This window comes from Streptomonospora arabica (genome assembly GCF_039531585.1).
GTDB classification, from domain to species: Bacteria; Actinomycetota; Actinomycetes; order Streptosporangiales; family Streptosporangiaceae; genus Streptomonospora; species Streptomonospora halophila.
Map to the genome: position 1 here is coordinate 400,174 of NZ_BAAAQI010000001.1, position 57,223 is coordinate 457,396.

General features: G+C 73.6%; 49 protein-coding genes (2 of these 49 running past the window's edge). 23 read left to right on the forward strand and 26 right to left on the reverse strand.

The features are described 5' to 3' along the window. Window positions 1-121 carry the final stretch of a DUF4383 domain-containing protein gene (locus tag ABD284_RS01740; protein WP_344140220.1) on the forward strand. It extends 335 nt beyond the left edge of the window, so 121 of the gene's 456 nt are visible here — the last part of the coding sequence; its start codon lies off the left edge, out of view; it ends in the stop codon at window positions 119-121. Between the two features lie 55 nt (window positions 122-176). On the opposite strand, the gene ABD284_RS01745 is transcribed toward ABD284_RS01740, so the two are convergent. Beyond that, window positions 177-764, reverse strand: a complete 588-nt coding sequence (locus ABD284_RS01745; RefSeq protein WP_344140222.1) for a DUF2752 domain-containing protein — start codon at window positions 762-764, stop codon at window positions 177-179. Between the two features lie 241 nt (window positions 765-1,005). On the opposite strand from ABD284_RS01745, the gene ABD284_RS01750 reads away from it, so the two are divergent. Together ABD284_RS01750 and ABD284_RS01755 are read left to right on the forward strand one after the other, a co-directional pair. Beyond that, window positions 1,006-1,170, forward strand: coding sequence for a hypothetical protein (locus ABD284_RS01750; RefSeq protein ID WP_344140224.1), 165 nt, complete (start codon window positions 1,006-1,008; stop codon window positions 1,168-1,170). A gap of 77 nt (window positions 1,171-1,247) precedes the next feature. Then, on the forward strand, window positions 1,248-1,736 hold the full coding sequence (locus ABD284_RS01755; RefSeq protein WP_344140226.1) for a MaoC family dehydratase: 489 nt from the start codon (window positions 1,248-1,250) through the stop codon (window positions 1,734-1,736). A 47-nt stretch (window positions 1,737-1,783) separates the two neighbouring features. Here the strand turns inward: ABD284_RS01755 and ABD284_RS01760 are convergent, their stop codons facing one another. Beyond that, window positions 1,784-2,248, reverse strand: coding sequence for a pyridoxamine 5'-phosphate oxidase family protein (locus tag ABD284_RS01760; protein WP_344140228.1), 465 nt, complete (start codon window positions 2,246-2,248; stop codon window positions 1,784-1,786). Between the two features lie 278 nt (window positions 2,249-2,526). After that, window positions 2,527-3,747 carry a formaldehyde dehydrogenase, glutathione-independent gene (fdhA, locus tag ABD284_RS01765; RefSeq protein ID WP_344140230.1) on the reverse strand — a complete coding sequence of 407 codons (1,221 nt, stop codon included), beginning with the start codon at window positions 3,745-3,747 and terminating at the stop codon, window positions 2,527-2,529. A gap of 574 nt (window positions 3,748-4,321) precedes the next feature. Here fdhA and ABD284_RS01770 point away from each other — a divergent pair. From ABD284_RS01770 to ABD284_RS01780, 3 genes are all read left to right on the forward strand, one after another. Next, window positions 4,322-5,200, forward strand: coding sequence for an NPP1 family protein (locus ABD284_RS01770; RefSeq protein WP_344140232.1), 879 nt, complete (start codon window positions 4,322-4,324; stop codon window positions 5,198-5,200). Between the two features lie 497 nt (window positions 5,201-5,697). Further along, window positions 5,698-6,447 carry a YqjF family protein gene (locus ABD284_RS01775; RefSeq protein ID WP_344140234.1) on the forward strand — a complete coding sequence of 250 codons (750 nt, stop codon included), beginning with the start codon at window positions 5,698-5,700 and terminating at the stop codon, window positions 6,445-6,447. A 74-nt stretch (window positions 6,448-6,521) separates the two neighbouring features. Beyond that, on the forward strand, window positions 6,522-7,250 hold the full coding sequence (locus tag ABD284_RS01780) for a maleylpyruvate isomerase family mycothiol-dependent enzyme (RefSeq protein ID WP_344140236.1): 729 nt from the start codon (window positions 6,522-6,524) through the stop codon (window positions 7,248-7,250). 21 nt (window positions 7,251-7,271) lie between these two features. Here the strand turns inward: ABD284_RS01780 and ABD284_RS01785 are convergent, their stop codons facing one another. Further along, window positions 7,272-7,427: a class F sortase gene (locus tag ABD284_RS01785; protein ID WP_344140238.1), complete on the reverse strand. Its 156-nt coding sequence runs from the start codon at window positions 7,425-7,427 to the stop codon at window positions 7,272-7,274. A 1,575-nt stretch (window positions 7,428-9,002) separates the two neighbouring features. Here ABD284_RS01785 and ABD284_RS01790 point away from each other — a divergent pair. The 9 genes from ABD284_RS01790 (at window position 9,003) to ABD284_RS01830 (ending at window position 20,267) form a co-directional block, all read left to right on the forward strand. After that, window positions 9,003-10,190, forward strand: a complete 1,188-nt coding sequence (locus ABD284_RS01790) for an ROK family transcriptional regulator (protein ID WP_344140240.1) — start codon at window positions 9,003-9,005, stop codon at window positions 10,188-10,190. A gap of 230 nt (window positions 10,191-10,420) precedes the next feature. After that, window positions 10,421-11,512, forward strand: a complete 1,092-nt coding sequence (locus ABD284_RS01795; protein ID WP_344140242.1) for an ABC transporter substrate-binding protein — start codon at window positions 10,421-10,423, stop codon at window positions 11,510-11,512. 64 nt (window positions 11,513-11,576) lie between these two features. After that, window positions 11,577-13,544 carry a sugar ABC transporter ATP-binding protein gene (locus ABD284_RS01800; RefSeq protein ID WP_344140244.1) on the forward strand — a complete coding sequence of 656 codons (1,968 nt, stop codon included), beginning with the start codon at window positions 11,577-11,579 and terminating at the stop codon, window positions 13,542-13,544. Between the two features lie 172 nt (window positions 13,545-13,716). Then, window positions 13,717-14,772 carry an ABC transporter permease gene (locus ABD284_RS01805; protein WP_344140246.1) on the forward strand — a complete coding sequence of 352 codons (1,056 nt, stop codon included), beginning with the start codon at window positions 13,717-13,719 and terminating at the stop codon, window positions 14,770-14,772. Next, entirely contained in the window at window positions 14,772-15,815 is a 1,044-nt protein-coding gene (locus ABD284_RS01810) for an ABC transporter permease (protein WP_344140248.1), read from the forward strand. Before ABD284_RS01805 ends, ABD284_RS01810 begins: the two co-directional genes overlap by 1 nt. 47 nt (window positions 15,816-15,862) lie before the next feature. Beyond that, on the forward strand, window positions 15,863-17,134 hold the full coding sequence (locus ABD284_RS01815) for a Gfo/Idh/MocA family protein (protein ID WP_344140250.1): 1,272 nt from the start codon (window positions 15,863-15,865) through the stop codon (window positions 17,132-17,134). Window positions 17,135-17,768: 634 nt separating this feature from the next. Beyond that, window positions 17,769-18,371 carry a TetR/AcrR family transcriptional regulator gene (locus tag ABD284_RS01820; protein WP_344140252.1) on the forward strand — a complete coding sequence of 201 codons (603 nt, stop codon included), beginning with the start codon at window positions 17,769-17,771 and terminating at the stop codon, window positions 18,369-18,371. Window positions 18,372-18,617: 246 nt separating this feature from the next. Continuing rightward, window positions 18,618-18,968 carry an NUDIX hydrolase gene (locus ABD284_RS01825; RefSeq protein WP_386699173.1) on the forward strand — a complete coding sequence of 117 codons (351 nt, stop codon included), beginning with the start codon at window positions 18,618-18,620 and terminating at the stop codon, window positions 18,966-18,968. 369 nt (window positions 18,969-19,337) lie between these two features. After that, window positions 19,338-20,267, forward strand: coding sequence for a glycoside hydrolase family 16 protein (locus ABD284_RS01830; protein WP_344140254.1), 930 nt, complete (start codon window positions 19,338-19,340; stop codon window positions 20,265-20,267). 112 nt (window positions 20,268-20,379) lie between these two features. Here the strand turns inward: ABD284_RS01830 and fahA are convergent, their stop codons facing one another. The 6 genes from fahA to ABD284_RS01860 form a co-directional block, all read right to left on the reverse strand. Beyond that, entirely contained in the window at window positions 20,380-21,609 is a 1,230-nt protein-coding gene (gene fahA, locus ABD284_RS01835; protein ID WP_344140256.1) for a fumarylacetoacetase, read from the reverse strand. A 91-nt stretch (window positions 21,610-21,700) separates the two neighbouring features. Next, window positions 21,701-22,657: a hypothetical protein gene (locus tag ABD284_RS01840; protein WP_417788250.1), complete on the reverse strand. Its 957-nt coding sequence runs from the start codon at window positions 22,655-22,657 to the stop codon at window positions 21,701-21,703. Further along, window positions 22,654-23,856 carry a homogentisate 1,2-dioxygenase gene (locus ABD284_RS01845; RefSeq protein WP_344140258.1) on the reverse strand — a complete coding sequence of 401 codons (1,203 nt, stop codon included), beginning with the start codon at window positions 23,854-23,856 and terminating at the stop codon, window positions 22,654-22,656. Before ABD284_RS01845 ends, ABD284_RS01840 begins: the two co-directional genes overlap by 4 nt. Further along, window positions 23,831-25,534: an FAD-dependent monooxygenase gene (locus ABD284_RS01850; protein ID WP_344140261.1), complete on the reverse strand. Its 1,704-nt coding sequence runs from the start codon at window positions 25,532-25,534 to the stop codon at window positions 23,831-23,833. The genes ABD284_RS01845 and ABD284_RS01850 overlap by 26 nt, the downstream gene beginning before the upstream one ends. 35 nt (window positions 25,535-25,569) lie before the next feature. After that, on the reverse strand, window positions 25,570-26,532 hold the full coding sequence (locus tag ABD284_RS01855; protein WP_344140263.1) for an MBL fold metallo-hydrolase: 963 nt from the start codon (window positions 26,530-26,532) through the stop codon (window positions 25,570-25,572). A gap of 172 nt (window positions 26,533-26,704) precedes the next feature. Then, window positions 26,705-28,003 (reverse strand): MFS transporter, encoded by a 1,299-nt coding sequence (locus ABD284_RS01860; RefSeq protein ID WP_344140265.1) that lies wholly within the window; start codon window positions 28,001-28,003, stop codon window positions 26,705-26,707. Window positions 28,004-28,220: 217 nt separating this feature from the next. Between ABD284_RS01860 and ABD284_RS01865 the strand changes: the two genes are divergently transcribed. Both ABD284_RS01865 and ABD284_RS01870 read left to right on the forward strand, forming a co-directional pair. Continuing rightward, a complete protein-coding gene (locus ABD284_RS01865; protein ID WP_344140267.1) occupies window positions 28,221-29,174 on the forward strand; it encodes a LysR family transcriptional regulator in 954 nt (317 codons plus the stop codon). 160 nt (window positions 29,175-29,334) lie between these two features. Then, window positions 29,335-31,065, forward strand: a complete 1,731-nt coding sequence (locus ABD284_RS01870) for a DEAD/DEAH box helicase (RefSeq protein WP_344140269.1) — start codon at window positions 29,335-29,337, stop codon at window positions 31,063-31,065. Between the two features lie 337 nt (window positions 31,066-31,402). On the opposite strand, the gene ABD284_RS01875 is transcribed toward ABD284_RS01870, so the two are convergent. The 3 genes from ABD284_RS01875 to ABD284_RS01885 form a co-directional block, all read right to left on the reverse strand. Then, entirely contained in the window at window positions 31,403-32,683 is a 1,281-nt protein-coding gene (locus tag ABD284_RS01875) for a PP2C family protein-serine/threonine phosphatase (protein ID WP_344140271.1), read from the reverse strand. A 667-nt stretch (window positions 32,684-33,350) separates the two neighbouring features. Next, window positions 33,351-33,818 carry a nuclear transport factor 2 family protein gene (locus tag ABD284_RS01880; protein ID WP_344140273.1) on the reverse strand — a complete coding sequence of 156 codons (468 nt, stop codon included), beginning with the start codon at window positions 33,816-33,818 and terminating at the stop codon, window positions 33,351-33,353. An 829-nt stretch (window positions 33,819-34,647) separates the two neighbouring features. Further along, window positions 34,648-35,868 carry an MFS transporter gene (locus tag ABD284_RS01885; RefSeq protein ID WP_344140275.1) on the reverse strand — a complete coding sequence of 407 codons (1,221 nt, stop codon included), beginning with the start codon at window positions 35,866-35,868 and terminating at the stop codon, window positions 34,648-34,650. 366 nt (window positions 35,869-36,234) lie between these two features. On the opposite strand from ABD284_RS01885, the gene ABD284_RS01890 reads away from it, so the two are divergent. Further along, window positions 36,235-36,666 carry a PPOX class F420-dependent oxidoreductase gene (locus ABD284_RS01890; RefSeq protein WP_344140277.1) on the forward strand — a complete coding sequence of 144 codons (432 nt, stop codon included), beginning with the start codon at window positions 36,235-36,237 and terminating at the stop codon, window positions 36,664-36,666. Window positions 36,667-36,910: 244 nt separating this feature from the next. Here ABD284_RS01890 and ABD284_RS01895 read toward each other — a convergent pair whose 3' ends face one another. From ABD284_RS01895 to ABD284_RS01905, 3 genes are all read right to left on the reverse strand, one after another. Further along, window positions 36,911-37,900 carry a LacI family DNA-binding transcriptional regulator gene (locus ABD284_RS01895; protein ID WP_344140760.1) on the reverse strand — a complete coding sequence of 330 codons (990 nt, stop codon included), beginning with the start codon at window positions 37,898-37,900 and terminating at the stop codon, window positions 36,911-36,913. Window positions 37,901-38,128: 228 nt separating this feature from the next. Further along, on the reverse strand, window positions 38,129-38,437 hold the full coding sequence (locus tag ABD284_RS01900) for a DUF397 domain-containing protein (protein ID WP_344140279.1): 309 nt from the start codon (window positions 38,435-38,437) through the stop codon (window positions 38,129-38,131). Further along, window positions 38,434-39,246: a helix-turn-helix domain-containing protein gene (locus ABD284_RS01905; protein ID WP_344140281.1), complete on the reverse strand. Its 813-nt coding sequence runs from the start codon at window positions 39,244-39,246 to the stop codon at window positions 38,434-38,436. The genes ABD284_RS01900 and ABD284_RS01905 overlap by 4 nt, the downstream gene beginning before the upstream one ends. 310 nt (window positions 39,247-39,556) lie before the next feature. On the opposite strand from ABD284_RS01905, the gene ABD284_RS01910 reads away from it, so the two are divergent. Next, window positions 39,557-40,072, forward strand: coding sequence for an ATP-binding protein (locus tag ABD284_RS01910; RefSeq protein WP_344140283.1), 516 nt, complete (start codon window positions 39,557-39,559; stop codon window positions 40,070-40,072). Window positions 40,073-40,116: 44 nt separating this feature from the next. Here ABD284_RS01910 and ABD284_RS01915 read toward each other — a convergent pair whose 3' ends face one another. From ABD284_RS01915 to ABD284_RS01940, 6 genes are all read right to left on the reverse strand, one after another. Next, a complete protein-coding gene (locus tag ABD284_RS01915; protein WP_344140285.1) occupies window positions 40,117-41,676 on the reverse strand; it encodes an extracellular solute-binding protein in 1,560 nt (519 codons plus the stop codon). Further along, window positions 41,676-44,012: a hypothetical protein gene (locus tag ABD284_RS01920; RefSeq protein WP_344140287.1), complete on the reverse strand. Its 2,337-nt coding sequence runs from the start codon at window positions 44,010-44,012 to the stop codon at window positions 41,676-41,678. Before ABD284_RS01920 ends, ABD284_RS01915 begins: the two co-directional genes overlap by 1 nt. Window positions 44,013-44,502: 490 nt before the next feature. After that, window positions 44,503-44,688, reverse strand: a complete 186-nt coding sequence (locus ABD284_RS01925; RefSeq protein WP_344140289.1) for a hypothetical protein — start codon at window positions 44,686-44,688, stop codon at window positions 44,503-44,505. Window positions 44,689-44,876: 188 nt separating this feature from the next. Beyond that, window positions 44,877-45,506, reverse strand: coding sequence for a TetR/AcrR family transcriptional regulator (locus ABD284_RS01930; RefSeq protein ID WP_344140291.1), 630 nt, complete (start codon window positions 45,504-45,506; stop codon window positions 44,877-44,879). 151 nt (window positions 45,507-45,657) lie between these two features. Next, on the reverse strand, window positions 45,658-46,566 hold the full coding sequence (locus ABD284_RS01935; RefSeq protein WP_344140762.1) for an ABC transporter ATP-binding protein: 909 nt from the start codon (window positions 46,564-46,566) through the stop codon (window positions 45,658-45,660). 1 nt (window position 46,567) lies between these two features. Beyond that, window positions 46,568-47,470 carry an ABC transporter permease gene (locus tag ABD284_RS01940; RefSeq protein ID WP_344140293.1) on the reverse strand — a complete coding sequence of 301 codons (903 nt, stop codon included), beginning with the start codon at window positions 47,468-47,470 and terminating at the stop codon, window positions 46,568-46,570. Between the two features lie 252 nt (window positions 47,471-47,722). On the opposite strand from ABD284_RS01940, the gene ABD284_RS01945 reads away from it, so the two are divergent. The 3 genes from ABD284_RS01945 (at window position 47,723) to ABD284_RS01955 (ending at window position 52,867) form a co-directional block, all read left to right on the forward strand. Further along, window positions 47,723-48,304, forward strand: a complete 582-nt coding sequence (locus ABD284_RS01945; protein WP_344140295.1) for a TetR/AcrR family transcriptional regulator — start codon at window positions 47,723-47,725, stop codon at window positions 48,302-48,304. Window positions 48,305-48,508: 204 nt separating this feature from the next. Further along, complete coding sequence (locus ABD284_RS01950) at window positions 48,509-49,576, forward strand: hypothetical protein (RefSeq protein ID WP_344140297.1); 1,068 nt, start codon at window positions 48,509-48,511, stop codon at window positions 49,574-49,576. 393 nt (window positions 49,577-49,969) lie between these two features. Then, entirely contained in the window at window positions 49,970-52,867 is a 2,898-nt protein-coding gene (locus ABD284_RS01955; RefSeq protein WP_344140299.1) for a glycoside hydrolase family 9 protein, read from the forward strand. 120 nt (window positions 52,868-52,987) lie between these two features. Here ABD284_RS01955 and ABD284_RS01960 read toward each other — a convergent pair whose 3' ends face one another. After that, window positions 52,988-54,013 carry a DUF2207 domain-containing protein gene (locus tag ABD284_RS01960; RefSeq protein ID WP_344140301.1) on the reverse strand — a complete coding sequence of 342 codons (1,026 nt, stop codon included), beginning with the start codon at window positions 54,011-54,013 and terminating at the stop codon, window positions 52,988-52,990. Window positions 54,014-54,210: 197 nt separating this feature from the next. On the opposite strand from ABD284_RS01960, the gene ABD284_RS01965 reads away from it, so the two are divergent. Next, a complete protein-coding gene (locus ABD284_RS01965) occupies window positions 54,211-55,233 on the forward strand; it encodes a sodium:calcium antiporter (RefSeq protein ID WP_344140303.1) in 1,023 nt (340 codons plus the stop codon). Here the strand turns inward: ABD284_RS01965 and ABD284_RS01970 are convergent. From ABD284_RS01970 to ABD284_RS01980, 3 genes are all read right to left on the reverse strand, one after another. Further along, window positions 55,230-56,225: a cation diffusion facilitator family transporter gene (locus tag ABD284_RS01970; RefSeq protein WP_344140305.1), complete on the reverse strand. Its 996-nt coding sequence runs from the start codon at window positions 56,223-56,225 to the stop codon at window positions 55,230-55,232. The genes ABD284_RS01965 and ABD284_RS01970 overlap by 4 nt on opposite strands. 141 nt (window positions 56,226-56,366) lie before the next feature. Then, window positions 56,367-56,828, reverse strand: coding sequence for a winged helix-turn-helix domain-containing protein (locus ABD284_RS01975; RefSeq protein ID WP_344140307.1), 462 nt, complete (start codon window positions 56,826-56,828; stop codon window positions 56,367-56,369). Next, window positions 56,828-57,223, reverse strand: the 3' portion of a protein-coding gene (locus tag ABD284_RS01980; RefSeq protein ID WP_344140309.1) for a hypothetical protein. 87 nt of this gene lie beyond the right edge of the window; only the last 396 of its 483 coding nucleotides appear in the window; the start codon falls outside the window, past its right edge — the gene reads right to left on this strand; it ends in the stop codon at window positions 56,828-56,830. Before ABD284_RS01980 ends, ABD284_RS01975 begins: the two co-directional genes overlap by 1 nt.

The window sequence follows — 57,223 nt, forward strand, 5'->3', positions numbered from 1 at the left end:
CGAGTCCGCGGCCAACTTCGTGCCCGTCAACGCGCCCGACAACTGGCTGCACCTGCTCCTGGGGACCGGAATGGTCGCGCTCGGGCTCGTCGTCAAGCGCGGGCGCGGGCAGGTCCCGTGAAGGGCGCGCGGGCGCTCTCGGGCGCCCGCCGTCGCCGCCCGATCCGGGAGCCGGCTCAGCGCGCGGACACCCGCCCGGCGCGGCGGGCGGCGCGGCCGGAGCGCGTGCTCACCACCGCGACAACCGCCGCCAGCACCGCGCCGGCGGCGTAGACCGCCATCGTGGCCAGCGGCGTGGCGTTCTCGGCGGAGGTCTGCAGCAGGTCCCGGTTGAGCTGCTGGTTCACCTCCAGGGCGATCACCAGCACGGTCGCGACGACGGCGGCGGAGGGCCAGGAGACGACGCGCACGTTGACCCAGCGCCCGGTCACCAGCCCGGCGGCCAGGCGCAGCAGGGTGGCGAAGGCACCGGCCACCAGCACGATCCCCAGCGGGTTGTAGCGCAGGGACATCGCCAGATCGCCGCTCATGGCGGCCCACACCGCGCGGGTGGCGCCGCAGGTGGGCATCATGACGCCCATGTAGTGCAGCGGGCTGTGCAGGTCGACCGGGGGCAGACCGAAGACCGCCATGGCCGCGCCCGCGAGGAGCCCGCCCAACGCCACGTACAGGACCCAGCGGTGGCCGTCGTGCGCCTCGACCCGCATCCGGACGGGCAGCGCCCAGGCGGGCACGCCGCCGTTGCCGCGTTCGCTGTCGCTCATGGCCCTATTGTCCCCCGCTTCCGGCACCGGCGCGCCACCTCGGCCCCCGGTTCCGACGCCTCCTCCGCGCGCACGGTTTTGACCGCGGCCCGGCTAGGGGCCTTCGGCCGCGCCGCGGCGCGCGGCGGCAGCGGGTCAGGGTGGGCAGCACGTCCGACCAGCGCGAGCACCGGTCGCGGTCGCTGCCGGGCACGCCGAGCAGGTCGCGGATCACCCGGACCGGCAGCCGCTCGGGGGAACCATGGTGCCCACCCAGGACGGGTTCCGCACCGTGATGGCGATCGGCGCCGCCGCGGCGCTCGCGGCCCTGGCGATCGCGGCCTGCCTGCCCCGCCGGCCGCGGACCGAGGACGAGGGCGCGGGGCGCCCTCCCTCCGCCGCATTCAAGGAGCCCGCGGCCCGCTGAGGACGCCGGCCTGCGCGGGAGCCGCCGGGCGCTAGAGTTGCGCACGTTCCTGCCGAAGAGGATGCGGAGACCCGGCTGTGAGTACGCGAACCGACGGCCAGGCGCCCGGCGTACCGTTCCGTGAGCGCTACCTGGAGGACTACGCGGTCGGCGAGGTCGTCGACTGCGGCCGGACCGCGGTGGCCCAGGACGAGGTCGTGGAGTTCGCGAGCCGCTACGACCCGCAGCCCTTCCACGTCGACCCGGCCGCCGCCGAGGACGGCCCCTTCGGCGGCCTGATCGCCAGCGGATGGCACACCGCGGCGCTGATGATGCGCCTGTACGTCGACGCCTACCTCTCGCCGCTGGCGAGCCTGGGCGGCCCGGGCGTGGACGAGCTGCGCTGGACCGCGCCGGTGCGGCCGGGCGACACGCTGAGCATGCGCGCCGAGGTGCTGGAGAGCCGCCCGTCCTCGTCCAAGCCCGACCGCGGCCTGCTGCGCACCCGCGTCGAGCTGTTCAACCAGCACGGCAGCAAGGTCTTCGCGGCCGTCGTCCTGAACATGCTGCGCACGCGGCCGCGCTAGCTAGCGGGCGCGGCGGGGTGCCGCCGCGGAGCCCGCGCGATGCGCCGTCACACCAGCCAGCGGCCGCCCAGCATCAGGTCGCGCTCGGGCAGCTCGTCGACCTCGCGCCAGGCCTGGACGAGCTGCGGCCGGACGCGGAAGTAGAGGTTTCCCTCCGAATCCCGCGGGTCGAACCCGGTCTTGGCGGCGAACGCGTCGAGGGTCTGCGGCGTCAGTTCCGCCGCCGCCAGGGCCTCGGCCTCGCCCTCGACGAGCACAACGTCGCGGGTCGGGCCGACGCCGATCCGGACCCGCCCGGAACGGCGCAGGTTGCGCCCGGTCGGGCTCGCCGCGGCGGTGGCCAGCAGCAGCGCCGAGCCGTCCCACAGGAAGGAGAGCGGCACCATGTAGGGCGTGCCGCCGGGGCCGCCGGCCGTGGCCACCCAGGCGTCGACGTCGGACTCCAGCCGGGCGAGCGTGTCGAGCTTGCGCTGGGAGCGCGGGCGCGGCGGTGCCGCGGGGGGCGTCGTCATGGCGAACGGTCTCCTTGCCGGGATCGGGATGCGGTCGGGGCGAACGGGGCCGCCGCAGAAGTAAACACCGCGGGGCGGCGGGTTCTCCACCTCCGATGAGGCTTGCCGCCCTGCGGGCCGCCCGCGGGCGCGCGCCGCCGCCGGTGGTCGGCGCATCATCGGCGGACCCGCGTCCGGAACACGCGTCAGGGCCGCGGCGGGGCCTGCGCCGCCGCCGCGGCGCGGGTCTCCCGTCGCCCGCCGTCGGCGCGCGGCGGGAGACAGCCGCCGGATCAGGCTCAGCCGGTGCCGAGCAGCCCGTGCGGGTCGAGGACGTACTTGCGGGCGGCGCCCTTGTCGAACTCCTGATAGCCGCGGTCGGCCTGCTCCAGCGGGATGGGCGTGGCGTTGACCGCCCGGGCGATCTGCACCCGGTCGTGCAGGATCGCCTGCATCAGCTGGCGGTTGTACTTCATCACCGGGCACTGGCCGGTGAAGAACGCGTGCGACTTCGCCCAGCCCAGGCCGATGCGGATGGACAGCGAGCCCTCCCGGGCGGCCTCGTCCGCGGCACCGGGGTCGCCGGTGACGTACAGGCCGGGGATGCCGAGCGCCCCGCCGGCGGCGGTGACCTCCATCATCGTGTTGAGCACCGTCGCCGGCGCCTCGCGTGCGGCGTCCGCGCCGTGGCCGCGAGCCTCGAAGCCCACCGCGTCGACGCCGGCGTCCACCTCGGGAACGCCCAGCAGCTGCTCGATCCGGTCGCGCGGGTCCTGCTCGGAGACGTCGACGGTCTCGCACCCGATGGCGCGCGCCTGCTCCAGGCGCTCCTTGTTCAGGTCGCCGACGATCACGACGGCGGCGCCGAGCAGCAGCGCCGAGGCCGCCGCAGCGAGCCCGACCGGGCCGGCGCCGGCGATGTAGACCGTGGAGCCCACCCCCACCCCCGCGGTGACGCAGCCGTGGTAGCCGGTGGGGAAGATGTCGCTGAGCATGGTCAGGTCGAGGATCTTGTCCATGGCCTGCTGCTTGTCCGGGAAGCGCAGCGCGTTCCAGTCGGCGTAGGGCACCAGGACGTAGCGGGCCTGGCCGCCGACCCAGCCGCCCATGTCGACGTAGCCGTAGGCCGAGCCCGGCCGGTCCGGGTTGACGTTGAGGCAGATGCCGGTGCGGCGCGCCTTGCAGTTGGCGCAGCGGCCGCAGGCGATGTTGAAGGGCACCGAGACGAGGTCGCCGACATCGAGGAACTCGACGTCGGGCCCCTTCTCGACGATCTCTCCGGTGATCTCGTGGCCCAGCACCAGCCCTTCCGGTGCGGTCGTGCGGCCGCGGACCATGTGCTGGTCGCTGCCGCAGATGTTGGTGGCGACGACCTTGAGAATGGCGCCGTGGGGCACGGGCCGCCCCACGTTCGCCGGGTTCACGCCGGGGCCGTCCTTGAGGACGAACTCGGGGTAGTCCATGTCGACGAGCTGTACGCGGCCGGGGCCCGCGTAGGCGACGCCCCTGTTCTCAGCCATAGCTCCCCCAAGAGCATGATGTGGATCACGTTTTCGGTCGTGAACTGTGCTACCCGGGTGGAGCTGTGCCGATGTACGCGGAGCGCACCGACTCCGCTCGGCGACCGAACGAGCGCCGAGAGTGCCCGAAACGCCGGTCGGCCGGAGCCGACGCGCCGGCTCCGGCGGAGCGGACACGGCCTGAGCTGAGCGGACGCCGCACGCGGCGGCACGGCTGTTCCCCACCGCTTCGGCGAACAGAACGGCACGCCGGCGAATTCGCGCCGACACTTCGGAGAATGCCACGCAGAGCACCCGCGCGACCCCTTGCAGTAGCCGTCGGGGCTCCGCTACGTTTGCCGCGCCATTGCGAACCGGATTCCGCACGGGCGCCGTTTCCCTACGCGCGGCGCCGTTCGCCCGCGCGACGCGCAGCCGGGCGGACGTAGCGCGGCCGAACAGCAATCCGGGGCCGCCCCCGACGACGTCCCTCGATACTCCGGTCGACGATTCCCGATTCGACGATTCCCGACTACCGCCCCTGCCCCGACGAAATGCGACGGAACCCGTCAGCGCAGATCGGATACCCCGCTCAATGAACATCCTCGCCATGGGCGGAGGACGCGTGTCCTCCGCCTTTTCTTCGGCTGTCCGAAAAACCCGCCGCCCCGCGCCGCCGCAGGAGGCCGGCGCGCACGCCACCTCGCCCGGCCGCGCCCGCGCGGGGCGGCGGCTCGCCGGGCTCGCCCTCGCCGGCGCGGCGACGCTGGCCGTGCTGCCCGCCTCCCCCGCCTTCGCCGACCCGCCGGAAGCCCTCCCCGCCGACGCGACCGCGCCCGACCGCACGTGGCAGCCCGCCTTCGACTACGACACCGACGGCTGCTACCCCACCCCGGCCATCGGCGCCGACGGCACCGTCGCCACCGGACTGAAGACCTCCGGCGCGCTCAACGGCAGCTGCCGCGACGGCTGGGACCTGGACAACACCAACTCCTACGCGCGCGCCAAGTGCGACCCCAGCGGCTGGTGCGCCCACATGTACGCGCTCTACTTCGAGAAGGACCAGACCGTGCACGGCTGCTGCGGGCACCGCCACGACCTGGAGCACGTGATCGTCTGGGTGAAGGACGACCAGGCCCGCTACGTCTCGGCCTCGGCCCACGGCGACTACGACACCCGCGCCGCCTCCGACATCCGCTGGGAGGGCACCCACGCCAAGATCGTCTACCACAAGGACGGCGCGAGCACCCACGCCTTCCGCTTCGCCGCCGACCACGACGACCCGCCGGAGAACCACGACGGGACCTGGCAGTACCCCGACCTGGTGAGCTGGAACAACTTCCCGTCCGGCATCCGGGAGAAGCTCGTGGCCGCCGACTTCGGCAGCGCCCGGCTGGCACTCAAGGACGGCAACTTCGAGGCCGACCTGGAGAAGGCCGAGCCCTCCGGCATCGAATTCGACCCCCACGCCTGATCCGCCCGCCCTCGTCTGCGGCCTCCCAAGGGTCCCGCCCGGCCCGTTCCGGGCGGGACCCGCCGCTTTCTCGGGGGTGCGAGCGGCGCGGGCGGTACACCGAGGCTAGCTTGGGCTCCTCGTCCCCCCGGCATCCCCGGCGCTCGCGCGTCATGGCCTCGGTCACCGGCGTCGTGGGCGCCCACTCGCGCGGACCCTGCTTCACGGCGCCGGGCTTCCTACTCACCCCGGACCCCGCGACGGGTTCGCTCGCGGTGGGCGCCGCCTCCGGCGTTCCGGGGTCGCTGCGCACCGCCTTCCGCATCCGCACCGCGCCCGACTCGCCGGTCGGTGTGGGTATGCTGCAGGCCGCCGGACCTTCGACCGCCACTCCCGGAAGGTCCCGGCGGAGGCGCGGCGGTGACGGAGGGGGGCCGCGCCGCGCCGCTTCGGAGGCGGCCGGCGCAGGCGGCCGGCCGACGGGCGCCGCACGCGCCCCAGTCCGCTGGAGGGTGGACGTGCAGCAGTGGCCGCGAGAACATCCCGACGACGCGCCGCCTCCGGCCCGCGCGTCGGCCCGGCCCGTGCCCGTATTGCTGACCCAGCACTGGCGCGACGTGGTGTTCGTCCACTGGGAGGCCGATCCCGGCGCCGTACGCCACCTCCTGCCGCTCGGCACGCGCCCCGACACGCTGGCGGGGCGGACCTACGCCGGTCTGGTGGCGTTCCGCGTCGCCGCGCCGCGTGCCCTGGGCACCGTGCCGACCGGAGGGTTCGACGAGGTCAACGTGCGGCTGTACTCCGTCGACCGGCAGGGGCGCCGCGGCGTCGTGTTCGCGACCATGGACGCCGACGCGCTGTCGAGCGTCCTCGCCGCCCGCGCCCTGGCGGGGGTTCCCTACATCTGGTCCGACGTGTCGCTGCGCTCCGGCCCCGAAGGCGCGGCCGGCGCCGTCCGCCGCCGCCTGCCAGGACCGCCAGCGACCGCCCGCTGGCACGTCGCCGTCGGCGACCGGATCCCCGAGCCCGCCGACCTGGAGGTCTTCCTCACCGCCCGCTGGGGCCTGCACACCGCCCACCTGGGAAGAACCGTCTGGCTCCCCGTCTCCCACCCGCCCTGGCCGCTCCACCGCGCCGAGCTCCGCTCCTACCGCGGCGACCTCCTCCCCGCCGCCGGGATTCCCCACCCGCCGGGGCCGCCGGCCTCGGTCCTGTGGTCCCCCGGTACCACCGCGGCCTTCCACCCGCCCCAGCGCGTCCGCGCGTAGGCGCCGCATCCTCCCCCGCCTGCGGCCGCGCGGGCGGAGTGCCGCGCGAACCGCCCGGGACGTAGGCTGCCCCCGTGTCCGAATCACCGACGACTCCCCCGGAGCTGACCCGGCGGGTCGCCCAGGCCCACGCGCGCATACTGGAGCTGCTCGACCGGCGGAAGGGCGACGACGACCCCGCAGCGGCGGCCACGGAGCTGCCCGGGTGGTCCCGCGGGCACGTGCTCCAGCATCTGGCGGACAACGCACGCGCCTTTGAACGGCAGGCCCGCTACGCGCTCCAGGGGCGGCTCGTCGCCGTGTACGACGGCGGTCAGCGGGGACGCGACCGCGCCGTCGAGCAGGGCGCCCGCCGCCCACTACCGCTTCTCCGCGGCGACCTCGAGTCGGCCCAGCGGGACCTGGAGGAGGTGTGGGCCCGGCTGAGCGCCGACGACTGGCACCGCCCGGTCCGCTTCCGCAACGCCACGGTGCTGGACACCGCCCTGGCGCGCTGGCGGGAAGCGGAGATCCACGCGGTCGACCTCGACCTCGGCTACCGGCCCCGCCACTGGCCGCTGCCGTTCGCGCTGCATGCCCTGGACTTCCTCGCCCCCCGGACACCGCCGGGACTACGCCTGACCGTCAGCGCGACAGACACGGGTTTCAGCCGCACCACAGGCGCGGGCACGCCGGTCGAGGTCGCGGGCACCCTCCGCGACCTCGCGGCGTGGATGGCCGGCCGCAGCACCGACGGCGACCTGCACACATCCGCCCCACGGCTCCCCCTGCTGGCCCCCTGGCCCCCCGACCCCGCCGACTGACCACACGCCCCACCTCTGCAGTCAGCCGACGAGACGGGCGTATACGACGACGTTGGCCGTGTAGCGGCCGCCGGCGCCGTCGAACGCTCCACCGCACGTGATCAGTCGCAGCTCCGCCCTGCCCGGTTCCCCCTCGTAGACCCGCCGAGTGGGAAAGCCGTCCTTGTCGTGCAGCAAAGGCAACAAAGGCAGCGGGCGGCCCAGCCCGCGAACATCGGTGCGCATACTCGCCGGTTGCGCACCCGACGGGGCGGCGAGGCCAGCGGGTGGTCCAGCCCGCGAACATCGGCCCCGGTGCCCGCCGGTGGCGGTTGCGGCGAGGCAGCAAGGGCGGCGGAGGACCGGGCCTGCGGTCGGCGGTTCGGGTGCCCGCGGGTGACCCCGGCGGCGGGAGCAGTGAGGGCCGCGGAGCGGCGGGGTCGAAGGTGGTGATGCGGGCGGGTCGGCCGCAAGCGTTTAGGGGGTTTCGGCGCGGCCTCTCGCCCGCGCGAGCCGGACCGAAGCACCCATGCCTGATTTAATCTAACTCCGTGACGGTGACCGTGCGGGACGGTGGCGCACACGGCGGGCACAAACCGGGCATTGCGGGCATTCGGCGACCCCGGCACGCGACGGGACCGCCCTGATGCAGGCCGTCGCACTCCAACGCGCCGCATACCCCCGCCATACGAGGCGATTCCGGTATGTATGCCCCAATTGCACCCCAGACCGAGAGCCTCTGCAGGCCGCCGACGGCGACGAGTCGGCCCGAATGCACCCCGCAGCGACCCTGAAGCGCTGTTTTCAGGGGTCTCGTCGCAACGCGGACACCCAAGCCACCCACCAAATCGAGGGAAACAGGACAAAACACCCCACACTATTCCGCATCACGGAAGCAGGGTGCGGCTGCGATGCCGCTGCGCTGGTTCGCTTCGGCTCGCGCACCCCACCCCACCGGGCTCGGGCCGATATACCCGAAATGCCCACCGCACTGCACGCAGCAACTCCAGCCCCTCGCCGCCCCGACGCGACCGCCACCGGCGAGCACCAGAACCGACGACCGCGCGCCCAACCACCCACCGCCCTCGCCGCCCCGACGCAACCGCAACCGGCGAGCACCAGAACCGACGACCGCGTGCCCAACCACCCACCGCCCTCGCCGCCCCGACGCAACCGCAACCGGCGAGCACCCGAACCGATCACCGCAGGCCCAACCGCCCGCCGCCGTCGCTGCCCCGCCGACGAGCGCCGGGACCGACGACCGCGCGCCCAACCGCCCACCGCCCTTGCCGCGTCGTCGCTCTGCTCAACCGGCGGGCGCCCTGGACGATGCACTCGAGCTCGGCCACCCACCGCCTCGCCGCCCCGACGCGACCGCCACCGGCGAGCACCCGGACCGACGACCGCGGGTTGGGCCAACCACCGCCACTCGCTGCCGCTCAGCACCCCTCGCCGCCCCTCGCCGCCCCTCGCCGCCTCTCTCTGCCCGAGGCTGCCTGTCGGCCCCCTCCGCCCCTCCTTCTGCCTACTTCGTGGCTGATTTTGCGACACTTCTAACGATTTTCGTTAGAAGGGGTATTGACGCGCGACATAAGCGTGCGTAGGTTCGTGGCCTAGGTCACAGCCTGCTTGACCCTCCCCCGACCTCCCGAACCTCCCGAACCTCCGAACCTCCCGAACCCCCCGAACCCCCCCGACCTTTCTTCGCCCCTCCCCCAACCTTCCGTCGGCGCGCTGCGCGCCGACGGCTACACCAGGAGAACGGAGCCCCCCGTGAACTCACCGGGCGATGTCCTCGGGATCATCAGCCGAGGGGATGCCGACACCCGGGCCGAGCTGGCCCGGTTGACCGGCATGGCGCGGTCGACGGTCGCTCAGCGCGTCGACACGCTCATCGCCCACGGGATCGTCGAGGAGCGCGAGAGCGGCGCCTCCACCGGAGGACGACCGCCGCGGGTGCTCCGGTTGAACACCGAGTCCAACTGCGTGCTCGGCGTCGATCTCGGCGCCACGCACTGCCGCGTCGCGCTGATGGACATCGGCGGAGCTGTGCTGGCCGATACCGAGGCCCCGCTGCACATAACCGAGGGCCCCGAGCACGTGCTGAGCCACATAGACGACCGCATGCACGAGCTGCTCGCCGCGTCGGGGCGCCCGCTGTCAGCGGTCAAGGCGATCGGGATCGGCGTGCCCGGTCCCGTCGAGTTCGCCACCGGGCGGCCGGTCAACCCGCCGATCATGCCCGGCTGGCACGAGTACCCCGTACCCGCGTACTTCACCTCGCGCTACCCGCTGGAAGTGCTCGTGGACAACGACGTCAACGCGCTCGCGCTCGGCGAGGTCCGCCACGGCGGTACCGGCGCGGACCACCTGCTCTTCGTGAAGGTCGGCACCGGCATCGGCTGCGGCATCATCGCCGGCGGACGGCTGCACCGCGGCGCCCAGGGCAGCGCGGGCGACATCGGGCACATCCGGGTGCCCGGAGCCGACGACGCGCACTGCCGCTGCGGCAACTCCGGCTGCCTGGAGGCGGTGGCCGGCGGCGCAGCGCTGGCCGCGCGGCTGCGCGAGGCCGGCGTGCCGGCCGCCGACGGCCGCGCGGTCGTCGAACTGGTCAGCAGCGGCGACCCGTTGGCGGTACGCCTGGTGCGCGAGGCAGGGCGGGCCATCGGCGACGTTCTCGCCGGGCTCGTCAACTTCTTCAACCCCGAAGCCATCGTGGTGGGCGGCGTGCTGGCCGCGGCGCACGAACCCCTGCTTGCGGGCGTCCGTGAAGTCATCTATCAGCGGTCGCTGCCGCTGGCGACCCACCGGCTCACGGTCATCCCCGCCGGCACCCGCGAGGCGGGCGGCGCGCTGGGCGCGGGCCGCCTGGCCATCGACCACGTCCTGGCCCCCGAGCAGATCGACCGAGCCCTGGCCGCCGCTCAGGCGGCCGGGGCCACCGCGGCGGCGCCTTAACCCCGCCCCGGCCGCCGCACTCAGCCGAAGCCGAGCCCCGCTCCAGACCAAGAAACCGATACCGACCCCGACCCCGAGACCGGCTCCCGTCCCGCTCACCTCCATCCCCCTCCCGCTTCCACACCAACATCCACTTCCGCCCCCATCTCCTCCCGAACCACATCCCCCATCCCCCATCCCCCGACCCACCGACCCACCGATCCCCCTTCTCAGGCACTTGGAGGCCCACCATGGGTTGGAATCCGCGCCGGCGCTTCGGCCCCCGCGCCCTCGGCGCGCTCGCCGCGGCGGGCATCGTGCTCGCCGCGACCGCGTGCAGCAACCCGCAAGCAACCGACGACGGCGGCGGGGAGTCCGAGGGCCCCTTCACCATCGGCGTCAGCAACGGCTTCATCGGCAGCGAGTGGCGGGAGCAGATGCTCTCCGTCCTGGAGGACTCCTTCGCCGAGTACAAGTCCGACGGCGTCGTCGACGAACTCGTCGTCGAGAGTGCCGATGTCGACGTCAACGGCCAGATCCAGCAGATCCGCAACCTGATCCGCTCCGACGTGGACGCGATCATCGTCAACCCCAACTCCCCCACCGCCCTGGACCAGGTCTTCGCCGAGGCGGCCGACCAGGGGATCGAGATCGTGGCGATCGACCAGGCGGTGGAGTCCGAGCACGTCACCAACGTGGTCATCGACCAGGCCGAGTGGGCCTCGATCTCGGCCGAGTGGCTGGCCGGCGAGGTCGGCGACGGCGGCCGGGTCATCGCGGTCAACGGCATCGACGGCCACCCGGCCAACGAGGCCCGCTGGTCCGGTGCCCAGAAGGTGTTCGACGAGGCCGGCGTGGAGGTCGTGGCCAACGACTTCGCCGAATGGGACCAGAGCAAGGGCCAGACCGTCACCCGCGACCTGCTGGCCAGCAACCCGAACGTGGACGGCGTCTTCGTCCAGGACGGCATGGCGCTGGGCGCCATGCAGGCGCTGCAGGCCGAGGGCCTGGAGGACGAGGTCGCCATCACCGGCGAGGCCCGCGTGGGCTACATGAAGGAGTGGAACAAGCTGCGCGAGTCCGACGAGGACTTCTCCAGCATCGGCGTGCCGAACCCGCCGTCGGTGTCGGTGTCGGCGCTGCACGTGGTGGTGCGGATGCTGCAGGGCGGGGAGTTCGCGGACGGCGCGATCGAGGACGGCAACACGATCTACCTGCCCATCCCCGAGACCGTGACCGACGAGAACTTCGATGAGCGCTTCGCCGAGGTGGAGGACAAGCCGGACGCCTACGCCGTCGACCACAGCATCAGCGCCGAGAAGGCCGACAGCTACTTCAAGTGACCCGGGCGCCGGGGCCGGGCGTACCCGCGCCCCGGCTCCGGGCGGGCGGAGCAGGGAGAGAGCTGTGGACACGAGAGCTGTGGACACACCGCCGCTTCTGCGGATGAGCGGCGTGCGCAAGCGCTACGGGGGCGTCACCGCCCTGGCCGGCGCCGACTTCGGCGCCGAGGCGGGCAGCGTGCACGCCGTGCTGGGCCCCAACGGGTCGGGCAAGTCGACGCTGCTGAAGGTGCTGACGGGCGTGGTTCGGCCCGACGCGGGCGAGGTCCTGCTGGAGGACCGACGACTGCGCCCGCGCGGCCCGCGCGACACGCTGGCCGCCGGGGTCAGCGCCGTCTACCAGGAGCTGTCCCTGATCGAGGACTTCACGGTCCTGGACAACCTGGTGCTGGGCGTCGAGCCGACCCGGTTCGGGCTGCGCGACCGGCGCGCCGCCCGGGCGCGCGCACGGCCGTGGCTGGAGCGCTTCGCCCCGGCCTTCGGCGGCCGGGTGCCCGCCGACGAACGGGTGGCCGACCTCGATCCCGGTGAACGGCAGGTCGTGGAGATCTGCAAGGCGCTGGTGCGCGACCCGCGCGTGCTCGTGCTGGACGAGGCGACCGCCTCGCTGCGCCGGGCCCAGGTGCGTGTGCTCTTCGACGTGGTCGCCGAGCTGCGCGAGCGCGGCGTGCTCATCCTGTTCATCACCCACCGGCTGGCCGAGATCCGGGCGGTCTGCGACCGCGCGACGATCATGCGCAACGGCCGCGACGTCACCACGGTCGCGGTCGGAGAGACCGCCGAGGCCGAACTGGTGGAGCTGATGTCGGAAGGCTCGGCGCCGGCGGCCGCGCACCCGGGCGGTGCGGCGGCCGGCGCCGGAGGTCCGGTGACCGGCAGTCCGGTCACCGACGCGTCGGGAGCCGGCGGTTCGGTGACCGGCGGTTCGGTGACCGGCGGTTCGGTGGCCGGCGGTGCCGGGGGCGCCACTGCTTCCGGCAGTGCCGGATCCGAGCCGCTGCTGGAGGTCGCCGACCTCACCGGCGACCGCCTCGACCACGTGTCCTTCCAGGTCCGACCGGGTGAGGTGCTGGGGCTGGGCGGGCTGCAGGGACAGGGGCAGTCGGAGCTGCTGGCCGCGCTGTTCGGTGCGCGCCGGCGCTCCGGCGGCACGGTGCGGCTCGGCGGCCGCTCCGTCCACCCGCGTTCGCCCAAGCAGGCGGTGCGCGCGGGCTTCGCCTACGTGCCCGGCAACCGGGGCGTGCAGGGGCTCGCGCTGGGCCGTCCGATCCTGGAGAACTTCGCGCTGCCTTCGGTGGGCCGGCGGGCCGCGCTGGGCGTGGCGCTGTCCAAGCGCCGCGAGGCCGCCGAGGCGCGCTCCGTCGCCGAGCGCATCGGCACCCGCTACGGCTCGCTGGACGACCCGGTCTCGACGCTGTCGGGCGGCAACCAGCAGAAGATCGTCGTGGGCAAGTGGTTCCCCACCGATCCCCGGGTCGTGCTGATGGACGACCCCGCCAAGGGAATCGACGTGGGCGCCAAGGCGGAGATGTTCGCCGTGGTCGCGGAGCTGGCGGCCGCCGGAGCGGCGGTGGTGCTGGGCTCCAGCGACGACCGCGAGCTGGTCGAGGTCTGCGACCGGGTCCTGGTGCTGTTCGAGGGCCGCGTCGTGGACGAGGTCGCCGGCGAGCGCCTCACCGAGGACACGCTGATCGCCAGCGCCATGCACGTCACCGAAGCCAACGGCACCGCTGCGTCCGGTCCCGCGCCGGGGGCGACCTCCGCGGAGGACCGGCCCCCGGCGCCGACCGCGGAGGCCCGGCCGGACGCGGGCACCGGAGAGGCCGCGCAGGAAGCACCCGCCCCGAAGGCCCGGCCCCGAACGCCGACCGCAGGTGCGCGCGGGACGTCGGGTCCGGAGGACACCGTCCCGGAGGAGGACACCGGTGGGGCCGGACCTTCAGGGGCGGCCTCCGGCGGCGATCCGGGCGGCGCGGAGTCCGACCCGGCGCGCTCGGCCCCGGCCTCCACCGACAACGGCGGCGGCGCGTGAGCGCGGCGGCGACGCGGCACCCCGCCGCCCGCGGCGCCACCGCCCCGGTGCCCTCCGCATCCCCCGCATCCCCGCCACCCCGCACACCCGCCGGCGCCCGCACGGCCCTCCGGCCCGCCCGTACGGCGCACGCGCCGCACCGCAGGCGGCCGCTCCCACACCGAGGAAGGCGATGAGTACGCCCACACCCACCCGCTCCCCCGACGCCGGGCCGGCGCCGGCCGCGCCCGGGCCGCTGGCCCAGGTGGCGCGGTCGGCGGCGTCGGCGCGCATGCCGGCGCTGGCCGTCGCGGCGCTGCTGGTCATCACGCTCGCGGCCTCGGTGGTGCTCCAGCCCGACTTCTTCTCCCCCTACTCGCTCAGCGCGAGCTTCGCGACGTTCCTGCCGGTGGCCACCATCGCCGCCGCGCAGACCATCATCGTGCTGGGCGGCGGGATCGACCTGTCCATCGGCACGATCGTGACGCTCGCGTCGGCGGTGTCGGTGGTGCTGATGGACGGCGACAACTCCCGCCTGCCGCTGGCCCTGGCCGCAGGCCTGGCCACCGGCGCCGCGTGCGGACTCGTCAACGGCCTGGTGGTGGCCGGTCTCCGGCTCCAGCCGATCGTGGCGACCTTCGCCACCAGTTCGGTCTTCGGCGGCCTGGCGCTGCTGGTGCTGCCGCAGCCGGGCGGCACCGCATCGCCCGCGCTCACGCAGACCTTCGGCATGGTGCTGGCGCTGTACATCCCCATCCCCGCCGTGCTGCTGCTGGCGCTGTGGCTGGCCTGGCGGCTGCTGCGCCAGCACCGGTTCGGCCAGTACCTCTACGCGGTGGGCGGCAACGCCGACGCCGCTTACACCTCCGCGGTGCCGGTCTCGTCGGTGCGCGTCTTCTCCTACGTGGCGGGCGGCACGGTGGCCGCGCTGGCCGGCGTCGCGCTGCTGGCGGACTCCGGCGCCGGCGATCCCACGCTGGGTACCGAGCTGACCCTGGGGTCGATCGCGGCGCTGGTCATCGGCGGTACCCGGCTCAAGGGCGGCTCGGGCGGGGTCGGCGGCGCCCTGGTGGGCGCGATCGTGCTGTCGCTGATCCAGAGCCTGGTGTTCTTCGCCGGGGTGCCCACCGACGCCCGCGAGTTCGTCTACGGGTGCATCATCATCGCCGCCATCGCGCTGGCCGGGCTGCTGACGGCCCGCAGCGGCGTGCGTCGGCCGGCATTCACGCGCGGAAAGGCAGGGACGTGATGAACGTCGACACCGCCCGGCCGGGAGCCGGGGCGCCCGGCGCTCCCGAGCAGGCGCCCGCCCCGGCGCGGACCCCGCTCGCACTCCGCCTGGCGCGCGACCCGGTGGTGATCTCGGGCTCGGTGGCCGTGCTGCTGTGGGTGGCCGCGGCGCTGGTCTCCCCCGAGTTCGCGAGCTGGGGCCAGTTCGTCACGCTGATGACCGTGGCGTCGTTCCTCGGCGTGATCGCGATCGGCCAGACGCTGGTGATCATCGCCGGCGGCGAGGGGATCGACCTGTCCGTGGGCGCCACCGCGACCCTGTCGGCCATCGTCGCCTCGCGGTTCATGGCCGGCTCCGACGAGGGCATCCTCACGGCGGTGCTGCTGGCGCTGGGCGCGTGCTGCGTCGTGGGGGTCGTCAACGCGGTGGGCGTGCTGGTCTTCCGCGTGCCTCCGCTGGTGATGACGCTGGGCATGATCGCGGTGGTCACCGGGTTCATCCGGCTCTACACCGGCGGGCGGCCCGAGGGCTCCGCCGCGCCGATGCTGCGCACCCTGGTCGCGGGCGACACCGTGGCCGGGATACCCGGGGTGCTGTGGCTCTGGCTGGGGCTGTCGGTCCTGGTCGTCTGGCTGCTGCGGCGCAGCCCCTTCGGCTGGCGGCTGTACGCGGTGGGCGCCAACCCCACGACCGCCTACCTCTCCGGCGTCAACACCTCGGTGGTGAAGTTCTCCGCCTACGTGCTGTCGTCGCTGTTCGCCGGCGTGGGCGGGCTGCTGCTGCTCGGCTACTCCCAGAACGTCTACACCAGCCTGGGCACCGACTACATGCTCAACAGTGTGGCGGCGGCCGTCATCGGAGGCACGGCGCTGGTCGGCGGAGTCGGCGGCTACGTGGGCACCGCCATCGGCGCGATCCTGCTGACCGTCCTCGACTCCCTGCTGCGGATCATGCAGATCGGCGGCGGGGAGTGGGGCGACGCGCCCCGTCAGATCATCTACGGCGTGGTGCTCGTCATCGTCCTGACCGCCTACGGCAGGCAGAAGAGGCTGCGGCAGTGATCGGCGATCGCCCCGCGGCACCCATTCACGGATTTGGAGAGACCAACGTGACAGCACAGGCGAGCGACCGGCTCGGAGTCGGAATCGTCGGCAGCGGATTCATCGCCGACTTCCACACCCGCGCGTTCCGCGGCGTGCGCCACGCCGACGTGACCGCTGTCTGCGGCCGCACCGAGTCGGCGGTGCGCCGGCTCTGCGACCTCGCGCGCGAGCAGCGCGTCGGCGCCCCCGCCGCCTATGCCGACGTCCGCGAGATGGTGCGCGACCCGGCGGTGGACGCGGTCTGGGTGACCACCCCCAACCACGTGCGCGTGGAGACCGTGCGCGCCATCACCGAAGAGGTCGCCTCGGGGCGCGCGCGGCTGCGCGGCATCGCGGTGGAGAAGCCGCTGGGCCGCACCGTGGCCGAGGCCGAGGAGGTCAAGCGGCTGGTCGAGGAGGCCGGGCTGCTGCACGGCTACCTGGAGAACCAGGTCTTCGCGCCGGGCGTGGTGCGCGCGCACGACCTGGTGTGGTCGCGCGGCGCCGCGGCGGCGGGCTCTCCGTATCTCGCCCGCTGCGCCGAGGAGCACAGCGGGCCGCACAAGGGGTGGTTCTGGCAGGGCGAGAAGCAGGGCGGCGGCGTCCTGAACGACATGATGTGCCACAGCGTGGAGGCCGGGCGCTACCTGCTGACCCCGCCCGGGGTGCCGGCGTCGGAGTGGCTCACGCCCGTGAGCGTCGACGCCACCATCGCCTGCCTGAAGTGGTCGCGGCCCGCCTACGCCGACGAGCTGATGCGCCGCTACGGGCCGGAGGTGGACTACCGCGGCCGCCCTGCGGAGGACTACGCCCGCTCGACGATCGTGTTCCGCAACGGCGACGGCGACGAGGTCGTGGCCGAGGGCACCACGTCGTGGAGCTACGTCGGCGCTGGACTGCGGCTCAGCTTCGAGCTGCTGGGCCCGGAGTACGCGATGCAGGTCAACAGCCTCGACACCGAGGCGAAGGTGTTCCTCAGCCGCGAGGTCGCGGGCCGCCCGGGCGAGGACCTGGTGGAGAAGCAGAACGCCGAGGGCGGGCTGATGCCGGTGCTCCCGGACGAGGCGGGCGCCTACGGCTACACCGAGGAGAACCGCCACATGGTCACCCGGTTCCTCGACGGCCGCGCGCCCGACGAGGGACTCGACGACGGCCTGCAGGTGACGCGCCTGCTCATGGCCGCCTACATGTCGGCGCAGGAGGGCCGCCGCATCGACCTCTCCGACCGGGGTGAGGCGGCCAAGCTGGACTCCTTCGTCCCCCAGGTCGCGCAGGGCACCTGGCGCCCGGGGCACTGACGTCCGCCGGACGGCGGGGGCGGCCGGCACTCGCGCAGAGGCCGGCCTCCCCCGCGTCCGGGTGGTCAGCACGTCGCGGCATCCCGTGCTCGATGGCGGGAACAGCGGAGGTTGCGGGGCCCCAGCGGGTCCGGCGCGGTTTCCCCGGGGGGCCGGGGGTTCCGCGATGTGGTTCACCCGGTGGGACCGGTGCGCGTTCGGTGAGGCTCCCGCCGACCGGCGGAGGAGGCGCGCACGGGCGCACGGAGGTCGGGGAGCCGCCGGTGAGCCGCGCCGAGCAGGCGGCGGATGCCGGGCGGTGCTGGTGCCGCGCGGTGCGGGTGCGCACTCGGATGCACGCGTGACCGGCGGAGGGACCGGGATGCGGTCGCGGCCGCCGACGGCAGGCGCGGCGGGTGGAGGGGGCGGGGACTGCGGCGGGGGCAGGGCCGCAGCGGCGCGAAGCCGCTGGGACAACGGGCCGCCGCCGCGGGCGGTTCCCTTCCAGTGCGGGGACGCCGGTCACACCGCCGCGTTCGGGCGTGTGCACACGTTTCACCCTTCTCGAACGGGTCGCGTGCCCCGCGCTATCCTGACCACTCGCCTGAGCCTTCCGGCCCGCGGGCGGGTGGGCGAGCACGGAGCGGATCAGCCTATGGGGACCGAGCGCGAGACCACGGGACCGGCGGCGCCGGAGGCGCGGCCGCTGCGTGCCGACGCCCGGCGCAACCGGGAGCGGGTGCTCCAGGTGGCGCAGGAGGTGTTCGCCGCCGAGGGCCTGTCGGTGCCCGTGCACGAGATCGCGCGGCGCGCCGGTGTCGGCACCGGCACGGTCAGCCGCCACTTCCCCACCAAGCAGGCGCTGTTCCGGGCCATCCTGCTCAAGCGCCTGCACGCCTACGTCCGGCGGGCCGAGGCGCTCGCCGAGAGCGAGGCGCCCGGCGAGGCGCTGTTCTCCTACTTCGGCTTCCTGGTCGAGGAGGGGGCGATGGACCGAGGGCTGAGCGACGCGCTCGGCGGCACCGGATTCGACAAGGGAGCGATCGCCGCCGACCCCGACTACGACGTCACGGGCGCCGTAGGCCGCCTGCTCGCCCGCGCCCAGCGCGCCGGAGCCGTTCGCGCCGACCTGGAGCCCGCCGACGTCATGGCCCTGCTGGTGGGGTGCCTTTCGCGCACCGCCGCACCCGGAGCCGACGGCTCCGCCAAGCGCCGCCTCGCCGAAGTCGCCTGCGCCGGCATGCGCCGCACCGCCTGACCCGCGGCTTCCCCCACCGCCGGGACGGTTCGCACACCTATTGCACCCGGGCGCGGGTTGAGAGGAGACCGCCGGCGCCTGGACCCTCGGCGCCGGCGGCCGGCTCGCCCGTCCGGGTCAGCTCTGCCGTTCGGGTGTGAACAGGTCCATGAACGTGCAGCCGGTCGCGGCCGCGTTGCGGGCCGCGACCGGCTGCAAGTCGCCTGGTGGGCCCCCGTGGGCGAGGCGCTGGGGCACGGTTTCCCCTTGGCCTTCGACCACGCGCAGATCCTCGCCGACGGCGTCGAGCGGGCCCGGTCGGAGGTGGAGTACACCACCGTCGCCACGTCCTTCTGCACCGAGCCCTTCACCATCAGCGACCTGCGCGCGGTCTACGAAGTGGTCTGGGGCCTTCCCTTGGACCCCAGCAACTTCCGCCGCAAGGTGACCCGCACCGCGGGGTTCGTCGAGCCGACGGGCGAACGGCGCGTCATGGAGTCCGGGCGCCCGGCGGCCCTGTACCGCCGCGGCGACGCACGGGTGCTGGTTCCGCCGCTTCTGCGCTCCGCAACGGACTTCCGCCACCCGGCGACGGCAGACTCATCGCTCGGTGCCTAGGGAACACCGAACCGGTGGCGGGACGTGGTGTTCGGTCGGGGATTCGGGCTTGTCGGGGTGGTGCGGCGGACGGGAGCGGGGTGTGGGCGACTCCACGGCGGCGATCGCGGAATCTTAGGCCCTGCACCCCTTGCGGCACTTTACGCAGATTTAGTAAAGTTCATTGCCAACTACATAGGGTGACTTTTGTGTGCATCTCAGTGATGCGCACGTCAGGCCCGCTCCGCGGCCGTCCGCCTTCTGCGCGGGCGGCCGAGTCCCGGGGCGGGCCGTCCCACGCCCCCTGTCGACAAGGGCGCGCCCGGTCCGTGTCACCCCGCTGCGGCCATGCCGCGCGCGGGCCGGTAGGCGCCCGGATCGGTCTGAAGGATGAACACCGACACCGAAACCCCCCGGAAGAACCGGCGCCGCCGCGGTCCGCTGATCAGCGCGGCCGCGGTGGCCTGCGCCGCGGCGACCGCGGCCGCCGGGCTCATCGCCCTGAACACCTCCGACGGCGCCGGCTCCCCCGAGGCCGCCCCCGTCGCCGCAGACAACGCCGCCAAGTCCGCCGGCGCGCTGATCTGGAGAGACGAGTTCAACCGGCCGGCCGGCACCGCCCCCGACGGCGGCAAGTGGAACGTCGAGGTCAACGGCGACGGCGGCGGCAACGACGAGCTGCAGTACTACACCAACCGGCGCGACAACCTCGCCCACGACGGCAACGGCAACATGGTCATCACCGCCCGCAAGGGCAACCCGGGCGACTACCAGTGCCACTACGGGTACTGCCAGTACACCTCGGGCCGGATGAACACCGCCGGCAAGTTCGAGCACGCCTACGGCCGCTTCGAGGCCCGCATCCAGATCCCGATCGGCCAGGGCATCTGGCCGGCCTTCTGGATGCTGGGCAACGACCTCGGCCAGGTCGGGTGGCCCAACAGCGGCGAGATCGACATCATGGAGAACATCGGCAGCAAGCCCGCCGACGTGCACGGCTCGCTGCACGGCCCGGGCTACTCCGGCGGCAACCCCATCACGGGCTCCTACTACCACCCGCAGGGCTGGGCGTTCGCCGACACCTTCCACACGTTCGCGGTGGAGTGGAGCCCGGAGTCCATCACCTGGTTCGTCGACGGCAACGCCTACCAGACGTTCACCCCCGCCGACACCCGCGGCAACCCGTGGGTCTACGACCACCCGTTCTTCATGATCCTGAACGTGGCCGTGGGCGGGTCCTGGCCCGGCGACCCCGACGCCAGCACGCAGTTCCCCCAGCAGATGAAGATCGACTACGTGCGCGTCTACGACCTCGGCTGATCCGGGACGATCCCCGACGCCGTATCCCCGGGCCGGGGCGCCGCGCCACACAGCCGCGCGCCCCGGCCCGGGCCGCGTCCCTCGCGGGCGGCCCGCCGCCTGCGCGTGCGTCTCAGCCCTGCGCGGGCAGCACGCGCCCGGCGACCTCGCCGAACCCGATCACCGCGCCGCCCGGGCCCGGCGCACTCGCCGCGATGGTGACGGTGTCGCCGTCCTCCAAGAACCCGCGGGTGCCGCCGCCGGGCAGCTCCAGCGGCTCGGCGCCGTTGGCGGAGAGCTCGATGAGCGAGCCCTGCTCGCCGGCTCCGGGGCCGCTCACCGTTCCCGAGGCGTAGATGTCGCCGGTGCGCAGCGAGGCGCCGTTGACGGTGAGATGCGCGAGCTGCTGGGCGGGCGTCCAGTACATGGCCGAGAACGGGGGGCGCGAGACGGTGTGGCCGTTGAGCCGCACCTCCAGCCGCAGGTCCAGTCCCCACGGCTCGCCCGCGGCGTCGCGCAGGTACTCCTGCGGCTCGGGGTCGCGCTCCGGCGGCCGCACGCGGGCGTTCTCCAGAGCCTCAAGCGGAACCACCCACGGCGACACCGACGTGGCGAAGGACTTGCCCAGAAACGGCCCCAGCGGCACGTTCTCCCAGGCCTGCAGGTCGCGGGCGGACCAGTCGTTGACCAGGAACACCCCGAACACGTGCTCGGCGAAGTCGGACACCGGCACCCGGCCGCCCCGCGGAGCGGGCGCGCCCACGACGAACCCGACCTCGGCCTCGATGTCCAGCCGCGCCGACGGTCCGAACTCCGGCTCCTCGGCGGACGGCGGCTTGCGCTGTCCCATGGGCCGCACGATCTCGGTCCCCGAGACCACCACGGTGCCCGAACGGCCGTGGTAGCCGATGGGCAGGTGCTTCCAGTTGGGGGTGAGCGGCGGCTGGCCGGGCCGCAGGATTCGGCCCAGGTTGGCCGCGTGGTGCTCCGAGGAGTAGAAGTCGACGTAGTCGCCCACCTCGAACGGCAGGTGCAGCCGCACACCCGCCCGTTCGACCAGGTGCGGACGGAGCGCCTCCTCGTAGGCGGGGTCGCTCAGCCACGCCGTCAGCGTCGCGCGCACCGCGCGCCAGGTCTCGGGCCCCCGGGCCATCAGGGGGTTGAGCACCGGGGCGTCGACGGCCTCGGCGAAGGGCGCGTCGAGCGCGTGGGCGGCCGCGGCCAGGTCGAGCACCCACTCGCCGACGGCCACGCCGACGCGCGGGGGCCGCCGGTCGGGGGTGCTGAAGACGCCGTAGGGCAGGTTGGCCGGGCCGAAGGGGTCGTCGGCCGCGACGCCGAGCCAGGTCTGGGGAACGCGCACGGAAGTGGTCCTCTCGGGTCGAATGTGCGGTCGGCGGCGGACCCGGCCTCACCCGCTGCGGTGCAGGTGGCGGCGCGGGCGGAGGCGGGGGTCACTCCAGTACCGCGGGCGAGAGCAGGCCGAGGGCCACCAGGTCGCCCAGCGGCTCCAGCACGCTGCAGGTGCCGAACGAGGAGAACAGGGCGCGGACGGCGGCGGCCTCCTCCGCGCCGAGCCCGGCCGCCGCTGCCGCTGCGCGCGCACCGTCGCGCAGCGCCAGCACCTCGGCGGCATCGGCGCGGTCGCCGCCGCGCAGCGCTGTGTGCACCGCCAGCAGCACGTTCAGGAACCCGTGGTGCTCGAACCCCGTGCGGGGGTCGGTGTACCGGACGGCGTGGTGCAGCCCGGCGGTGCACTTGAGCGCCCGGCCGCGCTCCGCGGCGGCGCACAGCGCACCGGCCAGCTCGTCCTCGCCGGGGAAGGCGTCGGCCCGCGTACCGCCCGTGCGCAGCTTGGCGCGGTGGGCGGTGCCGGCGAGCGCGTCGAGGCACCGTCCGGGGTCGGCGCCGCGCGGCAGCTCGACGAACCCGGCCGCGTTCCGGGGCAGGTGCCGGTCGAGCGCGGCGGCCGCCCGCGCCACCTCCGCGGCGGCCTCTCCGCCGTCGGCGCCGCCCCCGGCCGCCCCGGCGGCGACCTCGACCGCGACCGGCTCGACCAGAGGCAGCGCCGCCGCCTCCTCCAGCGCCGGCCCCAGCCCGCCCGGCCCCTCGGGCACGGTGACGCACACGGCCAGCGGCGAGCCCGGATGCCCGCGCAGCACCCGGCCCAGCTCGGCCAAGCGCCCGGCCGCCACGACGAACGGCCCGGTCAGCGGCGCCTGCGGGCCGACGCGGTAGCGCAGGTGCCCGGCCACGGCCTCGTCCATCGGGGCCTCGCCCGGCGGGAACAGCGCGGCGTCGTCCAGCAGCGCGGCATACAGCGGGGGCGTGCCGGCGGGCGCGGTCGCCGCACCCGCCCCGGCGGGCGCCCCGCCCGCCCGGCCGGCGCCCTGCGCGCGCTCCGGGCTCACCGCGGCCTCCGGCCGCCGGCCCATGTCCAGGCGTAGCCCGGGTCCTCGGCGGCCCGGCCGCCCTCGCCCAGATCCAGCGGGCGGAAGGTGTCGACCATGACGGCCAGCTCCTCGAACGCCTGCACGCCGACGCTGGCCTCGTAGGCCCCGGGCTGGGGGCCGTGGGAGTGCCCGCCCGGGTGCAGCGAGATCGAGCCGGGGCCGATGCCCGAGCCCTTGCGGGCCTCGTAGTCGCCGCCGCAGTAGAACATGACCTCGTCGGAGTCGACGTTGGAGTGGTAGTAGGGCACCGGGATCGACAGCGGGTGGTAGTCGACCTTGCGCGGGACGAAGTTGCACACCACGAAGTTGTGCCCCTCGAAGACCTGGTGCACGGGCGGTGGCTGGTGCACCCGCCCGGTGATGGGCTGGAAGTCGGCCACGTTGAACACGTACGGGTAGAGGCAGCCGTCCCAGCCCACGACGTCGAAGGGGTGGGCCGGGTAGGTGTAGCGGGTGCCGGCGATACCGCCGGGGCCGCCGCCGCGGTGCTTGATCAGCACGTCGACGTCGGTGCCCTCGGCCAGCAGCGGCGCGGACGGCCCGCGCAGGTCGCGCTCGCAGTAGGGCGCGTGCTCCAGGAACTGGCCGAACCGCGACAGGTAGCGCTTGGGCGGGGTGATATGGCTGTTGGCCTCGATGGCATAGGCCCGCAGCGGCTCGCCGCCCTCGGGCACCCACCGGTGCGTGGTGGCGCGCGGCAGCAGGACGTAGTCGCCCTCGCCGGCCTCGACGGTGCCGAACACGGTCTCCACCGACGCGCGGCCCGACTCCACGTACACGCACTCGTCGCCGATGGCGTTGCGGTACAGCGGCGAGGCCTCGCCCGCGACGACGTAGGACAGGCGCACGTCGTCGTTGCCCAGCACCAGGCGCCGCCCGGTCACCGCGTCGGCGGACTTCCACTCCTCGCCGAAGAGCCCGTGCAGCTTGAGGTGGCGCGGCACGAGCGGTGCGTTGGGCGTTCGCGCCTGGTCGGGCACCTCCCACGGGCGGGCGTCGACGATCGCCGAGGGGATGTTGCGGTGGTACAGCAGCGAGGAGTCCGAGGAGAACCCCTCCTCGCCCATCAGCTCCTCGTAGTACAGCCCGCCCTCGGGCGTGCGGTGCTGGGTGTGCCGTGTGGGCGGAACCTCACCCACTCGCCGGTAGTACGCCACCGTCCTGCTCCTCTCCTGGTTGCGGAGCCCGCGCGGCGGCGGGTGCGCCCCCGCCCAGGCAGGTGTGGACGGCCGCGGTGACGGCCGCCGTGTCGTCCTCGTCGCAGACCGCGGCGATGTGGGCGTCGGGGCGCAGCAGCCACACCTCGCCGGGGCGGGCGTCCAGCGCCGCGCTCAGCGCGCCCGTGGGGTCGGCGTCGGCGAGGACCAGGGCGCTGACGGGAGCGGGGGTGGCCCGCCGCGCGGCGGCGCGGGCCGCCTGCGCGCCGCGCGCACTGGTGGCGAGCACGGTGACGCCCTCGCGCGCCAGCGTGCGCAGCCGGGTGGTTTCGGGCCGCTCCGCGAGGCTGAGGGGGACGTCGGGAACGAGCACGCCGGGGCAGGGCACCGGGGGCTCGCCGCGCGGCGGGCGCCCCGGGAAGGGGCGGCCCGCGCACGGGGTGGTCAGCGCCGAGTCGGTGTAGTAGAAGGCTTCGAACAGCCGCCCGGAGTCGACCCGCGAGGCCGCCCGCGGGTCGGAGGCCGCGCTCTCCAGCACGCTCGACCGGTGCGCGTGCTCCTCGGGGGTGCGGGGCACCAGGAAGCGCATGGTGGCGCCGGTGATCTCGGCGTTGTCGCGGGCGGCGGCCAGCCGCTCGGCGGCGTAGGTGTCGACCAGCCGGGGATCGGCCCAGCCCTTGAGGGCGAACGCGAGCTTCCAGGCCGCGTTCTCGGCGTCGTGCACGCCGGAGTTGAGGCCGCGCGCGCCGAAGGGGGCGACCAGGTGCGCGCAGTCGCCGGCGAGCAGCACCCGTCCGGCGCCCATCGGGTCGGCGACCCGGGTGTGGAACCGGTAGAGCGAGTGCCACACGATCTCATAGGGGCGGTCGCCGATGATCTGGCGGATACGCCGGTCCAGTCCGCCTTCGGCCTCCTCGCGCTCCAAGTCGAAGTCGGGCGGCACCTGCCAGTCGATGCGGAAGACCGAGTCGGGGCAGGGGTGGATGAGGATCTGGCGGCCCGGGTTCCATCGCGGGTCGAAGTAGAACCGCCGCTCGCGCTCCCAGCCGGGCAGGTCGGCGCGGATGTCGCAGATGAGGAACCGGTCGTCGAAGCTGGCGCCGCCGAAGTCGGCGCCGACCGCCTCGCGCGCCACGCGCCCGTGCGGTCCCAGGCACGCCACCGCGTAGGAGCCGCGCAGCTCGACGTCGCCGGTGGGGGTCGCGCACCGCACCCGCACGCCGGAGGCGTCCTGGTCGATGGCGGTGACCTCGTGGCTCCAGCGCACCCGCAGCCCGGCGGCGGCGATGCGCTCGTCCAGGATGCGTTCGGTGCGCGACTGCGAGAGGTTGACGAACGGCGGCAGGGGCGAGGCGCCGCGGTCGCGCAGCCGGACGCTGAACAGCTCGCGGTCGCGGTAGAAGGTGCGGGCGGTGTCCCAGGTGAGCCCCTCCTCGGCGACCGCGCCGGCGCCCAGGGTGTCCCAGACGTCGAGCACGTCGCGCTGCTGCACGATGGCCTTGGACCCGGCGGCGGCGCGTTCGGGGCGGGCGTCGACGATGGTCACCGGCACGCCCCAGCGCGCCAGAAGCAGCGCAGCGGTCTGGCCGACCGGCCCCGCGCCCAGCACGAGCACGGGTTCGGGCGCCGCGCCGGTGTCGGCGGGCGGCGCGGGGGGCGGTACGGGTGCCTCGGGCATGTCGCCTCCGTTCGCTCGCTGTCTCCGACGGGTGCTCAGCCCTGGAGCCGGTCCCAGACCTCGCGGTCGCGTTCGGCGGTCCAGACGACGGGGCGCTCGATCCCCGACAGCTCGTCCCACAGCCGCGCGACGTCGAAGGGCAGGCAGTGCTCGAAGATGGGCCAGTGGCCGTAGCCGTCGACCAGGGCCGCGTGCGCGGCGGCGAAGGCGTCCTTGAGGGAGCCGCCGCGCGCGTGCACCGCGCCCACCTCGGCGATCATGGTGCGGAGGAAGTCGCGGGTCTGGGCGACGGCCGCGTCGACCGCCTCGCGCCCGCGGGTGACGGGTCCGCGCCCGCCGACGAGCGCCTCGGCACGCAGAGCGGCGACGCCGTCGAGGGTCCCTGCGGCCCAGTCATGGTGGAACGCGTCGCCGGTGTAGAGCGCGGCCTCGGCCTCGACGAGGTCGCCGGCGAAGAGGATGCGCTGCCGGGGCAGCCAGGCGACGATGTCGCCCTCCGTGTGGCCGCGGCCCAGGTAGCGCAGCTCCAGCCGTCCGCGGTCGCCGCCCAGCTCGATGGAGGCGCGGTCGGAGAAGGTCAGGGTCGGCCAGGTCAGGCCGGGCACCGAGTCGGGGTCCTTGGCCAGGCGCGGCATGCGGCCGAACTCGCTGGCCCAGTCCGCCTCGCCGCGCTCGGCGATGAGCTCGCGGGTCTTCTCGTGGGCGACGATCACGTCGGCGCCGAAGGCGCTGGCGCCCAGCACACGCACCGCGTGGTAGTGCGAGAGCACCAGGTAGCGCACCGGCTTGTCGGTGTGCTCGCGCAGCCGCGCCAGCCACTCGCGTGCGGCGGTGGGCGTCGCGAGGGCCTCGAAGCAGACCAGGAAGTCCTCGCCCTCGATCGCGCCGATGTTGGGGTCGCCCTGGGCGGTCAGCGCGTATACGCCGTCGGCGAGGACCTCCAGGGTCTGCTCCTTCTCGCCGAGGTCGGCCGAGGACGCGAACGGTTTGGCTGCCATGGGATGTCTCCTCCTGCTGCTGCGGTGCCGGTGCGGGCGGTGGGCCGTGCGCGGCGGTCGGTGCGTGCGGGGCGGACGGGGCCGGTCTCGGTTTCGGTTTCGGTTCTGGGCGGGCCGTCGGATTCGCGTGCGGGTACCGGGTTCGATTGGAGCCGATCGGGGCGCCTCCGGCTCAGCGGCGCGCCGGGCGCGTCAGCGCCGCCAGACAGGCCAGGCTCAGCAGGCACACCGCGAACAGGTAGCCCGTGACCGGCCAGGACGAGTGCCACGCCGCGTACAGCGCGGTGGCGGCGGTGGGCGCAAGGCCGCCGCCCAGGATCGAGCCGATCTGATAGCCCAGCGACGCGCCGCTGTAGCGCACCCGGGCGCTGAACAGTTCGGAGAACAGGGCGGCCAGGGGCCCGTAGGTGGCGCCGAGGAAGAACGCGGTGCCGACCATCGCGACGAGGATGAGCCCGGTGCTCGCGGTGTCGATGAGCGCGAAGAACACGAGTACCCAGGCGGCCAGGCCCACCGATCCCGCGAGCAGCACCCGGCGCCGGCCGTACCTGTCGCTCATGGCCGACGCCCAGGGGATGGCAGCCAGCCAGACCAGCGCGCCCGCCAGAGTCAGGCCCAGCATCAGGCTGCGGTCCAGGCCCAGCACGGTGGTGGTGTAGGACAGCGCGTAGGCCATGAAGATGTAGCCGACCGTGTTGTTGCCGATGAACGCGCCCGCTGCCAGCAGCACCTCTTTGGGGTTGTGCCGCAGCACCGACGCGACGGGCATGCGCTCGCGCTCGCCGCTGCGGCTGACCTCGACGAAGTCGGGGCTTTCGGTGATGCGGAAGCGGATGAACAGGCCTACGGCGACAAGCACGGCGCTGAGCAGGAACGGCACGCGCCAACCCCACGCCAGGAAGGCGTCGTCGCTGACGACCGCCGACGTCGACAGGAACACGAGGTTGGCCAGGATCAGCCCGCCGGGCACGCCCATCTGCGGGAAGCTGCCGTAGAAGCCGCGCCGCTTGGGCGGGGCGTGCTCGACCGCCATCAGCACGGCGCCGCCCCACTCGCCGCCCACGCCCAGGCCCTGGACGAAGCGCAGCGCCACCAGCAGCACGGGCGCCCACACGCCGATGGTCTGGTAGGTCGGCAGGAGCCCGACGGCGAACGTGGCCGCGCCCATCATGATCAAGGAGGTGACCAGCATGGACTTGCGGCCGAGCCGGTCGCCGAAGTGGCCCATGACGACTCCGCCCAGCGGGCGGGCCAGGAAGCCGACGGAGAACGTGGCGAAGGCGGCCAGGGTTCCGGCCACCGAGGAGAACTCGGGGAAGAACAGCGGCCCGAACACGATCGCGGCGGCGCTGCCGTAGATGAAGTAGTCGTACCACTCCACCGCGGTACCGATGAAGCTGGCGGCGGCCACCTTGAAGGGGCGGACGGGGGCCGTGCTCGCGGCCGCGGGCGCGGACGGGGCGGGGGGCATGGGCGGCACCTCGCAGAGCTCGTCGGTCCACCCGGTGCGGGCGAGCCGGCGTAGCGGGTCGACGGTCGGTCTTGCCGGTTGCCGCGGTGCCCGATCGTCGCCTCCGGCCGCACTCGGGCCGGCCGGTGTGCTTCGGGTCACCGCACTCCCTCTAGGGTGATCCCGATCACTGCATTGGTAAAGCATCGGAAACTTGGGAGTGGCATCAGTGGAACTTATGAGTGGTGCTCCGCGGTTCTCCCTGCGCCAGCTCGCCTACTTCGTGGCGATCGCCGAAGCCGGGACGATCAGCGAGGCGGCCCAGCGCCTGCACATCTCCCAGCCGGCGGTGTCGCTGGCGCTCAACGACCTGGAGCGCGCGCTCAAGGTGCAGCTGTGCGTGCGGCGCAAGGCCCACGGCGTCACGCTCACCCCCACCGGCACCCAGGTGCTGCACCGCGCACGCCGACTGCTGCGCCAGGCCGAGGACCTGGAGGGCGAGGCGGGCGCGGGCGAGGGTGCGCTGGCCGGGGTGCTGTCGCTGGGCTGCTACGTCACGCTGGCGCCCACGGTGCTGCCGCCGCTGCTCCAGGGGTTCTCCGCCCTGCACCCCGGTCTGACCGTGGACTTCGCCGAGGCCACCCAGGACGTGCTCCAGCGGCGGTTGCTCAGCGGCGAACTGGACCTGGCGGTCATCTACGACATGGACGTGCTGCCAGAGATGGCACGCGCCGAGCTGTTCACCATGCGTCCGCACATCCTGCTTCCGGCCGATCACCCGCTGGCCGACCGGGAGTCCGTGTCGCTGCACGAACTGGCCGAGGAGCCCATGGTGCTGCTCGACGCCGCGCCCAGCTCGCACCACGCGCTGGGGCTGTGCCACGCTTTCGGCCTGGTGCCGCGCGTGCGCTACCGCCCCACCAGCTACGAGGTCGCCCGCGCGCTGGTGGGGCGCGGTATGGGCTTCAGCATCCTGGTACAGCGCCCCTCCAACGACCGCACCTACGAGGGGTTCCGGGTGGTCATCAAGGAGATCGCCGAGCCCGTGCGCGCCGAGGCGGTGCTGCTGGCCTGGCCGCGCGCGGTGACGCTGAACCGCCGCGCCGAGGAGTTCCTGCGCTACTGCCGCCGGGCCGCGCTGCCCGCCGGCGCCCGGCCGGAGCCGTTCGGGGCGCAGGAGTCCCAGGCGTAGCGGGCCGCCGACGCGGGAAGCGGCACGATGAGGGCGATCGCACGGCCGCTATGCGCCCGCCCGGGGTCCGCGAAGCGCCCGGGAAGTGGGAACATTCCCTGGCGGCGTCTGCCGCCGACACCGACCAGTACACGCCGTAGCCCGCACGAGGAGTCCGACCATGTCCACCACTGACGCCGACGCCGACGCCGTTCCCGGCTTCGCCGACCTCCCGCTGCGGGAGGAGCTCCTCGGCGCGCTCGTGCGGCTCGGCTACGAGGAGCCCACCCCCATCCAGCGCGAGGCCATCCCGCACCTGGTCGAGGGGCGCGACCTGCTCGGCCAGGCCGCCACCGGCACCGGCAAGACCGCCGCCTTCGCGCTGCCGATCCTGCAGCGCATGGCCGAGCGGCCGGAGGGGCGCGAGGGCGCGGCCCCCATGGCGCTGGTGCTCGTGCCCACCCGGGAGCTGGCCGTGCAGGTCTGCGAGGCGGTGCACCGCTACGGCCGCGACATGGGCGTGCGCGTGCTGCCCGTCTACGGCGGGCAGCCCATCGGCCGCCAGATCCGCGGGCTGGAGCGCGGGGTCGACGTCGTGGTGGCCACCCCCGGTCGGGCGCTGGACCACCTGGGGCGGGGCACGCTCGACCTGGGCGAGTTGGTCATGACGGTGCTCGACGAGGCCGACGAGATGTTCGACATGGGCTTCGCCGAGGACATCGAGGCGATCATGGAGGAGATCCCCAAGGACTGCCAGACCGTGCTGTTCTCGGCGACCATGCCGCCGCGCATCGAGCAGATGGCCAGCGGGAACCTCACCGACCCGGTGCGCATCCAGATCGCCCGCGAGACCCGCGAGGTCGGCGAGGCGCCGCTGGTGCGCCAGAGCGCCTACGTGGTGCCGCGGGCGCACAAGCCCGCCGCCATCGGTCGGCTGCTGGACGTGGAGTCGCCCACCGCGGCGATCGTCTTCTGCCGCACCCGCGAGGAGGTCGACCAGCTCACCGAGGTGCTCAACGGGCGCGGGCACCGCTCGGAGGCGCTGCACGGCGGAATGAGCCAGGAGCAGCGGGACCGCACCCTGGGGCGGCTGCGCGCCGGCACCACCGACCTGGTCGTGGCCACCGACGTGGCCGCGCGCGGGCTGGACATCGAGCACCTGTCGCACGTGGTCAACTACAACGTGCCCTCGGCGCCCGACTCCTACGTGCACCGCATCGGCCGCGTGGGCCGGGCGGGCCGCGAAGGCGTGGCCATCACTCTGGTGGAGCCGCGCGAACACCGCATGCTCAAGAGCATCCGACGGGCCACCGACTACACGATCACGGTGGAGAAGATCCCCACCGTCGCCGACATCCGGGCCCGCCGCCTGGAGCTGACCAGCGGGGCGCTGCGCGAGTCGCTGCTCGACGACGACGCCGAGGACGACCGCGAGCACTTCCGCGTGGTGGTCGAGACGCTGGCCGACGAGTTCGACGTGATGGAGGTGGCGCTGGCGGCGGTCAAGCTCGCCCACGAGTCCACCGGCGGCGCGGTGGACAACGAGGAGGAGATCCCCGAGGTCAGCATCAAGCCGGAGCAGAAGGACAAGGGCCGGGGCGCCCGTCGCGAAGGCGGACGGCGCGGCGAGCGCGAGGGCCAGCGGAGCGCCCGCGGGCCCGCCGGCGGGATGACGCGCCTGTTCATCGGGGCCGGCCGCGGCGCGAAGGTGCGCCCGCAGGACCTCGTGGGTGCGATCACCGGCGAGTCCGAGCTGCGCGGCCGCGACATCGGCCACATCGAGATCGCCGAGCGGTTCTCGCTGGTCGAGGTGCCCTCCGACGCCGCCGACGACGTCATCTCGGCCCTGAAGGGCACCACCATCAAGGGCCGAAAGACGATCGTGCGCCGCGACAAGGACGCCAAGCAGTAGGCCGGCGACCAGACCGCCGGTAGCGCGGACCACCGGGCGAGCGGGGGAAGCGGTCGCACGGCGGGGCACCCGCCGGCGGTTCCGTCCCCCGCCGGCAGGCCCGACCGCGCGCCGGTCCGCGTTGGTGCGGCCGGACGATCGACACGAGCGTGGCAGGCGGGTACGACATTCCGTGAGCAGGCGCCCGCGGGTCGCGGAACCCGCCCGGAATTATCCGCCAACCCGCCGTCCCCCCGGCCCACCGCCGCAAAGGCCGCGGCAACGGGGCACGACCGCGCGCAGCGCCGGAGCGCACGCCGCCGCTGTGCCGACGCCGCTCCGCCGCACGGGCGGGCTCTCACGGTACTCGCACGGCCAGGAGGACGACGTCGTCCTCCGCGGGTTCGGGCGTGTGCTCCAGGAGGCCGTCGCACAGCGCGCCGGGCGGCTCGCCGGCGGCCTGGGCGGCCTGCTGGCGCAGGCGGACCATGCCGCGGTCGACGTCCTCGCCGCGGCGCTCCACCAGGCCGTCGGTGTAGATGAGCAGCGTGGAACCGCGGGGCAGCTCCGTGACGATGTCGCGGCGCTCCGGGTCGGCGCCCGTGCCCAGCAGCACGTCGCCGTCGTCGTCCAAAAACCGCGTCGCGCCGTCCCCGGCGACCAGCAGCGGCGGGTAGTGGCCGGCGTTGGTCCAGCGGAAGACCAGCGGGCCGCCGTCCGCGCCTTCGAGGCGGCCGTAGACGGCGGTGGCCGTGTGCTCCGAGTAATACTGCACCAGGCCGTCGAGGCGGCGCATGATCGCGCTGGGCGGCTCGCGGTGCTCCCAGGCCAGGGTGCGCAGCATGCTCTGCAGCCGCGACATCTGCACCGCGGCGGTGAGGTCGTGGCCGCTGACGTCGCCCACGGTCAGCGTGGGCGCGCCGTCGGGCAGCACGAACGCGTCGTACCAGTCGCCGCCCACCTCCGCGCCCTCCTGCGCGGGGGCGTAGCGCGCGGCCAACTGGAGTCGGCCCAGGGAGGGCAGTTCGGGCAGCAGCGCCCGCTGCAGCCGCTGCGCCGCGTCGCGCTGGGCCGCGTACAGCCGCGCGTTGTCCAGGGCCAATGCGGCGTGGTGGGCGATGTCCCCGACCAACTGGAGGTCGTCGTCGGTGAACGGGCGGTCGGGGGCGGCGCGTACGAGGCTGAGAGCGCCGAGCACGCGCCGGCGGGCCTGCAGCGGGACGAGGACCTCGGTGTGCAGGCCCAGGGCGTCGGTGAGTTCGCGGTGGGCGCGGGCGAGGTCGCTGGTCGGCGCGGAGCCCTGGTCAGCCAGCAGCGGCCCGTCGCCCGCCAGCACCCGCTCGACCGGATTCTCCGAGAGCGGGTCCGGGCTGGGCATCGGCCCCTCGGCGCCGGACGGCGGCTCGACGTCGGGATCGCGGTGGACCACGGCCACCCGGCTCACGCCGTCGGCGACGAGGTAGGCCGCGCACCAGTCGGCCAGCGCGGGCACCGCCAGCCGGGCGAGGCGCCCCAGCACGTCGCCGGCGTCCAGGCTGCTCACCAGCGCCGCACTGACGTCGGCCATCAGCCGCAGATCGGCCAGTGTCCGCTCCAGCCCCTCCTGCGCCTCCCCGGGATCAAGCGCACCGTCGGCCATGTCGCCACCTCCTCACCCCGGCGACTAACCGTCCGAACCCGCCGGGAACCGCGCGCAAGCCCGCGGAGACCAGCGGGCGTCTTCCCTGCCGCGGGCATGCCTGCGGGCCTCGCAGCGGCTCGCGCGACGGCGAATGGCGCTTCAGCGCCGCGTGGCGGATCCGGTGGTGGGCGCCGAACTGCCGCAGCACCTCCCTTGCGTGCATCGACGCGGAACTCGGCCGGCCGCAGCGGGACGCGGCCGCCCGCGGCGAGCCACAGGCGGAGCGGCGTGGAGGGCGTGCACGAGGACCGCGCCCGGTGCAGACCGGCGTAGGCGAGGTCGAACGCGGCGCCGAACACCAGTCCGAGCCACGCACCGGCGAACAGGCCCCCGGCCGCGCCACTGGACGGCGGCCAGGAGGGCCGCGGCGGTCCCCGCGGTCACGTCCCCGGCGGCCTCGGTCCCGACCGGAGCGGCAGAGCCCCGCAGCTCCCACCACGCCGGCGTCGTGCGGCGGGTCCGCCGCATCCGGGACGCGAGGAACCCCAGCCGCCGGAGCGGCCGGCCGCCGCGGAGGGGCGAGCAGGTGAGCGACCGCCGACCGCGCTTCGGCGATCGGCGGCCGGTCGGCACGAGCCGAAGCGCCCCGCCCTGAAGGCGGAGGCTGCATGCGGGCCGGGTGCGCTCACTGAAGGCGCAGTTCGAGGTCGAGGTCGTGCTCGTATTTGGGCCGGGGCCCGAAGATCCTCCGGTCGGCCTCGTCGATCGCGACGTCGTTGATGCTCGCCTCCCGGCGCCGCATCAGGCCGTTGTCGTCGAACTCCCACATCTCGTTTCCGTAGCTGCGCCACCACTGCCCCGCGGCGTCGTGGCACTCGTACTGGAAACGGACCGCGATGCGGTTGCCGTCGAAGCTCCACAGGCTCTTGCGCAGGGCGTAGTCCAGCTCCCGCTCCCACTTGGCGGTCAGGAACGCCGCGATCTCCGCGCGCCCGGTGAGGAAGCGGTCGCGGTTGCGCCAGACCGAGTCCGGTGTGTAGGCCAGGGCCACGCGCTCGGGGTCGCGGGTGTTCCACGCATCCTCTGCGGCCTGGACCTTCTGCAGCGCGGCCTCTTCGTCGAACGGCGGGTACGGCGGGCGGGACTCGGGCACGGCGGCCTCCCACAATAGAGAACGAGCATTCTCGACAGGTGGCTACGCTAGAGAACGGTCGTTCTCGACGTCGAGCCGGTGTACCTCCTCGCCGAAGGGGCCATCGTCACCGCCGGCGTCACCGGCGACGCCGCGTCCGCCCGTGAGGCACGGGCCGCGGCCGGGGCCCTCCTCGGTTGAGCCTTCGGCGGCCGCCCCCGCCCGGCAGGACCGGGGACGGCCGCAGAGCCGACAGCCTCTGGCAATCACCCCCGCCGCATTCGGTCGGCACGCGCATCGGTAGCCCGTTGCCGTATCGGGGATTGGGGAACCTGCAAGGCGACACCGTTCCGCGTGCCCGGCACCGGTCAGGAACCCCTAAGCCGCTCACCCCGAGTTGAGGGCGGTGGCCCCCGAAAGGCGACACCGGCGAGACGCCCGCGCCCCCTGACCACCGGCTCCGCACCCCGCCGACGCCCCTTGCGCTCACCGGATTCGGGAGTCGCAGCCCGGTGATCACGTGGCATGACGCCTTGGAACCGGCCTTCGCAGACGGAGCCGGGACCGGGACCCTCCGGACGGCGGGGCCGGAGGCGTGTCGGTGATCGACGGAGCCCGCGGAGTCGGCAAGACGGCGCCGGACCTTCACGGGGCGCTTCGGGTTCGCTCCCACCACCCGGACGGCGACCTGTACGTGAACACGCGCGGCCCCGGCCCGGCCTCCGACTCGACGCCCTTTCGGCCCTCGAAGCGCTTCTTCAGGCGCGCGACGTGCCGCCCGAGCGGATCATCCCCCGTCCGCCGCCCCCGGCCCCGGCGCGGGCGCGGCTGGGGGCGGTCGGCGGGCGGGTCAGTGGGTGGGGTCGGTCCCGGCGGAGACCAGCTCCGCTTCCCGCGCGGGCGCCTGCGGAGCGGACGCGCGCGGCGGGCGGGGGCGGTCGAGGTAGCCGGCGGCGAGGGCCAGCGCCAGTCCGACGAAGGCCATCGCGGCGCCGGCCAGAGCGGGCGCGGCGTAACCGAGGCCCGCGCCGATGACCCCGGCGCCGATCCACGCGCCGAGGGCGTTGGCCATGTTGAACGCCGCCTGGTTGGAGGCCGACGTGAGGCTGGGCGCCCGCTCGGCCTTGGTCATCAGGAACACCTGGATGACGGTGCAGGCCGCGAAGGTGGCCACGCCGAGCGCCACGACCCCGACCGCCGCGGTCCAGGGGTTGTGCGCGGCGAAGGAGAACAGCAGCAGCACCAGCGCCAGCAGGGCCAGCGAGGCGTACACCGACGGGCGCAGGGCGCGGTCGGCCATGCGTCCGCCGAGGAGCGAGCCCAGCGTCATGCCGACCCCGAAGAGGGCCAGAATGCCGGTCACGCCGGCTTCGGAGTAGCCGGCCAGCTCCTTCATCGTCGGCGCGATGTAGGTGTAGACCGCGAAGACACCGGAGCAGCCGAGCACGATCGTCAGCAGGCCGAGGACGACCTGCCGGCCGGCGAGCTCGGACAGCTCGTGGCGCAGGCGCACGCCCGCCGGCTTGGGCAGCTTGGGCACGAAGAGCGCGATGCCCGCCACGGCGACGGCCCCGATGGCGGCGACGACGCCGAACGTCGCGCGCCAGCCCAGCTCCTGGCCGAGCCAGGTGCCCACGGGCACACCGACGATGTTGGCGACGGTCAGGCCGAGGAACACGCGGGCGACGTTGCGCGCCCGCCGCCCGGGCTCGGCGAGCTGCGCCGCCACGACGGCCGCGGCGCCGAAGTAGGCGCCGTGCGGCAGCCCGGTCAGCACGCGGAACCCGAGGACGGATTCGAACTGGGGCGCCACGGCCGTAAGCAGGTTGCCGACCGCGAAGAGGCCCATGAACAGTAGGAGGGCGGTCCGGCGCGGCAGGCGTGTGCTGAGGACGGTGAGCAGGGGCGCGCCGACGACGACACCGATGGCGTAGCCGGCGATGAGGTTGCCTGCCGCGGCGACCGATACGCCCAGATCCGCGGAGACCTCGGGCAGCAGCCCCATGATGACGAACTCGGTCGTACCGATGCCGAAGGCTCCGATGGCCATGGCGAGCAGGGCGAGACGCATGGGTGGGCCAGGCCTTTCGCTTGCGATGGGATTCGCGCGGTTCCGGAGCCCGCCGCCGGCTGCGCGGCGTGCGGGCGTGCTGGAGCGGGGTCGTCGGGGTGCACGCGGGAAGGGCGGCCCCGGGGCAAGGCGGAGGTCCGTTCGCCGCTGCGGCTCTGCGCCCGGCGGAGCCTCCCGAAGTGCGCACTTCTAGACAACCACGACGACCTAGCACGTGCCAACACCTGCAGCCCTGAGATTGCCGCCGGCGGCGATGAGGTCGGTCACGGGGGCGTGAGACGCGCTTCCCACACGCAGGACGAAAGCGCCGGGCGCGCGCCGCCGGCCTGCGGGGAATAGGCCGGATCCGGAAGCGCTTGCCCGGATATGACGCAAACGACGTTCGACCCGCACGACCTGCTGGCCGAAAGCCGGCTCGGAGTCCTCGCGACGATCAAGGCGGACGGCCTTCCGCAGCTCTCGCCCGTCACGCCCTTCTACGACCGAAACGCCGGCGCCGTCCTCGTGTCGCTGACCGAGGGCCGCGCCAAGACGGCCAACCTGCGCCGCGACCCGCGCGCCGCGCTGGAGGTCACCGCGCCGGACGGCTGGGCGTGGGCCACCGCCGAGGGGCCGGTACAGCTCACCGGCCCGGGGACCGACCCCGCCGGACCTGAAGTCGACGCTCTGGTGGACTACTACCGCCGGGCGGCCGGGGAGCACCCGGACTGGGACGAGTACCGGTCGGTCATGGTCGCCGACCGCAGGGTTCTGATGTCGATGGCGGTCCAGCGGGTGTACGGCCAGCGGGTCCGCTGACGGGCTCCGCTGCGGGAGCGGCGGAGCCGGTCGGCTCACCCGGAGGCGGAGCCGGTCCGCCGGGAGCCGGCGCACCGAGTCGGCTCCCGGCGGAAGGCCGCACTCCTTGCGAGGCGCGCCCCGCCGCGTCTCCGGCCGGGTGTCTGCGCGGTCAGCGGCTCCGCGGACGGGACCGGGCAGACGGGACCGGACGGCGCGGCCCCGCCTGCCGGGCGCGGGCTCAAGGGGCCCGATCCAGGCGGCGCTACTCCGCCGTCCGCGCCGGGCCCGTGGTTCCGCGGACGGTGAGGGTCGGGGTGATCACGAACTCCTTGGCGCTCGTACGCCCTTCGTCGAGGCGTTCGGTCACCGCCTGCACAGCGAGCTCGGCGAGCTGGGCGGAGTCCTGGCGCACCGACGTCAGGTCGAGAAACGACAGATGGGCCAGCCGGCTGTCGTCGTAGCCGATCACCGACACATCCTCCGGCACCCGCACACCGGCGCGCACGAAGACATCCAGCAGACCGCGGGCGCAGCGGTCGTTGGCGGTGACCACCGCGGTGGGAAGCGTGTCGCGGGCGAGCAGCTCGCGTGCGGCGCGGGCGCCGGACTCCTCGGTGAACGCGCCGGGCAGCTCGCGCGCGCGGTCGGCGAGCCCGTGCCGGCGCATGGCGTCGCGGTAGCCGCTGCGGCGCTCCTCGGCCTCGCGCGCGGCGCCGCCGTCGACGTGCACGATGTCGCGGTGGCCCAGGTCGGCGAGGTAGCCGATGGCCCTGCTCATGCCCGGCGCCTCGGAGGTGCGCACGAGGTCGGCCCCCGGCACCGAGGCGCTGCGGCTCATCTCGACCACGGGCACCTGCTCGGCCACCCGGGCCAGCTCGGGCGAGGGGCCGGAGGACAGGCCGGTGAGGATGAGGGCCTCGCTGCGCAGGCCGAGCAGCTCCTCGATCGCCTGCCGCTCGTCGCGGCACGGCACGTCGGCGCTGAGCGCGATGCCGTAGCCGACGTCCTGGGCGCAGGCGTAGAGGCCCTCGACCAGCTCGACGTTGTGCGGCTGGTCCATGTCGAACAGGACGCCGATCTGGCGGCTGCGCGTGCGGCGCAGCAGCTGCGCCGCCGTGTGCGGGCGATAGCCCAGCTCCTCGGCGGCCTCGCGCACGCGGCGGCGGGTCTCGTCGCTGGGCCCGACCGCGTCGCGCATGACCAGCGACACCAGCTGCCGGGACACGCCGACGCGAGCCGCGACGTCGCCCATGGTCGGCCGCCGCTTGGGCTCCGCGGCCCCGCCTGTGCGCTTCGAGTCCGGCACCCTGCCTCTACTTTCCGACCGGCTGCGGGCGGTGGGGCTCCGCACCGTGGCGAGGATAACCGCCGTGGGGGTCGGTGGATTTCACCTTAGCACGTTAAAATTCGCCGCCCGGCGGACCGGCCGGAGGGTCCGGCCGGGCGCGAGGGGCGTTGAGCGGGGCGGATCGGAGGGCGGTCAGAGTCGGCGGTCCTTGAGGTCCTTGAGGAACGCGGACCACTCGGCGGCGGGGAAGGCGAGGTGGCCGTGGTCGCGGTGCTGAGTGTCGCGGACCTTCACCTCTGGGGTTCCCGGACGCACCTCCACACACTCGTTGGTCGCTCCACTGCGGCTCGACTTGCGCCAAGGAACGGCCATCTCCACGCATTCGCCGCCGGTGTCGTTGCTGTAGCTGGACTTGCGCCAGGCCGTGGCCATCTCGACGCAGTTGCCGCCCTTGGAGTTGCTGTAGCTGGACTTGCGCCACGTCCCGTCGATCGCTCTCACAGAAACTCTCCTCGGATCTTCCCTATAAGCTCGCGCGATGCCTTCGGGGGAAGGGCCGCGCCTCTGAGTTCACCGAAGACTCGCGAGTACTCCTGAACTCCATCGGTTTCGTCCACCGGTGTGCCCGATATGCGAGTCTCCAGGTACAAGATCTCGGACTGACCGGGAAGCGTCATCAACGTGAAGGCGCCATCCAACCCCGGGTGCTGCTCCGTGGCAAACGGGACTACCTGCACAACGACGTGCGGCTGGTCAGACAGTCCCAGCAAGTGGTCCAACTGGCAGGTCATCGTGGCACTCCCTCCGAAGGGACGGCGGAGCACCATTTCATCCAGCACGACCAGGAGGAGTGGAGGACGATCTGACGCAAGGATCGCCTGCCTGCCAATCCGAGCCTTCACCTGTTCGTCGATCTCCGAAGTACTGCTCGTCGGATATCCGAGCCGGATGATCGCGCGAGCGTACTCTTCCGACTGCAGCAGTCCAGGAACCAGCAGAGGGTGGTACTCCCTTATTTCAGACGCTCTGCGCTGAAGCTGCTCGATGTCCCGAAACCACTCAGGGAACGCGTTACTTCCAGTCACACGCTCCCATAGCTGGCGGACCTGGCCACCTGTGTTGAGAATCTGTTCGATCTGATCCAGATATTCCGATTTGGTGCCTCTGGTGCCGCGTTCCATCGCACTCAGCATCGAGGGCGAAACATTCAGCGCCTTTGCGAGCTGATCTTGCGATACCCCGGCCTGCTCCCTCATCCAGCGAAGCTGCCTTCCGAAGCGGAGCCAGAGCGGATCAATTTTCTGAACCATAGTGAACAGTTCAGCACACTGGCTGAACTCTCGTCCACGCGTTTCGACAGATCTCTCCTAGAGAGTAGATCGCCTGGAAGCGCCGTCGAAGTGCTGCAAGTGTTCTACTGCACACCCCAATCGGCAGTGCGTGCGTAAAACGGCCCTGCCCGGTGCTGCACACACCGGACAGGGCCTCAGCCCGCGACCTGAGCAGACCAGGTGAGGACTTCATGCCCAAGAATATCCGCCGACGGCGGTCCGCCCGAATTCGCCCCTATGTGCTGCGCCTGGCCGCGCTTCGCACGCCGAACGCGGAGGTGCGCTGACCATGGACGTCTACAGCGCCTCCTTCCCCGGCAGGCCCGAGAACGTCGCCGACGCCCGGAACTGGCTCGACGACCTGCTGCACCGCCGCACCGCCGGCGACCGCCCCGTCCCCGACGACACGCGCGCCACCGCCGTCCTCCTGCTCTCCGAGCTGGCGACCAACGCCCTGCGCCACACCCGCAGCGGCGACGGCGGCGGGTACAACGTGCGGCTGTCGCTGGCCGTCGGCGCCCTGCGCGTGGAGGTCGAGGACGACGGACCGCTCGGCGCCCGCGTACCCCGGCAGCGCACGGCCTCGCCCGACGAGGAGTCCGGGCGCGGCCTCGCGCTCGTCGCCGCCTTCGCCGACGCCTGGGGGCCGCGCTGCCTGGGGCGCGGCGCCTACTTCCGGCTGATGTGGCCGGACCGCGCTGCGCCGCCGCTCCCCCGCCGAAGGCGACGCCCCGGCCGGACCTACGAGGCCGGCAACCCGTTCGCCCCGCCCCGGCGGGGCGACGGCGGCGACGCCCGCATGTGACCGGAGGCGCCGGCGCGGCGCCGCAACGCCGCCGCACCGCTCCGTCACCGCCCGTCCAGCGCCGCATCGAGGCGGCCGTCCAGGGACTCCAGATCGCTGTCGGCGAGCTCGCCCTCCGATTCGCGCAGCAGCCGGTTCAGCTCGCTGTAGAGGACGCTGCTGTAGCGGGCGTAGTACGGGGTGGTGGGGCGGCTGTGGGCGTTGCCGACCTCGTCGAGCAGCAATTGCGAGTACTCGGCGCCGCGGCGGCTCTCGACCGCGGGCCGGGCGGGGGCGTCCTCCGGAGCCAGGGCCTCGGGGCACGCGCCCTCGACCGGTCCGGTGTAGGCCTCGGCCAGCACCGGCGGGTAGCCGCCGCAGTAGAGGAGGCGGCGCTGCTGGTCGGGGGCGGTGAGGTACTCGATGAGGTCCCACGCGGCGCTCTTGTGCTCGGACTCGGTGCTGACCGCGAGGCTCTGCCCGCCGAGCACGCTCTCGCTCGGCAGCGGCGCCACACCGAACTCGATGGCGTCGGCGCCGCCTTCCCCGCCCGCCCTGTCGCCGGCCTCCGCCGGCTCCTGCCCGGTGCCGCCTTCGGCCGCCGGTTCGACGGCGGGGTCGCGCACCAGCTGGTCGTACCACCCCGGCCAGTTGCGCATGGCGACCACCTCGCCGTCGACGAAGTGCCGGAAGCTGTCGTACTCGGTCGCGCCGTCGGCGAGCACCCCCGGGTGCACCGTGCCGTCGGCCAGAGACGCGGCCATCAGGTCCGCCGCGGCCCGCCCCGACTCGGCGGCGAACCGCACCGGCGCCTCCGTGTCGCCGCCGCTGCCGCGCATGTCGTACTTGATCTCCAGAATGTTGACGGTCAGTCCTTCGTAGGGGCCGAACTGGCCGCTGTAGCCGTAGTCGACGCCCTCGGCCCGCGCGGTCTCACGCAGCAGCTCCAGGGTGTCGGCCCAGCCGCCGACCAGGTCGTCCTCCTCCAGCAGGTCGGCACGGTAGTACAGCAGGCCCGCGTCGGCGATGAACGGCCGGGCCCAGACGGCGTCTTCGTAGGTGACGGCCTCCACCGAGGGCTCCAGCACCCCCTGCGCCCCCGTCTCCTCGGGCACCGGCTCGACCCAGCCGTTGCGGGCGAACTCGGCGGTCCACTGGTTGTCGAGGTTGAGGACGTCGTAGGAGAAGCCCTCGGTCTGGGTCCAGCGCAGCAGCTCCGAACGGACCAGATCGGCGCCGCCGGAGATCTCGATCAGCTCGGCGCGGACCTCGCCCTCGCCGCGGTCGGCATTCCACTCGTCGACGAAGTGCCGGTAGAGGCCCCCGCCGGTGACGTCCTCACCGGTGACCAGGGTGATGGTGCCGGGCCCCCTGCCGGGATCCGGTCCCGAGGCGGCGAGCAGGGCCGCGACCAGGACCGCTGCGGCCAGGCAGGCGCTGATCCCCGTCGCCACCGCGACCCGCTCCCGGCGCCGCTCCAGGGAGACCCAGGGCAGCGGGACGGCGGGGCGCCGACGGCCGGAGGCTCCGGGCGGGGCGGAGGCCGCGCCGGCGGGTCCGTCGCCGGGCGGCCCGCCCGGCCGGTCCCCGGGCACGTCCTCGCCCTCTAGGGGTTCCTCGGCCATCAGCCCCTCCGCGCCTCGTCCAGCAGGCCCACGGCCGCCTCGCCCGGCTTGTCGGTGTCGGCCGGCACGCACGTGATGCGCTCGTGCTCGGTCAGCCCGGGGATGCCGCCCACGTCGCAGGGGTCCGATCGGCCCCAGCGCCGGGTCTCGTCGCCCACGGCCAGCACGCGCACCCGCACGTCCGTCCCCTCCAGCCGCCGCTTCAGCGCCTTGGCGCCCAGCCCGCCCTCCTCGGGCTCGCCCACACCGTCGGTGACCACGACGAGCATCGGCGCCGGAGGCTTCCCGCCGCCGTCCCCGGTGCCCGCGTCCCCGCTCTCCGCGCCCTGCGACCACGCGGCCAGCCTCTCGGCGCCGTCGGCGACAACGTCGCGCAGCGGGGTGGACTCCTTGGTCGGCGCGAGCCCTTCCAGCGCCTCGGCGAACCGGTCGCCGTCGCCGCCGCGCCGCTCCAGCGGGACGGCCTCCGCGGCGCCGGTGGCCGAGGGCCCCGCGCCCGCGGGAAACGCCCACAGCCCGAGCGCGTCCTCGGTGCCCGCCGCGCCGGCCAGCTCGGCCGCCTCCTCGCGGGCGGTGGCGAACTTGCGGTGCGGGATGTCCATCGATGTGGAGGTGTCGACAGCGACCAGCACCGAGCCGCCCTGGGCCTCGGTGTACAGGGAGGCCACGGCCGCGGCCCGGTCGCTCCAGACCTGCGGTTCGCCGCGCTCGTTGGGGATCGTCTCGGGCGCGTCCTCCACCCGGGCGGCCACCCGGCCGTTGCCCTGGTCGTCGCGGTAGCCCTCGTAGACGCCCGTCGGCGTCGCACGGACCGCGTCGTTGCTGAAGGACGCCGAGAACGCGGTGGGCGGGGAGTCGCGCAGCGCGGAGAGGTACGCCGCGAACCGGTCCACCTCGCCGGCGACCTCCGCGGTCGCGGCGACCGGCCGGGCCGGGCCGCCGTCCCCGGTGACGCTCACTCCGGAGATGCGCACGAACGGGTGGTCCAGGACCGGAAGCTCGGGCGAGTAGAGCGCGGCGACCTTCCGGCTCGCATCCGGCTCGCCAGGGCAGGCGGTCCGCCAGCGGCCGGTCACGAACGTCTCGTAGACGGCGGCCTCGGTGGTCAGCGCGGCCGTGGGGACGCTGTCGCCGGCGTCGCGGGCCACCTGGCAGACGAGGTCGTGCTCGCTGTCGGCCGCCGCGCCCAGCTCCAGTTCCGCCTCGACCTCGGCGGCCTTGCGCTCGTCGGCCACGGCGCCGTTGCCGGTGATGGCGCCGCGGCCGTGGTAGAGGAACGCGGTGTGCAGCATGGAGGCGATGGAGTCGCGCGGGTCGGTGCGGATCACCCGGACCCCGCCGCGGCCGAACTCCTCGCGCAACCGGGCGTAGGGGTCGGCCATCTCGACCGCCGCGGAGTCGCCGCCGGTGAGCCGCTCGGCCATCTCGCCGGGCAGCGCGAGGACGAGCGGCGTGAGGCGGGTCCACTCCCCCACCTCGATCTCGGTGACCTGCGCAACCGGGGGCCCTGAGGTGTCCGCGCCCCGGCCGCCGCCGTCGTCCGGTGCCGCTCCCGCCGTGGCGCCCGTTCCGGGGCCGTCCGGGTAGGTGGCTGCCGGCTCCCCGCTCCGGCGATCGAGGGCACCGCGCACGAGCAGGGCCTCAGCGGTGGAGCCGGGTATCCACACGTGCGGCAGCGGGCCGAGTCCGGGGTCCCATGCGCCCAGCAGGGCGTCGCGCATCTTCTGGCCGTCGGCCACGGCGTAGACGGTCGTCCGCACGCTACGACAGCGCGCTCCGCCTTCGCCCGCGGCCCGGTCCTGGGCGAACGCGGCGGCGGCGGCCTCCACCGCGGGCACTCCGTCGGGCGTGGTGGCGACGACGAGCTCGGCGGGCGGGTCGCAGGACTCGCCCGAGGGCCAGACCACGACGGCCGCCAGCACGGCGAGGGCCAGAGCCGGGGCGACGAGGTAGCGGCGGACGCGCCGCAGGTGCCGCGACCGCGCATCGGCCTGCTCGGGGGACCGCCGCGGGGTCGGGGGGTCGGGGTCTCCCGCGGTGGCGGCCCTCTCCTCCGACGACGGGGTTTCCCGCGGCCCGGCGGATGCGCCGCTCAGCGCCCAGGCCCACAGCCCGGAGAGCATCCAGACGAGGAGCACCGCCCCGCTCGCGCCCACCAGGAGGGCCCCGTGTCCCTCCAGACCCGCGATCGGCTCGTCCGAGACCAGTTCCAGCAGCCCGCCGCCGAGGATGAGCAGGACGAAGGCCACGGTCTCGTGGATCGCCGTGGAGACCAGCCTGAGCAGGGACACCATGGCTTCCCGGGTCTGGCCGCCCTTTCGGCGATCGCCCCCCATGGGTCCGCCCTCCTGGTCCGCCGGCCGCGCTGTCCGCCGTCCGCGACCACCGCCCGATTGCGGACACCGCAGCGAAGCTGTGGGCCGAAATATACGGGGTCGCGTCCGGTCCGCCGGATAAGGAAGTGCTTTCTGGCCGGAAACGGCCGCGCCCATATCCACCGCGCGGCCGCGCCGGAGGAGGGGACCGGAATGCGCCGGGTGGGCGCGCGGTTCCGGTATCCGGTGTGCGGCGGGCGATCGGCGCTTTCCGCCTGCACGGATGAAGGACGGGGAACGCGGTTTCGAGAAGGGGGAAGATCGCCTCTGCGCGGTACCCGGATTCGGTATCCGCGCAACCTTAGAACCCGCACCGCCTTCCGCGGTCCGCGACCTCGCGAATAATCATCGGATGATGGAATCCGGCTGGGCGAAGAACCCGGACGACCGCCCTTTGCGCGGCGGCATCCCTGCGGCCGGCCCCGCCCGCTCAGACCGGGGGTGGTGCCGGCTACGGCCGCCGGTGCCGTCCGCGCGGTGCGGAGCGGGCGGCGCGCAGCAGGACCGCCGCGAGCGCGATGGCCAGGACGGCCGCTGCGGCTCCGCGGGCCACCGCCGGCACACGCGTGCGGCGCGGCGCCGGCGCCTCCCGGCCGGACGGGCAGGGGCCGGACTTCTGCGGCTGTGGTTCGGACATGGTCAAACTGCCTTTCCGCTGAGTCCGCGAGGGCCGGCAGCAGGCCGGACCGCCGATCTGATGCCGGCCCGGTCTCGCGGATGCTTACGCACACGCAAACAACCGTGCGTTTGCACGTGCATTTTAGGCATGCTACCGATTTGTCCCCGGGACCGCCAGCTACCGAGGCGGTCGGCTCCCGCCCCCGCCTACCGCCCGCGCGGCGCCAGCCCCTCGAAGGCCAGGCGCGTCACGGCGTCGGCGATCGCCGCGGCGTCGTAGCGGCCGTCCGGCCGGTACCACTCGACCAGCGAGTTGACCATTCCGAACAGCAGCCGGCTGGTCAGCTCCGGCGGGATGTCGGCGCGCAGCGAACCCTCGTCGGCGGCGGCGCGCACCAGGTCGGCCAGCTTCGCGTCGATCTCCCGGCGCCGGCGCAGCGCCTCCAGCTCGACCTCGCTGTTGCCGTGCACGCGCAGCAGCAGCGTCACCGCCGGGAGGTGCTCGACCAGCACGTGCACGGCCTGGCGCACTGCGAAGACCAGGCGGTCGCCGGCGGTTCCGTGTGCCCCGTCCTCGCTGGCCACGGCGGTGTCGATGACCTCAGCCAGCGCGTCCAGCGCCTCATTGAGCGCGCCCTTGAGCAGGTCGGCCTTACTCGGGAAGTGGTGGTAGATGGCCGACTTGGTCAGCCCCAGCTCGCGGGCGAGGTCGCCGACGCTCGTGCCGTCGTAGCCCCTGCGGTTGAACAGGTCCACGGCGCAGCGAAGGACCGTCTCCTGGTCGTACCCGGGCCGCCCGCGGCGCGGCGCCTGCCTGGTCGGCGAAGGGCGTGGCATGGAGCCCACGATCCCATACGCGCCCGAGCGGCGGAAACGCGGAGCGGAGCCCCCGCAGAGGGCTCCGAAGGCGCGCGGGCCGATCGCGTGTCCCGGCGCCGGGCGCCGGGCGCGGCGCGGCGCCGCCCGCTCCGGTGCGGGCGGGACCGCCTCAGCTGTTCATGAACTCCTCGTAGGCCTCCAGCACCTCTTCGGTGGGGCCGTCCATCACCAGGCTGCCGCTCTCCAGCCACAGCACCCGGTCGCAGGTGTCGCGGATGGACTTGTTGCTGTGGCTGACCAGGAAGACCGTGCCCGCCTCGCCGCGCAGCTCGCGGATGCGCGCCTCGGAGCGCCGGCGGAACTTGCGGTCGCCGGTGGCCAGCGCCTCGTCGATCATCAGCACGTCGTGGTTCTTGGCCGAAGCGATCGCGAAGCGCAGCCGGGCGGCCATGCCCGAGGAGTAGGCGCGCATCGGCAGCGAGCTGAAGTCGCCCTTCTCGTTGATCCCGGAGAACTTGATGATGTCCTCGCGCTTCTCGTAGGCCTCCTGCGGCGTCATGCCCATCGCCAGGCAGCCGAGGATGACGTTGCGCTCGCCGCTGAGGTCGTTCATCAGGGCGGCGTTGACGCCCAGCAGCGAGGGCTGGCCCTCGGTGTAGACGCGGCCGGCCTCGGCCGGCATCAGCCCGGCGATCGCGCGCAGGATCGTGGACTTGCCGGAGCCGTTGGAGCCGATCACGCCGATGGCCTCGCCCCGGTAGGCGGTGAAGCTCACGCCCTTGATGGCGTGCACCGTGCGGCCGCCCTTCTTCTCCGAAGCGTCGGAGCGCCCCGTCAGGCGGCGCAGCGCCCGGGAGGCGCGCCCGCGGCCGTTCCGCCGCTGCTCCTGCGGCTGCTCCTGCCGGGCCGCTGCGGCCTGGGCGCGCAGCTCGGCCTTGCCCTTGCCGCCGCCCTTGCCCCTGCCGCCGGCCGCGGAGCCGCGCAGGCGGTAGACGATGTGCAGGTTGTCCACGATGACCGTGGGCGGCTGCTCCTGCTCCGCCTCGGCCTGCCCGCTCTGCTGGGCCTGTTCGGACACGTCAGTCACGGCCGTACTCCTCCTCAGCCCGGTAGAAGTAGACGAACCCCGCGAACAGCGAGAGCAGCGCCCAGCCGAGGGCGAGCAGCCAGACGTGGTCCGGCAGGTACTCGGTGCCGAAGTTCTCGGTGTTCATCAGCGCGAATCGCATGAGGTCGATGTAGACGGCGGCCGGCTGCATGTCCAGCAGGTGCAGTACCCACGGGGGTGCGTCCGCGGCCCGGTCCTCCACCAAGTACAGCACGCCCGACCCGTACATCCAGGCACGCAGCACGAACGGCAGCCACTGCGCGGCGTCGGTCGACTTGCTGCCCAGCCGGGCCGCCCACATCGCCAGGCCGGTGTTGAACATCAGCTGCAGCGCCAGGACGGGCACGACCAGCAGCCAACCCCAGTCGGGGTAGTTGCCCCGCGCCACGACGATCACGATCAGCACCACCATGGAGATCGCGATCTGCCGGAGCTGGATGGTCACCTGCGTGAGCGGCAGCACCGCGCGGGGGAAGTGCAGCGCCCGGATCAGTCCGCGCTCGCCGGAGATGGACTTCACGCCGCTCGTCATCGTGTTGCGGGTGAAGGTGAACACGAACACGCCGGTCACCAGGAACGAGACGAAGTCCGCCACGCCCCGGCTGGTGCCGAGGAGGAGACCGAAGATCAGGTAGTACACCGCCGCGTTCAGCAGCGGAGTCAGGACGAACCAGAGCCCGCCGAGCCGGGCTCGGGTGTACTTGGCGCTCGACCGCGCTCTTGCGAACTCGCCGATGAAGTACCGGTGCTGCCACAACCTGCGGAGGTACTCGACCAGGCCCGGCCGCGCACCGCTGACCGACAGCCCGTGCTCGGCCGCCAGGTGCGCTGCTTCGGGATCCGGCCGATCCCTGGTGATTCCGTCTTGTGCCACGCTTCTGCTCACTTCGGGTTGCTCTCAGAAACTAAGGGGTGGGGGCGCCGCGACAGCTCCCGACCAGTGCTTCACCTGCGAAATCACGTCAGAACGCAACCGTTTCGTCGCTCCGCCAGCGTAGATCGAAAAAGGACAGAACGCAACCGTTTCGTCCTGCGTTAGGATGGCCTTGTGTCCGATGCAGAGAACCAACCCCGACGAGGGCGACGCGCACCCGCGGGAGCCGCTGTTCTGCAGAAGGATGTCACGGTGGCGATCCAGGCGGCCGTCTTCACCGAACTCGCGAAGCACGGGTACGGGCGCCTGTCCATCGAGGCCGTGGCCAGGCGGGCGGGCGTCGGCAAGACGGCAATCTACCGCCGCTGGAGCTCCAAGCTGCAAATGGTCGTCGAGGTCGTCTCGGCGGCCGCGGTGAAGGTGATGCCGGTGCCTGACACCGGAACGCTGAGCGGCGACATACGCGAACTGCTCGATGCGGGGGCCCAGGCGATGCGCCACCCTCTGGCATCGCAGATCGTACCCGACCTTTTGGCCGAAGCGGCTAGGAACCCCGACATAGCCGAAACTCTGGAGAACGCGCTGCGGGAGACGCAGCAGGGCCTCAGCGCGGTGATGGTCAAGAACGCGGTCGAGCGAGGCGACCTCCCCGCCGACACCGACGCCGAACTCGTCTTCGACATGGTCTTCGGCCCGCTGTACTGGCGCGTCGCCGTCACCCGCAGGCCCGCCTCCGACGACTACCTGGACAGCCTGGCCGAGGGCGCGACCGCGGCCCTGATCGCCGCGCACGGCCCCACTGCACCGCCGGGCGGTCAAGAGGCCGCCGGATAGCCGGCGTGCTGCGGCACCGGGCCGCGGCGGGGATACGGACCCGTGAAGGAGGCACTCCGCTATAGCCGCCGAATTCCGGCCGCATCCGCCACCCCGCCCGTCTCTCCAGGCCATACGAAGACCCCGGGGCTGCACGACGTGTGACACGTACTACTACGCTGCCTGCTTCGCCGGTGTGCAGGGGTCAATGGCAGGGGGACGGCTATGAGCTGGAGCGATGTCAACACGTGGGGCAAACGCGCCCTGGCGGCGTCCACCGTGGCGGCGCTGCTCGCGGGCGGCTTCGGCGGCTACGTGTGGGTGGCGCAGCAGTCGCCCGGTGCCCGGCTGGCCGAGGCGTGCAGCGGCATGCTGCCGGTGGACGAGGTGCTGGCGCTGACCGGTACGACCGCGAGCGGATTCGGCGGCGACGACCTCGAACTCAGCAGCACCACCTACGACCACACGCCGGGCGTGGCGGAACCGGACGGACTCCCGGCATCCTGCACAGCCAACTACGTCCGCGTGCAGATCGAGACGGTGAGCGGCAGTAGCGAACCCATTGTCACCGGCGACTCCAGCGGCCCTGACGAGCCGCTTCCGGTACCGCTGCCCGCCGACTGGTCCGGCTTTCTGGTCAGCGAAGACGAGGGGGACAGCCTCGGCGCCTCCGTCCTGCTGGACTGCCCGAACTGGGATCGCCGGCAGGGTTCCGGCATCCTGGTCAACGTCGAAACCGGGGGCTACTCCTCCGTGCTGCGCGATACGGCCCGTGTCGCCACCGCGACCGCGGAGCGGGCGGCGCGGGCCACCGGCTGCGAAGCCGAGCCCGGCGGCAGGATCGGCGAGATCGATTCCCCGGACGCCACCGTTGCCCACCTGCGGGCCCACCGCGCCGAAGGCACCTGCAAGGGCGTGGCGTCGCACCTGTGGGTGCTGGAGACGGCCGCGCGCACCGCACCGGTCGAATCCTGCGTGCTTGAAGGCTCGCTGGCGCTGCGGTCCTCCTACGGCCCCTACGTGCGCAACGCCGGCGAGCAGAGATACGGCGGTTGGGGGGCGGCCACCGGTGCCACCTCCACCGCCGTGTGGGGTTCGGCGGCCTGCGGCGGCGCCCTGGGCGACGCCGTGTACTCGGTGCATCCCGTCGAGGACAGCGGTCGCAGCTTCGCCGACACCCCGCTGACCCGAAGCGAGCACGCCGATCTGCGCACCTTCGCCGAAGCCTCGGCCGAGCGGCACGGCTGCGCAGAGCCCGACCTGCCCGCCGAACCCTCCGAGCCCGCCGGTTGACAGGCCGTCGAGTAAGCGGATGATCGCCGACCCGCAGGACCCGCCCCCTATGATCTGTAGCTATCGTGAAGGAAAACGATTTCCATTTGCGATGGCTACAAGATCGGCGGGAGTCGGCTGCACGGGCCGGTGCCGTGCGAGTCGAGACCGGTTCGTTATGCGCGCCCGTGCGACCGCCGGACGGCGAGTTCACGGCGGACGCGGGGCCGCGCAGCCGAAGGGTTCGAGGCGCCTGCCCCGGCGGCGGCAGCGAATGTGTCCATTGACACACTACCCGCGCGCTGGCACGATCCGGTGTGGGAGCGCTCCCAGACGCCGGTCCCACAACAACAGCACATCGGCGAGTCCCCGCCCGCTCTTCACGATCCCCCATCCCCCAACGTGAGGACTCTCATGAGCCCATCCCCATCCCGCGGCGGATTCGCCGCAGGGGCGGTCACGGCCGCCTCCGCTCTCGCATTGTCCCTGCTGGCCGGAGCCCCCGCCGCGCAGGCGGCCGAGCTCGTGGTCAACGGCTCGTTCGACGACGGCAAGACCGGCTGGTGGAACACCGAGAACGCCCCCGCCGAGGTCGCCGACGGCCGGTTGTGCGCCGACGTCGAAGGAGGCACCGCCAACGCCTGGGACGCGATCGTCGGCCAGGACGGCGTCTCCCTCACCTCCGGCGAGTCCTACGAGCTGACCTTCACCGCCAGCGCCGAACCGGGGACCACCGTCCGCGCACTGGTCCAGGAGCCGGTGGACCCCTACACCGCCTACCTGACCGAGAACCCGGCCCTCACCGCCGAACCGCAGACCTTCAGCTACGTCTTCACCGCCGACGCGACCCTCGAGGACGCCCAGCTGGCCTTCCAGATCGGCGGCGAGGCCGACGCCTGGACGTTCTGCCTGGACGACGTGTCGCTGCAGGACGGCGCCGAGCCGCCCGTCTACGAACCCGACACCGGTCCGCCGGTCAAGGTCAACCAGGTCGGCTACCTGCCGGACGGGCCCAAGAACGCCACGCTGGTCACCGACGCCACCACGGCTCAGCCCTGGACACTGAACGACGCCGCGGGCGAGGCGGTGGCCGAGGGGCGGACCGAGCCGCAGGGCACCGAGCAGAGCTCGGGGCAGAACGTCCACTCCATCGACTTCGGCGACTTCACGACCGAGGGGACCGGGTACACGCTCACCGTCGGCGAGCACACCAGCCACCCCTTCGACATCTCCGGCAGCGCCTACAAGGCCTTGCGCACGGACGCGCTGTCGCTGTACTACCCCCAGCGCAGCGGCATCGAGATCGACGACTCCCTGATGCCCGGCTACGGCCGCGCGGCCGGCCACGTCGGCGTCGAGCCCAACCAGGGGGACCTCAGCGTGCCGTGCGCCCCCGACTCCGGCTGCGACTACGAGCTGGACGTCTCCGGCGGCTGGTACGACGCCGGCGACCACGGAAAGTACGTGGTCAACGGCGGCATCTCCGCGGCACAGGTGATGAGCGTGTGGGAGCGCACCTCCTACGCCGACTCGGCCCGCCCGGAGCGGCTGGAGGACGGCACGCTGTCGATCCCCGAGCAGGGCAACGGGGTCCCCGACGTGCTGGACGAGGCGCGCTGGGAGATGGACTTCCTGATGAGGATGCAGGTGCCCGAGGGCGAGGAGCTCGCCGGAATGGCGCACCACAAGATCCACGACGCGGAGTGGACCGGCCTGCCGCTGATGCCGGCCGACGATCCCCAGCCCCGCTACCTCCAGCCGCCCTCCACTGCGGCCACGCTCAACCTCGCTGCCACCGGCGCGCAGTGCGCCCGCGTGTTCGAGCCCTACGACGCCGACTTCGCCGACCGGTGCCTCGCGGCCGCCGAGACGGCGTGGCAGGCGGCGCAGGCCAATCCGGAGGTCTACGCACCGGCCGAGGGCGTCGGCGGCGGCCCCTACAACGACGACGACGTCTCCGACGAGTTCTACTGGGCCGCGGCCGAGCTGTTCATCACCACCGGCGAGCAGTCCTACGAGGACGCGGTCCTGGACTCCCCGCTGCACACCGAGGACGTCTTCACCGCCGGAGGCCTCTCCTGGGGCGCCGTGGCGGCGCTCGGCCGGATGGACTTGGCACTGGTGCCCAACGAGCTCGACGACCGCGACCGCGTGGCCGACTCGGTGACCGCCGGCGCCGACGGGTACCTGGAAACGCTGCGGGACCACCCCTTCGGTCTGCCCTACGCGCCCCCGGAGAACGAGTTCGTGTGGGGCTCCAACAGCCAGGTGCTCAACAACATGGTGGTCATGGCCGCGGCCTACGACCTCACCGGCGACACCGCCTACCGCGACGGCGTGCTGGAGGGCATGGACTACATCATGGGCCGCAACGCCCTGGGCCAGTCCTACGTCACCGGCTACGGCGAGAACGACGCCCGCAACCAGCACAGCCGCTGGTACGCCAACCAGCTCGACCCGGACCTGCCCAACCCGCCCGCCGGCACGCTCTCGGGCGGACCCAACTCGCAGGCGGGCACCTGGGACCCCGTCGCGCAGGAGAAGCTGGAGGGCTGCGCTCCCCAGTTCTGCTACATCGACGACATCGAGTCCTGGGCCACCAACGAGCTGACCATCAACTGGAACGCGCCGCTGGCGTTCGTGTCCTCGTTCGTCGCCGACCAGACCGGCTCCGGCGGCGTCCCGGACGAGGACGAGACGGCCCCCACGGCCCCGGGCGAGCCCGCGGTCTCGGACGTCACCTCGTCGGAGGCGACCCTGACCTGGGACGCCTCGACCGACGAGGGTGGCAGCGGTGTCGACGGCTACGACGTCTACCGGGTGGACGGCGACTCCGCCCAGAAGATCGGCTCCGCCGACGGCACCTCCTTCACCCTGACCGGGCTGGAGGCCGACACCGAGTACACCGTCCACGTCGTCGCCCGCGACGGGGCGGGCAACGAGTCGGAGCCGGGCCCCAGCGCCGCGTTCACCACCGAGCCGGGTGATACCGGCGGCGGAGCGGCCTGCGAGGTCGAGTACACCTCCAGCGACTGGGACGGCGGGTTCAGCGCGTCGGTGACGGTCACCAACACCGGCGACTCCGCGATCCGCGACTGGAAGCTGGGCTTCGCGTTCACCGAGGGCCAGCGGCTCAAGCACGGGTGGAACGCCGAGTGGTCCCAGGACGGAGACGCGGTCACGGCCACCGGCCTGTCGTGGAACTCCGACATCCCTGCGGGGTCCTCGGTCAGCGCCGGGTTCAACGGCAGCCACGAGGGCTCCAACCCCGCTCCCGAGGAGTTCACGGTCAACGGCGAGACCTGCGCCTGACAGACCCTCCTCCGCCGGGCCGGCCGCCGCGCGTGCGCGGCGGCCGGCCGCCGTCGTGGCCGCGCCGTGCTGAGGGCGAGCGCCGGCCCGCGCCGCAGACGGGTGCAGCCGGGGAGCGCATCAACCGCCGCCGCCCCCTCCACCGCCGCCGCCGGCGCCACCACCGCCGCCGCCTCCGCCTCCTCCGCCGCCACCGGCTCCGCCGGCTCCGCCGCCGCCCCCGGCGCCGCCGAAGCCGCCCCCGCGGCCGCGGGTGGTGCCGGTGCTGCTCCCCCCGGCGCCCCCGAAGATGACGTTGACGACGAGGACGGCGGCGATGACGAGCCCGATCGTGACGAAGACCGTCCCCATGCCCGGCGAATCGAGGAAGCCGCCCGCTTCCCGCCCGGTCTCCTCCCCCTCCGGGATGCGCGCGGAGTCCGCCTCCAGCTCGAGGTCGACGCTGAAGGCCTCCCCCGGGTCGACGGGTCCGCTGGTGAACTCCGCGTCGCCGCCCTGGACGTCGGAGCTTGCGCAGGAGTCCTCCGAGGAGGGCTCGCCCGCGTAGCACTCCGCGCTCTCGATCGCTCCGGGCGCGTGCACCCGGGCCCGCGCCGACTCGACGGGGACCTCCCACCCGCTGCCCACGATGTCCTGGAACAGCCGGGGGCGCTCGTCCAGGCCGGAGGTGGAGGTGAGGAGGCTGGTGTAGGTGTAGGTATAGGCGAAGGTCTTCTCGCCGGTGAGCTGCGGGTCGCCGGCCTCCTCCCCGATGGCGGCCACGTCGGAGTCGCCGCTGGTGTAGGTGCTGACGGCGTCGACTCCCCCGGAGTCGGCCACGGTCAGGTCCACCAGACCGAAGTCGTGCTCCTCGCCGTCGATCTCGCCGCTGTGCGGCAGCCACCGCTCCACCGGGTCGCCCGGCGTGTCGCCGAGGCGGTAGGTCAGCTCCTCGCGGACCCGCACCTCGCCGTCCTCGGTGACGGTGACGTCGGCGGCGAACTCGGTGATCACCCGCTCGGACCCCTCCGCGCCGGCCGCAGCGGGCGGCAGCGCCACCGGTGCCGCGGCCAGCGCCGCGGCCGCCGCCCCCGCTCCCAGCGTTCGCGCGGACGTCTTCCACCTCATGGGTCCGGCCGACTGGGGCCGGTTCGTCTTCGCCTCCATGCACGGTCCGACACCGCGGCCGCGCAGCGGGTTCCGGCACGCCCGCCACGTGGCCGGTTCCGGCCCCGTCCGCCCGTGCGGCCCCGGCCGCGACGTGAGGACCGCCACTCCGCGCGGAGCCGGGGGCCGGCTGTCGAAACGGGACGGCGTGGGTAGTGGGAGCCGCGGCAGACGGCGGCATCGGGAAGCGAGGCGGTATGGACGGGTCGCCGGTGTGGGCCGGCGCGCTGGTGATGATCGCCGCCGCCGTCGTCCTGCTCGTCGTCGGCGGGCCGTTCACCCGGCTGGTGGACCGGCTCGCCGACCGCACCGGGCTCGGCGAGACGCTGGCCGGCATCATCCTGGTGGGTGCGGTGACCGCGCTGCCGGGCCTGATCACCAGTATCCTCGGCGCCGCCCGCGGCGACGCGGCGTTCGCGATGAACAACGCCCTGGGCGGTATCGCGCTGCAGACGACCTTCATCGCCCTGGCGGACCTGTTCTACCGGCGCGCCAACCTCGAACACGCCGCCGCCTCGCTGCCCAACCTGCTCGCCCCGGTCGGGCTGTCCATCATGCTCGGCACCGTGCTGGTCTCGGGCGTGGGGCCGCAGTTCGACGTCATGGGGGTGCATCCGGCCTCGGTGCTGCTGGTGCTGCTGTACGTGTACTGGCTGCGGTTGTCGCGCAGAGTGGGATCGCACCCCATGTGGCGGGTGACCCCGACCCGCAACACGCGCCAAGACGAGCCCGACCCCGCCTCCGAGCGGCCGGGCGAGTCCATGGCGGCGATGTGGGCGAAGTTCGCGGCGCTCGCGGCCGTCGTCTCGGTCACGGGCTACGCCGTCGGCGAGGCCGGGCTGGCGATGATCGAGCAGACGGGCCTGTCGGGCGGCGTGGTCGGCGCCGTGGTGACCGGCTTCGTCACCTCGCTGCCCGAGCTGGTCACCGTGCTCTACGCGGTGCGGATCCGTGCCCTGCACCTGGCGCTGGGCGACATCATCGGCGGAAACGGCTTCGACGTGCTGTTCCTGTCGGCGGCCGACCTGGTCTACCGGGAAGGGCCGATCTACGGCGCGATGACGCCGCAGGTGGAGCTGCTGATCGGGCTGGGCATCGTACTCAACCTGCTGGTGGCGGCCGGTCTGATCCGCCGCCAGGAGCACGGGATCGGGTTCGAGGGCGTGGCGATGTTCGGCGCCTACGTGATCGGCACGGCCTTCCTGGTCGCGATGGGCTAGCCGGCGGAGGGGGCGTCCCCGCCGCCGGTGCCCCCGCCCCCGGCCGGGGCGTCGGGCGCCGCGGGGTCGGCGGGAGCTCCGGCGCGCAGCAGGTCGGGCTCGATGTAGATGTGCCCGGCGATGGGCACGGCCGCGCGGATGCGCTCCTCGGCGGCGTCGATGGCGCGCGCCACGTCGGCGGCGCTGTCGTCGGTGCTGACGGCGATCTTGACGGCGACCAGCAGGTCCTCGGGGCCCAGGTGCAGGGTGCGCATGTGGATGACGGCCTCCACGTCGGGGGTGGCCACCAGCGCCTCGCGGACGCGGCGCAGGTCCTCGGGGCTCGCGGACTCCCCGATGAGCAGGCTCTTGACCTCCACCGCCAGCACGACGGCGATCACGACCAGCAGGAGGCCGATGGCGGCGGTGCCGACTCCGTCCCACACTCCGTTGCCGGTGATCAGGGTCAGCCCGACGCCGACCAGCGCGAAGACCAGGCCGAGCAGCGCGCCCAGGTCCTCCAGCAGCACCACCGGCAGCTCCGGCGACTTGGAGCGGCGCACGAAGCGCACCCAGCTCGCGTTGCCGCGCACCGCGTTCGACTCGCGGACGGCGGTGCGCAGGGACATCGACTCCAGCCCGATCGCGACCACCAGCACGGCGACCGGCACCCACTGCCAGGACTCGATGGGGTGGGGTTCGGAGATCTTGTGCCAGGCCTCGTAGAGCGCGAACAGGCCGCCCAGGCTGAACAGCACGATCGCGACGAGGAACGCGTAGAGGTAGCGCTCCTGGCCGTAGCCGAAGGGGTGCTCGGGGTCGGCGCGGCGCCTGGCCCGCCTGCCGCCGACGAGCAGCAGCGCCTGGTTGCCGGAGTCGGCCACGGAGTGGATCGACTCGGCGAGCATCGACGAGGAGCCGGTCAGCAGGAACGCGACGAACTTGGTGACGGCGATGCCCAGGTTGGCGGCCAGCGCCGCGACGATCGCCTTCGTGCTTCCCCCGGTGCTCACGTGCTCCCCCGACTCCCCCCGGAATCTGCGTTCGGATGCCGTGGGCATCCTAGTGCGCCCCGGAGCGCGGGCGGCGGCGGAGGCGGAGGGACACGCGGACGCAGGTCCGGCAGGGCCGCGGCGGGTCCCGCGCACCGCGGCTCAGCGATCGCGGCTCGCGGCACCGGTGCCGCGAGCCGAGGGTGCGGCGGGACGGTCCCCCCGCGCGCCGGACCCGTGGGCGGGGGGTCCCGGCACCTCGCCCGGCTCCCGCCCGTGCGCCTGTTCGCCGCCGGCATCGGAGTCCGTGCGGACGGCGGGCTCGCGCCTGCCCGAGCGGCCGATGATGGCGTCCAGGGCGGCGACGTGCCCGCGGAAGGCGGCGTCGCCCTGCTCGGTGATGTCCACCAGTGTGCGCCGCCAACCGCGCCCGAGGTCGACCTTGCGCACGGTGAGGTAGCCGGCCGACTCCAGCGCGCTGAGGTGCTTGGACAGGACGGAGTCGCTGACGCCCACCTCGTCGCGGATGAACCGGAACTCGACTCCCTTGCCCGCGGCGATCATGGCCATGACCGACAGCCGCGTGGAGGCGTGGATGAGCTCGTCGAACCGCGGCTCGGGCACTAGAGCGCCCCCTTCGCGGCGGAGGCCCGCCGGCCGAAGCCGATCCGGCCCAGCCAGCGCACGAAGAACCAGGACAGCACCGCCGCCGGTACCGCCGCGGGCAGCGGTGCGGCCCACTCCGGCAGGAAGCCTTCGGCGACCTGCTGCGAGGCCCAGAACACCGCGAACATCGCCGCCAGCCACGCGGCCGCGCCCGCCAGGCGGGCCGGCGTCCACACGCGGCGCGGACCGCTCACGGCGGCCCGGGCGGCCCGCCGGATGCCCAGTACGACGGCCAGCAGGAGCAGCGCGAACCCGAGGCCGGCCAGGAGGATCGACAGGCCCGCGCCCAGTTCGACGCTCGCCAGGACCACGTAGAAGCCCACGGCGTAGAGAAGGTCCATCCACCACAGCGG

Excerpts from the sequence above, each read along its gene's own strand:
- ABD284_RS01820 (WP_344140252.1), top strand. The coding sequence starts at position 17,769 with ATGGGGACCGAGCGCGAGACCACGGGACCGGCGGCGCCGGAGGCGCGG.
- ABD284_RS01865 (WP_344140267.1), top strand. The coding sequence starts at position 28,221 with ATGAGTGGTGCTCCGCGGTTCTCCCTGCGCCAGCTCGCCTACTTCGTG.
- ABD284_RS01910 (WP_344140283.1), top strand. The coding sequence starts at position 39,557 with ATGGACGTCTACAGCGCCTCCTTCCCCGGCAGGCCCGAGAACGTCGCC.
- ABD284_RS01915 (WP_344140285.1), bottom strand. The coding sequence starts at position 41,676 with ATGGCCGAGGAACCCCTAGAGGGCGAGGACGTGCCCGGGGACCGGCCG.
- ABD284_RS01830 (WP_344140254.1), top strand. The coding sequence starts at position 19,338 with ATGAACACCGACACCGAAACCCCCCGGAAGAACCGGCGCCGCCGCGGT.
- ABD284_RS01885 (WP_344140275.1), bottom strand. The coding sequence starts at position 35,868 with ATGCGTCTCGCCCTGCTCGCCATGGCCATCGGAGCCTTCGGCATCGGT.
- ABD284_RS01745 (WP_344140222.1), bottom strand. The coding sequence starts at position 764 with ATGAGCGACAGCGAACGCGGCAACGGCGGCGTGCCCGCCTGGGCGCTG.
- ABD284_RS01795 (WP_344140242.1), top strand. The coding sequence starts at position 10,421 with ATGGGTTGGAATCCGCGCCGGCGCTTCGGCCCCCGCGCCCTCGGCGCG.
- ABD284_RS01860 (WP_344140265.1), bottom strand. The coding sequence starts at position 28,003 with ATGCCCCCCGCCCCGTCCGCGCCCGCGGCCGCGAGCACGGCCCCCGTC.
- ABD284_RS01870 (WP_344140269.1), top strand. The coding sequence starts at position 29,335 with ATGTCCACCACTGACGCCGACGCCGACGCCGTTCCCGGCTTCGCCGAC.
- ABD284_RS01805 (WP_344140246.1), top strand. The coding sequence starts at position 13,717 with ATGAGTACGCCCACACCCACCCGCTCCCCCGACGCCGGGCCGGCGCCG.
- ABD284_RS01960 (WP_344140301.1), bottom strand. The coding sequence starts at position 54,013 with ATGGAGGCGAAGACGAACCGGCCCCAGTCGGCCGGACCCATGAGGTGG.
- fdhA (WP_344140230.1), bottom strand. The coding sequence starts at position 3,747 with ATGGCTGAGAACAGGGGCGTCGCCTACGCGGGCCCCGGCCGCGTACAG.
- ABD284_RS01750 (WP_344140224.1), top strand. The coding sequence starts at position 1,006 with ATGGTGCCCACCCAGGACGGGTTCCGCACCGTGATGGCGATCGGCGCC.
- ABD284_RS01955 (WP_344140299.1), top strand. The coding sequence starts at position 49,970 with ATGAGCCCATCCCCATCCCGCGGCGGATTCGCCGCAGGGGCGGTCACG.
- ABD284_RS01760 (WP_344140228.1), bottom strand. The coding sequence starts at position 2,248 with ATGACGACGCCCCCCGCGGCACCGCCGCGCCCGCGCTCCCAGCGCAAG.
- ABD284_RS01905 (WP_344140281.1), bottom strand. The coding sequence starts at position 39,246 with ATGGTTCAGAAAATTGATCCGCTCTGGCTCCGCTTCGGAAGGCAGCTT.
- ABD284_RS01925 (WP_344140289.1), bottom strand. The coding sequence starts at position 44,688 with ATGTCCGAACCACAGCCGCAGAAGTCCGGCCCCTGCCCGTCCGGCCGG.
- ABD284_RS01930 (WP_344140291.1), bottom strand. The coding sequence starts at position 45,506 with ATGCCACGCCCTTCGCCGACCAGGCAGGCGCCGCGCCGCGGGCGGCCC.
- ABD284_RS01770 (WP_344140232.1), top strand. The coding sequence starts at position 4,322 with ATGAACATCCTCGCCATGGGCGGAGGACGCGTGTCCTCCGCCTTTTCT.
- ABD284_RS01810 (WP_344140248.1), top strand. The coding sequence starts at position 14,772 with ATGAACGTCGACACCGCCCGGCCGGGAGCCGGGGCGCCCGGCGCTCCC.
- ABD284_RS01920 (WP_344140287.1), bottom strand. The coding sequence starts at position 44,012 with ATGGGGGGCGATCGCCGAAAGGGCGGCCAGACCCGGGAAGCCATGGTG.
- ABD284_RS01965 (WP_344140303.1), top strand. The coding sequence starts at position 54,211 with ATGGACGGGTCGCCGGTGTGGGCCGGCGCGCTGGTGATGATCGCCGCC.
- ABD284_RS01895 (WP_344140760.1), bottom strand. The coding sequence starts at position 37,900 with ATGGGCGACGTCGCGGCTCGCGTCGGCGTGTCCCGGCAGCTGGTGTCG.
- ABD284_RS01875 (WP_344140271.1), bottom strand. The coding sequence starts at position 32,683 with ATGGCCGACGGTGCGCTTGATCCCGGGGAGGCGCAGGAGGGGCTGGAG.
- ABD284_RS01850 (WP_344140261.1), bottom strand. The coding sequence starts at position 25,534 with ATGCCCGAGGCACCCGTACCGCCCCCCGCGCCGCCCGCCGACACCGGC.
- ABD284_RS01950 (WP_344140297.1), top strand. The coding sequence starts at position 48,509 with ATGAGCTGGAGCGATGTCAACACGTGGGGCAAACGCGCCCTGGCGGCG.
- ABD284_RS01855 (WP_344140263.1), bottom strand. The coding sequence starts at position 26,532 with ATGGCAGCCAAACCGTTCGCGTCCTCGGCCGACCTCGGCGAGAAGGAG.
- ABD284_RS01890 (WP_344140277.1), top strand. The coding sequence starts at position 36,235 with ATGACGCAAACGACGTTCGACCCGCACGACCTGCTGGCCGAAAGCCGG.